Source organism: Jiangella endophytica (genome assembly GCF_003427025.1).
GTDB lineage: Bacteria > Actinomycetota > Actinomycetes > Jiangellales > Jiangellaceae > Jiangella > Jiangella endophytica.
Genome location: NZ_QVAI01000001.1, coordinates 911706 through 969376 on the forward strand (window position 1 = coordinate 911706; position 57671 = coordinate 969376).

The window sequence follows — 57671 nt, forward strand, 5'->3', positions numbered from 1 at the left end:
CGTAGAGCAGCTGGTTGATCTCCTGGTAGAGCGTCTCGCGCTGCGCCTGGTCGGTCATCCCCAGGGCCTCGTTCAGCTTGCCCTGGATGGTCGGGTCGGCGAAGCCGAACTCCGGCCGGTCCTGGCGGAAGAACGTGCCGATGAAGTTGTCCGGGTCGGCGTAGTCGCCGGTCCAGCCCAGCAGGTGCAGCTGGCCGAGGCCGTCGCCCTGGATGTTCTGCAGGTAGTCGGGCGTCCACGGCACCGTCTTCGGGACGATGGTGAAGCCGACGGCCTGCAGGTCGGCGGCGAAGGACTCGTACACGGCCTGCGGGTCCGGCATGTACGGCCGCGACACGTCCGACGGGTACCAGAACTCCAGCGTCAGGTTGGTCTCGCCGGACTCCTGGATGAGCTGACGGGCGAGGTCCGGGTCGTACTCGTAGCCCTCGATGCCGTCGTTGTAGCCCCACTGGTCCGGCGGGAGGAACTGGTTGGCGACGACGGCACCCTCCGGGTACGCGGCGTCGAGCAGCCCCTGCCGGTTCAGCGCGTGCGAGATGGCCTGGCGGATCTTCTCGTTCTGGAAGATCGGCAGCTTGTTGTTGAAGCCGACGTAGCCGACGTTGAACGCCGGGCGCTCGACGACCTGGTCGCCGTTGCCCTCGATGGCACCGATGTCGGCGGCGTTGACACCCTCGTAGGCGTCGATCTCACCGGCCTGCAGCGCCTGGAGGCGAGCGGTCGGGTCGGCGATCGGCCGGAAGATGATCTCGTCCAGCGCGGGCGCGTCGCCCCAGTAGTCGTCGTTGCGCTCCAGGACCAGGCTCTCGCCGCGGTCCCAGCTGACGAACTTGAACGGGCCGGTGCCGGCCACCACCTCGGAGCCGAAGCCGCCGCTGTAGGTGAAGGAGTCGCCGGACGCCACGATGTCGGTGCCGCCCTCCTCGATGGCCTTCGGGCTGGCGATCGAGAACGCCGGCAGCACCAGGCCGGCCAGCAGTGCCGACGACGGCTCGGTCAGCGTCAGCGTGGCGGTGAGCTCGTCGGTCGCCGCGCAGGACTGGTAGCGGCTGGTGTCGGGCGCGGAGTCGACCTCCTTGGTGGCGAAGCCACCGAACACCGTCTGCCAGTAGTAGGTGACGTCACCGCTCTGCGCGGGGCCGGTGAAGTTGTACCAGCGGTCGAAGTTGAAGCAGACCGCCTCCGCGTCGAGCGGCTCGCCGTCGTGGAACGTGACGCCTTCGCGCAGGTGGAACGTGTAGGTCAGGCCGTCGTCGCTGACCTCCCACTCCTCGGCCAGGCCGGGCACGACCTCGGTGCTGCCGGGCTCGAGGGCGACCAGGGTCTCGTAGACCTGGAAGATCACGCGGAACGACTCGCCGTCGGAGACGTAGGCGGCGTCGAGGGTCTTGGGGTCCTCGGACGAGCCGAAGATGAAGGTCTTCGGGTCGCCGTTGTCGCCACTGCCGGTGTCACCCGAGCCGGCGTCGTCGCCGCCACAGGCTGCGGCCAGCAGCCCGACTGCGGCGGTGAGGGCGACGAGTCGCCCTGCCTTGCGGTGCACACGCATTGGTCCTCCTTGGTTCGACATGCGACAAAGCCGAGGGGGGCGGCCGGCTCGCGGATCTGGCGTCGGGACGCTCAGTAGGCTTGTGGCACCTCGGAATCCACCACCGGCACGGGCGTTCCGCGGCACCACAGAGCACACATCTACCATCACAGCGAACTCAGTGCGATGTGCTATTGCACTACTGTGTCCTAATCGTAACGCGGTCGATTGCCCGCATTTGTCCCTACTCAGTGGAGGTCGGATAGCGCGCTGCTGCAGGCATGACGGCGTGTCGGGGCGCCGGCCGGACGGTGGTGGCGGCCGGTCGCGGGCGACGTCCGAGTGGGGCCGGTCAGAGCGGGTCGGACACCGCCAGGGGCGGGCCGACGAACTCGAGACCGTGGGCGTGCCCGATCGTGGCCAGCTGGTCGAAGTCGATCGGCGTGGGCAGGGTGGCGGACTGCTCGAAGAAGCGCTCCAACCCCGAGGGTGCGGTGACGATCAGCAGCCGGCCGGGCGTGTCGCCGACGTTCTGGAAGCAGTGCGGCGTGCCCCGCGGCCCGAACGCCATGCCGCCGGTCGACGCCCGGAGCAGCCGCTCGCCGGCTTTGAAGCGGAAGTCGCCGTCGAGCACCCACCACAGCTCGTCCTCGCGGACGTGGGCGTGCAGTGCCGGCCCGCTCCCGGGGTGGACCAGCAGCTCGGCCACGGTCATCGAGCCGTGTGTTGCCTGGGTGCCGGCCTTGATGACGATGGTGTCGCCGGTCGGGGTCGGCAGCGTGCGGCCGGATCCGGGTGGGACGGCGAACGGCGGGACCTGCTCGGACATGTCGCCTCCTCGCGCCGGTGTACCGCGCGGCCGATGTGGCGCGGGCCGGCCGGTGGCGACGACTCGCGGCGATCCGGGCGGTGCTGCCGTCAGGCTACGCCGCGGGAGGCGAGTGCGGGAGGTCTTCGAGGCCTCGACCTACTTGTTCAACGTGACCGGTGACAGTACAATATTACTCTCGTTTCGCCTATACCGGCACAGAATCACCGCATCCCGGCGTCGCCGTCCGGTGACGCCGTCCCGCACCCCTGCCGAGGAGGATCTGTGTCTCCGACTTCGTCGCGACGCATCCGCCGGGTGCGGGCGCTGCTGATCGCCGTGGCCGCGTCCGCTCTGCTCTTCCCGCAGCTTGCCGGTGCCGAGGGCGCAAGCCCGTCCGGTGCCGCGCCGCTCGTCCCGATCGACCCGCAGGACTGGGACAGTCAGTACGACCTCACCTGGGACGACTTCGTCCCGGTGCCGGGCGTGGACTGGACCGATCCGGAGCGGGAGCCGTCCGTCGACACCTGGCGGGCCGCGCTCGTCCTGGTCGACTACCCGAACATGCCGTTCCAGATCAGCCAGCCGGAGGGGTCCACCATCTTCGGCAACCCGATCGGCGTCGGCGACGTCCCGCGCGAGGACGTCCCGTCGTTCTATCGCGACCTGCTCAACACTCCGAGCGAGCTCAACCACCGGCAGACGCTGAACTCGTACTGGATGGAGGACTCCTACGGCCAGTACGGCGTGGACGTCGACTCGTTCGGGCCGTTCCGGATGCCGCGCAACCACTTCGAGTACGGCAACTCGCCGTACGGCAACGCCGCCAGCTGCCCGCCGGGCTTCACCTGCAACGGCAACTTCACCCGCGACGCGCGTGCCCTGTACGAGGCGAGCGTCCCGGCCGAGGTGCGCAGCCAGTACGACCTCGTGTTCTTCATGGGCGCCGGCCTGGACGAGTCCACCGCCTGGCAGGTGTTCGGCGAGATGATGTTCGACTCGCCGGAGGACGTGCCCGACGAGTGGGGCCCGCCGGCCGAGTTCGACCCGGACGGCGTCATGACGAACTGGATGCCGACCCGCTACATCCCGTGGACCACCTGGGCGGCCGGTTCGTTCACCTGGGCCAGCGCCGGCGGTGGCAGCGCCAACATGGCGGAGTCGTCGGGCACTGCCGGGTTCGCGCACGAGTTCACCCACCTGCTGGGGCTGGGCGACAACTACAACGGCGCCTTCGCGGTGCCGGCCCAGCGCACCTTCACCGGCCAGTGGGACATGATGAGCCAGGGCTCGTGGAACGGCCCGACCGGCATGCACACCCGCTGGAAGGTCCCCGCCGACGGCGGCTCGACCGTCGGGCCGCACCACAGCATCCGCAACAAGCTCGAACTGGGCCTCATCGACACCGGCGACATCGTCGACCTCAGTCGCACCGGGCTGGCGTCGTCCGGTGTCGTCGTCACGAAGGTGCGGGCGCGAGCGGCGGGTCCGCAGGAGGACGAGCTGCTCGGGGTGCGGATCCGGCTCGACGGCGCCGCGCCGGTGGACCGCACGCCGTCCTGCCACCCGTCGACGGCCGGCCCGGAGTGCATGGGTCAGAGCGACTACACCAACTACACGCTCGAGGTGGTGCAGCAGCTCGGCGTCGACTCGTACACGCCCGGCAACGGCGTGCTGATCTACAAGAACAAGGACCGCGCCAGCAACTGCGGCACGGCCACCTGCTTCTCCTGGCTGATCGACCCCAACCCCGAGGACATCGGGATGGTCGACTTCTACCAGCCCGACGGCACGCCGCGGATGGTCGTCACCGGCGACCCGCGGCAGGTCAACGACGCGACGTTCAACGCCGGCACGAACTCGGGCACCTCGTACGAGTGGGTCGACGAGGCCAACCGGCTGCACTTCTACGTCGTCGACGTCGAGGAGGACGCCGACGGCGTGCGCACCTACACCGTCGCCGTCCGCTCGCTCGACGGCGACGGGCCGCAGGAGCGAGGTGTCGCGGTCGACGCCGGCGTGCCCAACCGGCACACCCCAGGCAAGGCGGCCACCTGCACGTTCCCGCTGGAGAACACCGGGAGTGCGGCGCCGGTCGACGCGTCGGCGCACCCGGGCGACGTCTCCGACGAGGTGGCGGCCGACGTCTACCGGCTCTCGGTGACGTCGTCCGGGGCCGGCTGGGACGCCGAGTTGTACAACGAGCTGGCCGCGAGCCGGTTCGGCGGCACCGTCGAGGTGCCCGTGTACGTCACCCGCACGCCGGGGGCGGTCCGGTCGACCACCGTCACGCTGACCGCGACCTCGGAGAGCGACCCGTCCGCGACGGCGACGGCCACCTGCGTGGTCGACGTCGCCGCCACCACTGTGCGGCGCTGACGCACATCCCAGCCGGCGCCGCGTGCCCCGCCCGGGCACGCGGCGCCGGCCGGGATCCGTGTCGTCCGGACGCTCTTCCGCAGCGCGCCCGGCCGTCCGGACGTGCGGTCACCGCCTCCGTTCGGGGGAGTGACGAGAAAATGTGCAATGTCGTATTTTATCTACACCAAGCCGCTGCCCGGGTCTCGGGCAGTACGTAAGGAGAGCGCATGCGCATGAGCCTCAGCAGGACGAGCGTCGCGAGGCGGTGGCGGCTGGGACTCGCCGCGGCCGCGGTCACGACGCTCGTCGTCGGCATGGCGGGCGCCGGTCAGGCGGCGCCGCCGGACTTCGAGGTCCAGCCGATCGACCCGCAGAACTGGAAGAACCAGTACGACATGACCTGGGACGACTGGACCGACATCCCGGGTACCGAGTGGAACGACCCGGATGCCGTGCCCAGCGAGCGGGGCCTGCGCATCGCGCTGGTGGCGGTGGACTTCCCGGACCAGCCGTTCGTCATGACCCAGGAGAAGCAGAGCGACCTGTTCGGCAACCCGCAGATCGACCCGATCTCGCGGGACGAGGTGCCGCAGTTCTACCACGACTTCTACATGGTCCCGAACGAGTACAACCACGGCCGCACGATCCAGGAGTACTGGATGGAGCAGAGCCGCGGGAAGCTCGGCGTCGAGGAGATGGACGTCTTCGGCGCGTACCAGGTGCCGCGGAACCTGTTCGAGTACGGCCTGAACGAGTGGGGCCAGCAGTCCGCCTGTCCCGAGGGCTTCACCTGTAACGGCAACCTCGACCGCGACGTCGACACCGTCTGGAAGGCCGACCTGGCCGAGAAGGGCATCCCGTGCCCGGACAACCGGTGCGGCTACGACGTCATCCTGCGGGTCTACGCCGGCTACGACGAGACCAGCATCTGGCAGGAATACGGCGAGATGATGTTCAACACCAAGGAGGACATCCCCGACGAGTGGGGCCCGCCGGCGTCGGTCGACCCGGACAACTCCATGCCGAACTGGGCGCCCACGCGCTACGTCGAGTGGACCTCGTGGCGGGCCGCGGCCCAGCAGTGGGGCCTCTCGTCGATCCGGCAGGCGGAGAGCTCGGGCACCATCACGCACGAGATGGGGCACTTCTTCTTCAGCATCGGCGACAACAACAACAACCCGTTCACCAACCGGCAGAACCCGCCGCAGCCGTTCCACCGGGTCGGCTCGGCGCCGTGGGACATGATGGACCGCGGCTCGTTCAACGGTCCCGGCGGTCACCACATGCGCTGGGTCGTCCCGCCGAACATGGGCGGCTGGTCGCCGTCGGGTCTGATGGTCCGCAACAAGCTGCACGCGGGCATCCTGCCGGCCGAGAACCTGCTCGACATCAGCCGTGAGGCGCTGGCCGACACCGGCGTCGTCGTCGACGAGGTCACGGCGCGCGCCGTCGACCCGGGCACCGAGGGCACCTCCGGCGTCAAGATCCGCCTGGACGGCGAGGGCCGGCCCGACAGGACTGCTCCCTGTGATATCAACACCGACCCGTTCTGCCACGGCAACACCGGCTGGGACCACTACACGATGGAGGTCGTCGACCGGATGGGGTTCGACTCGTTCAACCCCGACACCGGCGTCGTCATCGCCAAGAACAAGACCCGCGAGGACCGCAACAACACCTGCGGCTACAACTGCTTCAACTGGGTCATCGACGCCAACCCCGAGGACATCGGGCTGGTCGACTTCTACAAGCCGGACGGCACCCCCGTCATGGCCACCATCGCCGACCACCGGCAGCTCAACGACGCCGCGTTCCACGCCGGGCTGGAGTCGGGCTCGGAGTACGAGTACGTGGACGAGGCGAACCGGCTGCACTTCTACGTCATCGACCTGGAGCGCGACGAGGACGGTGTGCTGTCGTACACGCTGGCCGTCCGGTCGCTCGACGGGTCCGGTGACCAGGAGCGCGGCGTCGAGCTGGGCGAGGGCGAGGTCTCGGGCATCCGCGCCAGCCAGGCGGCGCAGTGCACCTTCCCGCTGACCAACACCGGCGCGGCCGCCACGAACACCGCCGGCCACGTCAGCGACGTCACCGGCAAGGCGGACAGCGACGTGTACCGGCTCTCGGTCGAGTCCAGCGGCAATGGCTGGTCGGCCGAGCTCGACAACGCGCTCACCACGGCCGGTGCCGGTGAGTCCGTCGAGGTCCCGGTCTACGTCACCCGCGAGACGCCGGCGGCCCGGAACACCACGGTCACCCTCACCGCGACGTCGGAGAGTGACCCGTCGGCCACGCAGCAGATCAGCTGCACCGTGGCCGTGAAGGACACCAACCCCCGGCGGTGACGCCGGTCGTCCCATCCCCATGACGACCGGCCCGGGCCCGTCCCTGTGACGGGCCCGGGCCGGTCCGAATGACCGAGGAGACGCAGATGAGACTCATGCAACGACCCCGCCGTTCGCTGCGCGCCGCAAGTCTCACGTTCGCCGCCGCAGCCCTCGTGCTCGGGCTGTCCGCCGGAGCGGTACAGGCCGACCCGCCCGACTTCGTCGTCGAGCCGATCGATCCGCAGAACTGGAAGAACCAGTACGACATGACCTGGGCGGACTGGACCGACATCCCGGGCACCGAGTGGAACGACCCCGACGTCAAGCCCAGCGAGCGCGGTCTGCGCATCGCCCTCGTCGCGGTGGACTTCAAGGACGTCCCGTTCGTCATCACGCAGCCGAAGGGGTCCGACCCGTTCGGCAACCCGCAGATCGACCCGATCGCGCGCGAGACCGTGCCGGAGTTCTACCGCGACTTCTACCTGACCCCGAACGAGTACAACCACGGCCGCACCATCCACGAGTACTGGATGGAGCAGAGCCGCGGCCGCCTCGGCGTCGACGAGATCGACACGTTCGGCCCGTACACGCTGCCGCGCAACCAGTTCGAGTACGGCCTCAACGAGGGCTGGATCCGCGACGCGCCGGGCCAGCACTGTCCCGAGGGCTACACCTGCAACGGCAACGTCGAGGGCGACACCGACAACCTGTGGCGGGTCGACCTCGCCGAGCAGGGCACACCATGTGTCGGAACCCGCTGTGGTTACGACGTCGTCCTGCGCGTCTACGCCGGCTACGACCAGACCTCGGTCTGGCAGGAGTTCGGCGAGATGATGTTCCAGACCAAGGAGGACGTGCCCGACGAGTGGGGCCCGCCGGCCTGGCTCGACCCCGACAACGAGATGCCGAACTGGGCACCCACGCGCTATGTCGAGTGGACCTCGTGGCTGGCGTCGTCGCAGCGCTGGGGCAGCGCCTCCATCCGGCAGGCGGAGAGCTCGGGCACCATCACGCACGAGATGGGGCACTTCTTCTTCAGCATCGGCGACAACAACAACAACCCGTTCTCGGACCGGCAGAACCCGCCGTCGCCGTTCCACCGGGTGGGTTCCGCGCCGTGGGACATGATGGACCGCGGCTCGTTCAACGGCCCGGGCGGCCATCACATGCGCTGGGTGGTGCCGCCGAACATGGGCGGCTGGGCGCCGGCCGGACTCATGCTGCGCAACCGCATGCTGGCCGGCATCGCCGACAACCTGGTGGAGCTCAGCCGGGAGAACCTCGCGACCACGGGTGTCTTCGTCGACGACGTGACGGCGCGGGCCGCCGACGCCGGCGCCGACGGCACGTCGGGGATCCGCATCCGGCTGGACGGCGAGGGTCTTCCGGACCGCACGCCGGACTGCGACGCCAACGCCGACCCGTTCTGCCACACCGACCGCCTGGCCAACGGCACGACCGGCTGGGACGACTACACCGTCGAGGTCATCGACCGGATGGGCTTCGACTCGTTCACGCCGGACAGCGGCGTGATGATCGCGAAGAACAAGCCCCGCGGCTCGAACACCTGCGGCTACAGCTGCTTCAACTGGACCGTCGACGCGAACCCGCAGGACATCGGGATGGTCGACTTCTACCGGCCGGACGGCGCGCCCGTCATGGCGAGCATCGCCGACCACCGTCAGCTCAACGACGCGCTCTTCCACGCCGGCACCGACTCCGGCTCGGAGTACGAGTACGTCGACGAGCACAACCGGCTGCACTTCTACGTCATCGACCTGGAGCGCGACGACGAGGGTGTGCTGTCGTACACGCTGGCGGTGCGGTCGCTGGACGGTGCCGGATCGCAGTCCCGCGGCGTGGCGCTCGGCGAGGGCGAGGTCGAGGGCATCCGGACCAGCCAGGCGGCGCAGTGCACGTTCCCGCTGACGAACACCGGCGAGGGTGCGTCGGCCACCGCGGGCCACCCGACCGACGTGGCGGACCAGCTGGACAACGACGTGTACCGGCTGTCGGTGGCGTCCAGCGGCAACGGCTGGACGGCGCAGCTGGACAACGCGCTCACCACGGCGCGGGCCGGCGACACCGTCGAGGTGCCGGTCTACGTCACTCGTGAGACGCCGGCGGCGCGCGAGACCACGGTCACGCTCACCGCGACGTCCGAGAGCGACCCGGCGGCCACCAGGTCCGTCACCTGTACGGTTGCGGTCAAGGACACCAACCCGCGCCGTTGATCTCGAGTGGGCACCCGGGCGGCGGCGCGTGCTGCGTCGCCGCCCGGGCTCCCGGGGAGGGGACACATCCCGTGCAGAAGGTGCGTGGCTGGGCGGCGCTCGCCGCCGTCATTCCGGTGGTGCTGGCCGGGTGCTCCGGATCGTCCGACGAGGCGTCCGGGGCGTCCGGGGCGGACGAGGCGGGCGTCGTCAGGGTGCTCATCCCGGACGGCAACCTGCGCCGGCTCGGCGAGCCGTGCAACGGGGCGGGCGCGTTCCGCTCCGTCCACGCCGAGGCGACCTTCACCGTCGAGGACGGTGACGGCGTCGAGGTGGCACGCGGCGAGCTGCCGGGCGGCACCGCGGAGCAGATGATGGACGTCAGCTTCCGCGAGGGCATGCGGCAGCCGACGATGTGCGTCATGAACGTCGACGTCGAGGGGCTGACCTCGTCGGACGGCTTCGAGTTCGTCGTGGGCGACGGCTTCACCGCGCCCATCGAGCCGAGCGATGACACGGAACTGATCGGAGAGGTGTTGATCTCGTGAGGCGGGTTCTGACCGGTGTGATCGTCGCGGTGCTGGCGCTGGCCGGGTGTTCCGGGTCCGACGACCCGGCCGCGGTCTCGTTCGAGCTGCCCGGCGAGGTGCCGAGCGACGTGACGTTCATCGACGCGCCGCCGACCGCGCCGCCGGCGCCGTCGTTCGAGCTGGAGCTGCTTGACGGCGCCACCCTCGACCTCGCCGAGCAATGGGCGGAGCGGCCGGTGGTGCTGGTGTTCTTCGAGTCGTTCTGCGAACTGTGCGCGCAGCAGCAGGCCGACATCACCGCGCTCAGCGAGGAGTACCGCGACGCCGTCCTGTTCGTCGGCGTGGGCAGCGCGAGCAGGGCGGACGACGCCGCCGAGTACGTCCGCGAGCACGACATCACCTACCCGGTCGGGTTGAACGCGGACGGCGAGATCTTCCGCCGCTACGGCGTCGACGAGCCGCCGCTGGTGGCGTTGATCGCCCGCGGCGGACAGCTGGTCCGCGGCTGGCCCGGCGGCGTGGACGACCTCGGTGCGCAGCTGACGGAGTTCGTCGTCGCCGAATGACCGTGCCGGATTCATCCCATTCATCCGGGTAGCATGTGATATGTTACTGCGCGGGCGGAGGTGACCATGGAACTCTCGATGCAGCAGATCCTGGAGAGCCTGGCGCAGCGGGTGGGGCGGCCCGCCGTGCTCGAAGACCGGTTCATGCGCCTCCTCGCGTTCAGCTCGCACGAACGGCCGATCGACGACGTGCGCGAGGACTCCATCCTGCGCCGGCACGCCTCGTCCGAGGTGCGCGGCTGGCTCAAGCGGTTCGGGCTGCCGAACCAGCGCCGGCCGCTGCGGCTGCCCGCCAACCCGGAGCTGCACATGCTGCCCCGGGTCTGCGTGCCGGTCGTCTACCGCGGCAAGCTGCTCGGCCACCTGTGGTTCGTCGACGCCGACGGCAGCATGAGCGACACCGACCTCGACGCGTGCATGCAGGGCGCGGCCGAGCTGGGTGAGTGGCTGCACCGCGAGAGCGTGGCCAGCCTGTTCTCGTCCGCCCGGCTGGCCGACACCATGCACATGCTGCTGAGCAGCTCACCGATGAGCACCCAGGCGGCCCGCAGCCTCATCGACGCCGGCTACATGCCGGCGCGCGACGGCGTCGTGGCCGTGGTGCTGCAGGGCGTGCCGCGCCGTTCGTCCGCCGTCGACATCGAGGACGCCCTCGCCCAGGGCGTCGCCGACTTCCGCCGCGTCGTCCGGCGCGGGCAGGCGCTCGACCTCATCAACCGCGACCACGCCGTCCTCCTGCTGTCCTGCGCCGGCGACCACGACATCTACGTCGACGAGCGGGTCGAGACGCTGGTCGACCTGATCCGGACCGCCCTCGCCGCCGGCGGCTCCGACGCCGCCCTGGTCGTCGGCGTCGGCAGCCGACGCGACGCGCTGGAGGACGCCTACGCCTCGTTCCGCGAGGCCCGCATGTCCGCCGACGCCGCCCGCCTGCTCCCCGGCCTCGGCGACGTCGTGCACTGGTCCCGCCTGGGCATCCACCAGATCGTCGTCAAACTGGCGTCGCTAGGTGAGGAGGTGCCGACGGTCCACCCCGGCCTGGGCAACCTGCTCGACGACCCCGACGCGCTGCCGCTGCTGGAGACGCTCGAGACCTACCTCGACGTCGCCGGCAACGCCCAGCTCACCGCCGAACGCCTCAACCTGCACCGGACGTCGCTGTACTACCGGCTGCAGCGGCTGGAGCAGCTCGCGCACACCAACCTCAAGAGCGGAGCCGAGCGGCTGGCGCTGCACCTGTCGCTCAAGGTCGCGCGGATGACCGGCCAGTACGCACCCCGCCAGGCCGGCCTGACGGACGCGGCGGCGCCCGCGGGAGCGACCGCCGGTGCGACCGGCACCGACAACGTCACTCCGTTCCCCTCGGTCGCCTCCCGCTGACGCGCTCACTCCGTTCGGGGCGGCCACCGCCCGGGCGAGGCCTGGCGCAGTCGCGTGGACGCCCGAGACCGCGCTGCTGGCGCTTGCGCTGGCCGGCAACGGCGACCACGAGGACGCCGACCGGCTGCTGACGTTCCTCGACAGCTACCGCACGCCACTCGGCTCACTGCCTGAGAAGGTCGACTCCGAGGCCACTCCGGCCTCGGTCGCCCCCCTCGCGTGGACGTCGTCGCTGGTGCTGCTCACGCTCGCCGAACTGGAGGACGGCCTCCCGGTCGTGCCGGCCGCGCATTAGTCGCCGTTCCATGATCATCAACCGTTGGCGACGTCATGGCGTCGCTGACGGTTGATGATCATGGTGGGTGCAGGGTTCCGGCCGGTTGGGGACGTGGGCTTCTCGTTTGGTCGGTGGGCGGGCGCGACGGTGGTCCGGTGGGCGGGTGCACGGTGGACCGATGCGCCGATGCGCCGATGCGCCGATGCGCCGGTGGGCCGGTGGGCCGGTGGGCCGGTGGGCCGGTGGGCCGGTGGGCGGGTGCTCGCTGCGCGGTCGGTGGTCGTCGATCGCCGTTGTCGCGTTTGGGTGGGCGTTCGTGGGCGTGGAGCGGACGTCTCGCTCTGGAGGTCGGCGCGCTGGCGTCCGTCGCTCGGGTGTCGGCTGGGTTGGCTGTGGTTCCCGGGCCTCGTGGTGCCCGGCGTGGCAGGTGTGGTGTCCACGGAGTGAGATTTTCCGGCGATTCGGGGGCCATGCCTAGGACTGTGTTCGCTCTGCGAGGCATGCATGCCTGGTGGAGCGTGAGCACACCTGCTGAACGTGATCATTTCCGGGAGGGTTGGGCCGGGACGGCGGTCGTGTGGGGCCACGGGTCGGCGGGCGGACTCCGGGACCACGCCAGCGGAGCCCGAGGTGTGTCCAGACTCGCCCCGTCCCCCTGATAGCTGCCAGGTTCTTGGCCGCGGAATCGCGGGTCAAGCGGTCATCGCCGGCGCGAAGCGCCCGTCAGTCCGCTGGAGGCGCGGTTGCGCGGCTGAGAACATGGGCAGCAGGGGGACGGCGAACGGCACGAACCCAACACACGTCCACCCGAGCCAACGAGCGCGCCGAGCCAACGAGCGCGCCGAGCCAACGAGCGCGCCGAGCCGGCCGGACGAGCACGCCCGCAGCGAACGTGGCGCGGAAAGCGGGCCGGACAGGAACCGGCCACCGGGGCCGCCGCTGCGGTCGGCGGCACCCGGTGGCCGGTGGGGCGAGGCGATCAGTCGGTCGGCAGCTCCGCCGCCAGCGACACGAGCGCCGCGCTGATCAGGGTGCGGGCCCCCGTGCCGGCGAGGTCCTCGGCGTGACCCGTGAACCGCTCCAGCGCCCGCTCCGCCGCGCGGCCGGTGGACCGCTCGGCGATGTCCAGCTGCGCCTTCAGTCGCTGCTGCTCGCCCTGGGTCAGGAACCCGTCGGCACGGTAGTCCGCGAGCAGGCCGCGGGCGTTGTCGTAGCCGGCCTCGACGGAGTCGGCGGACAGCTCGACCTCGACGGTGACGGTGGCGTCCGCGTCGGTCTCGCTGGTGGCCGTGACGGTGAGCGTCGCCGTGTCGGAGGCGCCCTCGCCCGCGCTGGCGTAGGCCCAGACCGGCACGGTGCCGCCGGCCGCCGCCGCCTTGATCTCGTACGGCAGGGTCACGTCCCAGCCCTCGCCCTCGACGGTCGAGGTGATCCGGTACACGTCCGAGCCGTAGATGCCCGCGCCGGCCTGGCCGGTGTTGGTCAGCGGCAGGTCGACCAGGGCGGTCGAGTCGCCGACGGCGTACGTGGTGGCCTCGCCCAGGGCGACGCCGCGCTCGTACGGACCGGCGGCGTCGGTGTTGCGGACCGCGACGTCGTAGAACAGCTCGCCCGCCCCGTCCCGGTAGGTGTCCAGGACGTAGAAGTGCAGCTTGTTCGGTGCGTCGACGTACTCGTACTCGCTGCCCGACGCGGTGCCGGCGTGGAACGTCGCGTCGTCGAGCTGACGCGGGTCGCCCTTGACGACGGGGACCGGCTCGCCGCCCGCCTCGGTGGCGTTGCCCGGCCGGTAGAAGTCGATCCGGCCGATGTCGTTCGGGTTCGCGTCGACCAGCCAGGCGCGCGGCGAGCCGCTGTTCCGGGACTGCCCGATCAGCACGCCGTGCCCGGCGACGAAGGAGTCGTTGCCGACCCGCTCGACCACCTCGACGTTGAACTGGTTCCAGGCGGTGCTGCTGGGCGTGCAGAAGAACGGGTCGTCGGTGCGCGCCTCGCAGGCGCCCGGGACGAACGCGCTGTCGAGCGCGACGCTCAGGCCCACCAGGTCACCGTCAGGGATGTACTCGCGGCCCTTGATCGGCGTGACGGCGACGCCCTCCTGCGCGAGACCCGCCCGGGTGAGGCTGACGAACTCGTTCGCCTTGACGACGCCGAGCCGGCCCTGACCGGTGGTCTTGAAGTACAGCGTGTGGTGCGGGCCGAGCGCCGAGCCGCCGGCGTTGGGGACCTGCCAGCGGTTGTGCGTGCCACCGGGACCGTTGAACGAGCCGCGGCTCATCATCTCCCAGTAGCCGGTGCCGGCTCGGCCGGTGCCCGGGTCGAACGGGTTGTTGTAGTTGTCCGGCAGCCCGCGCAGGTGGCTGAACTCGTGCGCGAACACGCTGAGGCCGGAGTTCTCCGCCTGGGTGGACGTGCCGCCGCCGGCGTTCGGCCAGTGGTTGGCCGCCGACTGCCACGAGGTCCACGGGACGTAGCGGGTCGGGACGGCGTTGGGGATCGGGTTGCCGGCCGCGTTGAGCACCGGGCCCTCGGTCGCGCCGGGCGGGCCGAACTCGGGCGTGACGTCCGCGGGGGTGCGGAACATCATCTCGCCGAACTCCTGCCAGGTCGACGTCTCGTCGTGGCCGGCGGTGACGTAGAAGCCGTTGTCGAACCCGCACAGGGTCGTGGTGCAGCCGATGTCCGCGCGCCAGAGCGCGCTGGCGTCGTTGCGTAGGTTCTTGTTACACGAGTCGCCGGCCGGGCAGATCGAGTTCGGGCCGGTGACCGGCGCGTTCGACTGCGCGCCGTACTCGTGCAGCTTGCCCGGCAGCAGATAGGGGCCGAAGACCTCGACGGTCGCGCCGATGCGGCCGTGGCTGGTCTCCATCCAGTAGCCGTGCAGCGTCTGGCCCTCGTTGTACTCGTTGGGGACCGCGTAGTAGTCGTAGAACCACTGGTTGAGCTCGTCGTGCGCCACCGGCTTCCACGGCGGCAGCGGGTTGCCGAACGGGTGCGACTCCGGTTCCTGGCTGATCAGGAACGGCTGGTCGGTGTACTCCACCAGGATGACCGCGGTGCGGTACTGGCTCTCCGAGCCCTGGCTGGTGGTGTCCTGGTTCCACTCCTCGGGCCGGACCGGGACGTAGTCGTCCCAGGTCATGTCGGCCTGTTCCTTCCAGACCTGCTGGTCGACGGGGACGATCGGGCTGGTGCCGGCGTCGTCGGCCACACCGTCCTCGGCGTTGGCCGTCACGACGCCCGCCGAGGCCGAGAGTGCCAGCGCCGCCGCGCCGACGATCGCTCTGGCCCGCCAGGCCCTCCCGCGTCTCGCGGGCCGCCGTTCTGTACTCGCCGTCACTGCGCCCTCCCATGAGTAGACGCCGGTCCGCGGGGGATGGCGGACCGGTCCGGCGACCGTAGGCCGTGGGAGGACCCACGGTCACCGGACAGGTGCATGGACATCTACGGCGCTAGTCGGACATCTGTCGATAGCTCCGGGTTCACTCGCCGCGGCCGCGGTTGACGAGCGTGAACGCGCGGGTCTGCTCGGTGTTGTCGTTGGCGTCGACCGAGCGGTACTCGACGGTGTGCTCGCCGAGGGCGCGGATCCGGAACGGCGCCTCGTACGCCGTCCAGGCTCCGCCGTCGATCCGGTACTCCGTGCGGGCCACGCCGGAACCCCACGAGTCGCCGGCGCTCAGCGTCACCGTCGGGTTCGTGTACTGGCCGTCGCGGTCCGGGCGCTGGTTGAGGGCGTGCTCCGTCGCCGGCGCGTCGACCTCGATGGAGCGCAGCGCCGCCCGCAGGTCCGGCCGCGGGCCGATGTTCTCGTGCGTGTTCGTGGTCTGCGGCGCGCCGGTTTCCCGCAGCAGGTCGTTGATCTGCGCGGTCGTCCACGGGCCGAGCCCGACGGCGGTGACGTAGGACTGGACGGCGACGACGGCGTTGGTGACGATCGGACCGGCGCCGGACGTGCCGCTGAACGAGCGCGAGTACGCCCGGTTGTGGTCGTTGCCCAGCTCGGCGCAGAGCACGTTGCAGTAGCCGGTCGTGTAGATGTCCTGGCCCCAGGCCTGCAGGTCGAACCGCTGGCCGTAGTTCGAGAAGCTCAGCCGGGCCCGTGCCGGGTCGTTGGCCCGCAGGCCGCTGCCGCCCGCGCCGACGAAGATCGAGCCGGAGTGCTGGACGGCGGGGTCGAACCACTTGACCCCGTTGAGCGTGTACATCGGGTCGTCGGTGTTGGTGTTGCCGTTGCCGCCGGTGAGCACGACGTTCGCCCCCATCGCCGTCAGCACCTTGTTGGCCTCGAAGACCGCCGGGATCCACTCCAGCGGCGCGTACCGGCTGCCGCCGAGCGGGCTGCCGGTCTGCTGCTCCAGGATGAGCGCGTCGCCGGGCCGGACGAAGGGCTGGCCGGCCTCGTCGCGCAGGGTCGCGACGAACGCCAGTGCCGGTCCGGGCCGCCACGACGTCCGGCCGTTGCCGAGGTCCTCGACCGGCGAGATGCCGTAGATGTCGACGTCCGGCACGCCACCGGTCACGCCGTAGCCGTTGTCCTTGGCGGCGATCTCGCCGAACACCGCGGTGCCGTGGTCGTCGCCGAAGGTGTCGATGCGCACGAACCGGCCCTGCCCGATGTCGCTGGACCAGTCCAGCTGCAGGTCCTCGTGGAACGGGTTCCAGTTGTACTCGAGGTCGATCACCCGGATGCCGGCGCCGCGGACCCGCGGGTCGCCGCGGACGAGTTCGGCGTCGATGCCGTTGTGGGTGTCCGACGGGCGCAGGTAACCCTGCTGCGGGGTGAGGTCCGGCGTCGGCTCGGCCGGCGGCGGGGCCGGCTCCGGCGACGGGTAGGCGTAGACGACCTCCGGCAGCGCGGTCAGCTCGGCCAGGACGGCGTCGACGTCGGCGTCGGCCGGCAGCAGCGCCGTGTACCAGGACGCGAGGTCGGGCAGCGGCTCGGCCGACCGGGCCTGCGCCCGGCCGGTGGCGGCCGCGAGGCCGGCGACCTGCGTGGGCTCGACGAACGGAATGAGAGCGCTCACATCGTGCCGGTCGAGGACGTCGCGGACGTCGTCCAGGCTCGCGCCCGAGGTGCTGCGCAGCGTCGCCTCGCTGCCGCCGCGGACCCGGTGGCCCTCGGCGAACTTGATCTCCAGGCTGACCTCGGGCGCGACGGCCGCGGCGCCGCCCACGTCCGCGCCGTCGCCGGTGCTCGCGCTCACCTGCAGGGCGCCGGTCGACGGCGTCAGCTCGCCGGCCGCGGTCAGGTGCTGCTTGTCGACGTGCACGACGAGGTCGTCGGCGCCGTCGCCGTCGACGTCGTTGACGTGGCCGATGACGGCGCCGGACTCGGACCGGGCCGCCGCGACGTCGCCGACGGTGACGGTGTCGAGGTCGATCTCCGTGACGTCGACGGCCGGGGAGCCGTGCACCGTCACCGGGATCAGGCCGGGCCCGGCGAGGTTGACGTGGCCGGACAGCCCGGCCGAGACGTCGACCTCGAGGCCGGGACGGTCGGCCGGCCCGGCCTGCGCGGGCGGGGCCAGGAGGGCGTAGCCGGTCACCGCGAGGGTGCCGAGCGCCACCCCCGTTCGGAAGCGTCGTGCCATGAAGTGTCTCCTTGTCGTCGCGGGAAACGAACGAAGGACAACGTCATGCCGGCGGGCATGACTGGTCGTGATGACGCCCGAACATAGGCAACCCGGGATGAATGGTCACCGGGCATGTGTCTGAAACCCCGTGCGGCCGGGCCGACATCTGTCCTAGCCGACGATGAGAGCAGTCTCACCGCCGCCTCACCCGGCCGCCCGATCGGCTCCGGAACGCTCGGACGCAGAGAGCCGGCAGCACCGGCCGGCCGCTGCGAAGGGACAGGACCCATGAAGCGCACCGCACTCGTGATCTCGGCCGCCCTGTGTGCCATGCTGCTCGGCGCGGTTCCCGCCCAGGCCGAGGAGCGCACCTGCCGCGGCACCATCGGCGCCGTCACCGTCGACAACCTGCGGGTGCCCGGCAACGCGACCTGCACGCTGAAGGGCACCCGCGTCAAGGGCACGATCAAGGTGGAGCGCAACGCGACGCTCTACGCCAGCAACGTGCGGGTGGTCGGCAACGTGCAGGCCGAGAACCACAAGCACGTGTCGCTGACGTCGTCGACGGTCGGCGGCAGCGTCCAGCTGAAGCAGGGCAAGACCGCCACCGTCACGTCGAACCGCGTCACCGGCGACGTGCAGTCGTTCACCAACCGCGGCAAGCAGACGATCTCGTCCAACCGCGTCAACGGCAACCTGCAGTGCAAGGAGAACGTCCCGGCGCCGACCGGCAGCCGCAACGTCGTCCAGGGCAACAAGGAGGACCAGTGCCGGCGGCTCTGACCACCTGAGCGCCGGGCACCTTCTAGGCGCCGCGGGCCGCCGCGACCAGCGCGCGGACCCGCGGCGCCGTCTCGCCCGCGAACCGTTGGACGACCCGAGGGTCGCCGGTGAGCAGGATGAACGTGCCGACTCCGTCGGCCAGCGCCAGCTCGGCCAGCTGTTCCGCCGGCAATTCGCCGCCGAGGTTCAGCAGCCGGCGGACCTCCGCCGGGTCCCGCCCGGCCTCCGCCGCGGCCGCGTCGACGACGGCGTTCCCGGCGCTCAGCGCACCCGGTTCCAGCGCGGGCAGCGACGGCAGCCAGCCGTCGGCCAGCCGCCCGGTGAGCCGCAGCATCCGCAGCCCGTACGCGCCCAGCCAGATCCCCATCGCGTGCGCGGGTCGCGGCCCGCGTGCCGTCCCGTCGACCCGATAGTGCCGGCCGCCGGCGTGCACACCGCCCGGCTCGTCCACCGCCCACGTCGCCCGGACGATCGCGATCGCCTCCTCCAGCGCCTCGACCGCCTCGCCGGGCGTGCGTCGCGGCCCGCCCATCGCGGCGATCGCGTCCCGGTAGCCGCCGGCGCCCAGCCCCAGCTCGACCCGGCCGCCGCTGAGCAGGTCCAGCCCGGCCGCCGCCCGCGCCAGCACCGCGGGCGGCCGCAGCGGCACCGGGTGGACGTTGCCCGCGAGCACGACCCGAGACGTGTGCGCGGCGACGTGGCTCAGCAGCGTCCAGGTGTCGAGGAAGCCGGGGTGGTACGGGTGATCCTGGAACGTGACGAGGTCCGCGCCGGCCCGCTCGGCCAGCCGGGCCAGCCCGACGACGGTGTCCGGCCGGCCCGCCTCCGGTAGCAGGTTGACGCCGAAGCGCAGGTCGTGCCCGTAGTCGGTCATGCGACGTCGCGCGCGGACAGCTCGAACGCGTCGCCGTCGATGCCCCAGGCGAGCACGCGGCGGGCGCGGATGCGCAGCCAGGCGGGTGTGAACGGCATGACGCCCGTGATGCGCGCGCCCAGCTCCTCGCCGCCCTCGGTGAACGTCTCGGCGGTGCCGCGGATCTCGATGCCGCGCGGCTCCCACGGGTCGGTGCTCGCCAGGTCGTCGACGACGTAGGCGACCTCCGGGTGGGCCCGCGCCTCGCGGAACTTCCGGCTGGTGCCGAAGCCGGTGCCGGCGTGCCCGGCGACGACGACGGCGTCGGCCTCGGGGTCGTAGAAGACGCCGACCGGCGCGACGTGCGGGCGGCCGTCCGGCCCGACGGTGGCCAGCCGGCCCAGCGGCTGGCTGTCGAGGTAGGCGATCTCGGCCTCGGTGAAGATGTTCGACATGGTCACGATGCTGGGTCCGGCCGCCCGCGGAAGGGGAGGCCGCGGCGAGGCTGGCACCGTCAGGGCCACTCTCGCATCCTCGTTCCGGTCGCCGGTCCGGGCGGCGGCGGTAGCCTGGGCATCGTGAGCGACAACGAGCTCGGCGCGTTCCTGCGCTCGCGGCGCGATGCCATCACCCCGGCCCAGGCGGGGTTGCCCGCCGGTCCGCGGCGGCGTGCGCCCGGGCTGCGCCGTGCCGAGCTGGCCATCCTGGCCGGCGTCAGCGTCGACTACCTCACCCGGCTCGAGCAGGGCCGCGACACGAACCCGTCCGCCCAGGTGCTGGGCGCGCTGGCCGAGGCGCTGCAGCTGTCGGCGGCCGAGCGGGTGCTGCTGCGCAACCTCGCCAAGACCACCAGCGGCGACTTCTACTGCCCGTCGATCGAGTCGCCGCCGGCGTCGGAGGTCCGGCCGACGGTGCGAGCGCTGCTGACCCGGCTGGAGCCGGCCCCGGCGGTGCTGGTCAACCGCATCGGCGACGTGCTGGCGTGGACGACCGGCTACGAGCTGCTGGCCGAGCCGCTCGGCATGCTGAGCGGCGATGCGCCGAACCTGGTCCGCTACCACTTCACCGACCCGCGGGCGCGGGCGACCTATCCCGACTGGCACGTCGTCGCCGACGCCCTGGTGGCCAACCTCAAACTCGACTCCGGGCCCGACGACGCCCACCTGGCCGCGCTGGCCGACGAGCTGACGGTGCTGGCGGGTGCGTCGTTCGCGGCCCGCTGGACGGCGCCGGCGTCGACCGCCGTGCGCACCGGCATCGACCGCGTCGTCCATCCCGACGCCGGTGAGCTGCGGCTGGCCTACGAGACCCTCGACCTCTCCGACGGCGAGCACCAGCGGATCCTCGTCTACCTGCCCGGCGACGAGCCGACCACCGGCGCGCTGGACCGGCTGACCGGTCTGCGGCCCGGCTCGCTGCACGCCGTGGCCGGCTGACCTGCCGCGACCCCTCCCCAAGAAGTTGATCTTGGAGTCAGTGGGCCATCATTCGGACATTTCGCCCCGCAAAGCCTCCCTTCTCCAAGATCAACTTGGGGAAGCAGCGCGGCGGGGAGGGTGTGCGGCGGGGAGGGTGTGCGGCGGGGCCGCGACCGCGGCGGGGCGGGCATGCGGCGGGGCGGGGCCGTGGCGTCAGCGGCGCTCGTTGCCGTGCTTGTAGTTGCCGGTCGCCTTGGCCAGCAGCAGCTGCCGCTCGTGCTCGTCGGCGGCACGCTCGAGCGCGGCGGCCAGCCGGTCGGCGGCACGTCCGCCGACGGTGACCACGACCCGCCCGCCGCGGCTGACGCGGATCGGGCCGGCCTTCGTCACCTGGTAGTCGTATGGATCCTCGGCGAGTGCGTCGGTCATCCGGCCATTGTCTCGTCGCCCGCAAGCGAATTAGCAGGTCGGCGTGCCCGCACCGGGCAGGAGGAGCTGGAGCTGGCTGGCCCGGCCGTCCCGAGGGCGGCCGCTCAGGCGGTGAGTCCGGCGGGGCTCCAGTCGAACGTGGGTGGCAGCACGCCTTCGAGGGTGAGCAGCCAGCGCTTGACCTCGAGGCCGTTGCCGCCGGAGCCGCCGCTGTAGCCGCCCAGTCCGTCGCTGGCCAGCACCCGATGGCAGGGGACGACGATGGGGATGGGGTTGGCGCCCATGATGCCGCCGATGGCCCGGGCCGGGACACCGGTGCCGCTGCGGTCGGCCAGCCCGCCGTAGGTGATGGAGGAGCCGTAGCCGACGGTGTCGTGCAACGTGTGCAGCACGGCCGCCGAGGCCGAGCCGGGGACGTGGCGCCAGTCGATCGGGACGTCGAAGGACTGCCGCCGGCCGGCGAAGTACTCGGCCAGCTGGGCGAGCACCGGCGCGAGCCGTGGCGCGTCGTCGACCACGGCGACGCGGCCGGAGCCCGGGCGGCGGCCCCAGCCGACCGCGGCGAGCCCGTCGCGGGTGACGGCCACGCTGAGGTGCCCGACCGGGGTGTCGAGCCCGCCGATGGCCACGTCATCGCTCACGTGGCCCATTCTGCCCGGCCCCACCGACAAGGTCCCGCTTGTGGAGGGTCACCAATCAGGCGCCGTGGCGCTGGTGCGGATTGCCGACTATGTCCGGAGGCGGCCTGTCGGTCAGAGTAGGGGGAACCGCCGCGGGCCCCCGCGGCGGACGCATGTCCAGACGGGAGAACTCGATGGCAGGAAGGTCGCGGCTGCCGGCCGCGGATCTCGCCCGGATCGCCGCATTCGCCGCCCTGACCGCGGTGCTCGGGCTGCCGGGCGCGTTCAACCTCTTCGGCAACGCCGTCCCGGTGACCTTGCAGTCGATGGGCCCGCTGCTGGCCGGCGCGATCCTCGGCGCGAAACGGGGCGCGCTGTCGCAGCTGCTGCTGCTCGCGCTGGTCGCCGCCGGGCTGCCGCTGCTGGCCGGCGGACGGGGCGGGCTCGGCGTGTTCGCCGGGCCGTCGGTGGGCTACCTCATCGGGTTCGTGGTGTCGGCGTTCGTGGTCGGGCTGATCGTGGAGCGGTCCGGGCGCCGGCCGGGCATGCACTGGGTGCTGGTCGCCACCGTGGCCGGGGCGGCGACGACGCTGGCCATCGGCATCCCGGTCCAGTCGGCGGTCACGGGGGTGCCGCTGACGGAGACCTTCCAGCTGTCGCTGGCCTTCGTCCCGGGCGACGCGGCCAAGGCGGTGTTCGCCGCGCTGGTGGCGTCGGGAGCGCAGCGGGCCTACCCGGACGCCGCGCCGGCGGCCCGCCGCGAGCGGGTCGAGGGTCGCTCGGCCGGCGGCCGGCCGCCGGGTCCCGGCGACGGCGAGGCGGACAAGCGACAAGAAATCGGGGGCGACGGCACCGGCTCCGGCCGGGCCTGAGACGCTGCGTCGATGCCGGTCTTCCGCGAGGTCTTGGCACACGCGGCCGCCCAGCCGCACCGCGTCGCCGTCCGGTGCGGCGACGCGGAGCGCACCTACGCCCAGCTGGCCGCGGCCGCCGGCCGCGCCCGCCCGGACGTCAAGCCGGGCACGCTGGTCCCGCTGCCCGACGGCGACCCGGTCGCGCAGCTCACCGCGATGCTGGCGGCCGACGCCGCGGGCGCGGTCCCGCTCGCCTGCGACCCGTCGTGGCGGCCTGAGCACCGGAGGGCGTTGCTCGGCCCGTTGCCCGCGACCATCGACGACGCCGGCGTGCACGACCTGGCCTGGGCCGGGTTCACGTCCGGCAGCACGGGCCGGCCGCGCGTGGTCGTGCGGTCGCGGTCGTCGTGGACCGGGTCGTTCCCGGCCACCGACCGGCTGACCGGGCTCACCGCCGCCGACGCCGTGCTGGTGCCGGGGTCGCTGTCGTGGTCGCTGACGGCGTTCGCGGCGGCGCACACGCTGGCGGCCGGCGCGACGCTGCTGCTGACCGGCGACTGGTCGGAGACGGGGCTGCGGGCCGCGCTGCCGGCGGCCGACGTCGTGCATCTGGTGCCGCACCGGCTGGCCACGGTGCTCGACGCCCGGCCGCGGCGGCTGCGGACGGCGGTGGTCGGCGGCGCCGCACTGGGGACGGCGCTGCGCGACCGCGCGGCTGACCTGGGGGTCGGGGTCGTCGCGTACTACGGCGCGACCGAGCTGTCCTTCGTCGCCGTCGACCCGGACGGCGCCGGCCTGCGGCCGTTCGACGGCGTGGAGATCACGCGGCGGCCGGTGGCGCCCGGCCTCGGTGAGGTCTGGGTGCGCTCGCCCTGGCTCGCGCACGGATACGTCGGCGCCGCCAGCGGCCCGCTGCGTCGCGACGCGGACGGCTGGGCGACGGTCGGCGACCTGGCCGAGGACGCCGCCGGCCCGCTGACCCTGCGCGGCCGCGGCGACGGCGCCGTGCTCACCGGCGGCGCGACCGTCGTCCCCGAGGACGTCGAGGCGGTGCTGTCCGCCGTGCCCGGCGTCGACGGCGTCGTGGTGGTGGGGCTGCCGCACGCCGGGCTCGGGCAGGTGGTCGCCGCCGTCGTGCAGGGCGACGGCGTGCGCCGGGCCGCGCTGGAGGATGCCGCCCGCACCCGACTGGCCCCGGCACAACGGCCGCGCCGCTGGCTCGCCGTCGACGAGCTGCCCCGGACGTCCACCGGCAAGCCGGCCCGTGCGCTGATCGGCGCGGGCCTGGCCGCCGGCGACCTGCCCACCCGGCCGCTGACGTGAGCGCGCCGGTCGTCGTCGCGGCGCGGCGGACGCCCATCGGGACCGCCGGGAAGGCGTTGCGCGAGCTCACGGTCGAGCAGCTGGCCGCGCCGGTGCTGTCGGCGGTCGTCGACGACGTGTGGCCGCTCACCGCGATGCGCCCCGTCGACGACGTCGTGCTCGGCAACTGCATGGGCCCGGGCGGGAACATCGCGCGGGTCGCGGCGCTGGCCGCGGGGTTCGACGTCGCCGTGCCGGGCGTGACCGTCGACCGGCAGTGCGGCAGCGGGCTGGCCGCGATCCTGCAGGCCGGGCAGGCGATCCGGTCCGGCGAGGCACGGCTGGTGCTGGCGGGTGGGGCCGAGAGCGCGTCGACGGCGCCGCAGCGGTCGCACCGCGTCGCGCCCGGCGGCGGCAGCGCCGGGCCGTACGACCGAGCGCCGTTCACTCCGCCCGAGTTCGGCGACCCGGACATGGGCGCCGCCGCCGACGACCTCGCCCGCCGCCGCGGCGTCACCCGTGGCCGGCAGGACGCCTACGCCGCCGCCAGCCACGCGAAGGCGTTGCTCGCCCGCGACGCGGCCAGGTTCGACGCCGAGCTGGTGCCGGTCGGCGGGCTGGAGCACGACGACCGGCCGCGGCGGCTCGATCCCGCCGTGCTGGCCCGGATGCCGGCCGCCTTCGTCCCGCGGGGCACGGTCACGGCCGGCAACTCGTGCGCCAACAGCGACGGCGCCGCCGTCGTCGCGCTGACCGGTGAGGACCTGCGGGCCGGCCGGCCGGGGCTGCGGCTGGTCGCGGGCGCCGTCGTCGGCTGCGATCCGCGGCTGCCCGGCTGGGGCCCGGTGCCGGCCGTCCACCGGGTGCTCGCGGCCGCGCGGGTCGCGCTGAGCGACGTCGCCGCCGTCGAGATCGTCGAGGCCTTCGCCGGTCAGGTGCTCGCCGTCACCGACGCGCTGGGGCTGGACCCGCTGGGCGAGCACGCGGAGCTGGTCTGCGCCGACGGGGGCGCGCTCGCGCTGGGGCACCCGTGGGGCGCCTCGGGCGCCGTGGTCGTCGTCCGGCTGTTCGCACGGCTGGTCCGCGGTGGAGCGCCGGCCGGGACGCTCGGGCTCGCGACCGCGGCGATCGGCGGCGGCATGGGGGTGGCCGGGTTGTTCGAGGTGGTCCGGTGAGCCTGCTGACCGGCGCGTACGTCGCCGGGACGTCGCCGGTGCACCGGGCGCCGGCCGGGCTGAAGCTCGCCCTGCTCGCGGCCGCGTGCACGGCGCTGGTGTTCGCGCGGTCGCTGCTGCTCGTGGGCGTGGCGACGGTCGTCGTGGTGGCGCTGTACGCGTTGGCGCGCGTGGGCCGGCGGGCCGCGTGGGGTCAGTTGCGGCCGCTGCGCTGGCTGGTCGTCGTGCTGCTGGTCGTGCAGGTGCTGATCGCGGACCTGCCGACGGCCGTCGCGTTGACGGCCCGGCTGGTGCTCGCGGTGGCGCTGGCCGCGCTGGTCACGTTGACGACACGCACGACCGCCCTGATGGCGGCGCTGGAACGGGGCCTGGAGCCGCTGCGCCGCTTCGGCGTCGACCCGGCCCGCGTCTCATTGCTGATGTCGCTGGCGTTGCGCAGCGTCCCCGTCATCGCCGGGATCGCCGGGCGGATCCGGGAGGCCCGCTGGGCGCGCGGCCGCGAGCGCAGCGTCCGCGCGTTCGCCGTCCCCCTCGTCGTCGGCGTGCTGCGGCACGCCGACGCGATGGGTGAGGCGCTGCAGGCCCGCGGCCTGGACGACTGACCCGCCTGGAAATGATCACGTCAAGGAGGGTTGTGCTCGCTTCCCCAGGCATGCATGCCTGGTAGAGCGGGAGCACCCCCACTCAACGTGATCAATTCAGGAGACCTCGGCGATGCCGGGGACGCCGGCCTCGACGTGGACGCTGGCCCGGGTGCTGACCGGAGCGCCGGGCTCGCGGACGTACGGGACGACGCGGTAGTCGGTGCGCCAGGCGTCCGGCGTCAGCGTGCAGGTGGCGTAGCCGCGCTGGACGTTGTGGAACTTCATGTGCGGGTTCTCGGCCAGCCAGACGCCGCCGAGCGGGTCCTGGTCGACGCCGTCGCCGCCGGCGCTGACCGACGTCGCGAGGAACTCGGCGCCGACCGTGGCCGACCCGGGGTCGTCGAAGTTCGCCTTGAGGTCGGCGGCGACACTGCGGTGAGCGTCGCCGGTGATGACGACGAAGTCGCCGACGCCGCGCTCGCGCACGCCGTCGAGCAGCCGGGTCCGGGCCGCGGCATAGCCGTCCCAGGTGTCCATACCGAACGCCTGCACCGGGCCGGCCTCGTGGTCGGCCTGCATCATGAAGATCTGGTTGGCCATGACCTTCCACGTCGCCGGCGAGTCCGCCAGCCCGTCCAGCAGCCACGCCTCCTGCGCGTCGCCGAGCATGGTGCGGGCGGGGTCCAGGCGGTCGGCGCAGTCGATCTGCCGGCCGTCGCCGCAGGCCTGGTCGTCGCGGAACTGGCGGGTGTCGACGACGTTGAAGTCGGCCAGCGTGCCGTAGCGCAGCCGCCGGTAGAGCTGCATGTCCGGGCCGACCGGCATCGACGCGCGGCGTAGCGGCATGTTCTCGTAGTACGCCTTCAGCGCGGCGATCCGCCGGGCCCGGAACACCTCGCCGCCCACACCGCCGCCGTCGACGTCGTCGGCCCAGTTGTTGTCGATCTCGTGGTCGTCGAGCACCACGACCCACGGCGCGACGGCGTGCGCGGCCTGCAGGTCCGGGTCGCTCTTGTACTGGCTGTAGCGGATGCGGTAGTCGGTCAGCGAGAAGCACTCGACGGCGGGCAGGTGGGCGCGGCCGATGGTGCCGACGTTGGCGCCCTCGTAGATGTAGTCGCCCAGGTGGACGACGAGGTCGACGTCCTCCTCGGCCAGGTGGCGGTAGGCGGTGAAGTAGCCCTCGGCGTAGTTCTGGCAGCTGGCGTAGGCGAAGCGGACCTGGTCCGGGCGGGTGCCGGCGGCCGGGGCGGTGCGGGTGCGGCCGACGGGGCTCAGCTCGCTGCCCGCGCGGAACCGGTACCAGTAGTCGCGGCCCGGCTCCAGCCCGCCGACCTCGGCGTGCACCGAGTGGGCCAGCTCCGGCGTGGCCCGGACGACACCGGCCCGCTCGACCTGCCGGAACCGCGGGTCGCGGGCGACCTGCCACTGCACCGGGACCGCCCGCTGCGCCATCCCGCCGAGCCCGTCGGCCGCCAGCGGGTCCGGCGCCAGCCGCGTCCACAGCACGACACCGTCCGGCACCGGATCGCCCGACGCGACGCCGAGCGTGAACGGGTTGGCGCGGAACACCGGGCTGGCGCGGACCGGCGCGGCTGAGAACCCGGCGAGCGCGGCGGCGAACGTCAGCGCGCCGCCGCCGGTCAGCGCGAGGAACCGGCGGCGGTCGAGGGTGGACGGCGATGCGGGCACGGCGACCTCCGGGACGTGGGGGATGTCCGATCCCATCACAGCTGTCCCGACTATGGGTCAAGGCCGGAATGAACGCCCGGCATCGCCCCGGTGAAGTCGCGCGCGCTCAGACGATCGCCGTGTAGCGCCCCCACGTCGTCGCGGTACCGATCTGGATCCGGGTCCCGAACGTGCCGTCGCCGCGGCCCGGCAGGAAGTAGAGCCGGCCGGTGTTCTCGACCATGACGATGTCGGCCCGGCCCGAGTTGTTGAGGTCGCCGACGCCGGTCATCGCGGTGTAGCGGCCCCACGTCGTGGACGTCCCGATCTGCGTCCGCGGCCCGTACGTCCCGTTGGTGCGGCCCGGGAAGAAGTAGAGCCGGCCGCTGTTCTCCCGCGCGACCAGGTCCGGGTGGCCGTCGTTGTCGAAGTCGTTGCCGCCGACCAGGGCGGTGTAGCGGCCCCACGTCGTGGCGGTGCCGATCTGCACCCGGACCCCGAACGTGCCGTCGCCCCGGCCCGGGATGAAGTAGAGCTTGCCGGTGTTCTCGACGGCGACGAGGTCGTCGCGGCCGGAGCGGTTCAGGTCGCCGGCGTCGACGATGGTCGTGTACCGGTTCCAGGTCGTCGACGTGCCGCTGGCCACCCGGGGCGCGAAGGTGCCGTCGCCCCGGCCGGGCACGAAGTAGAGCCGGCCGGTGTTCTCGCGGGCGACCATGTCGGCGCGGCCGTCGTTGTCGAAGTCGCTGCCGCCGGCCAGCGCGGTGTAGCGGTTCCACGTCGTGGCGGTGCCGATCGGGACCGGCGGCGCGAGGGTGCGGCCGCCCTCGCCGGGGAAGAAGTACAGCCGGCCGGTGTTCTCGCGGGCGATGAGGTCGGTGTTGCCGTCGCCGTCGAAGTCGTGGTCCGGCACCGGCGGCGGGTTCAGGACGGCGTCCGTGGCGTCGCGGATGGCGCCCAGCTGGGCGTACAGCAGTTCGCCCGGGCACTCCGTCGCGGTGCCGTCGCGGTGGCCCGCGATCGTGGGCAGTGTCTGCTGGCCGGGGTAGGCGAAGCTGCCTTGCGGGTCGACGCCGGTCAGGCCGAACTTCCAGCCGAACAGCCGTGCGTAGGCGTCGACGACGGGCTGACCGGGCTGGGTCGCGGTGAACTCGCCGAGCGCGGCGACGCCGACGGAGTAGCTGTTGTAGCCCTCGACGTGCGCGCCGACGACGGACCGGTCGATGCCGCCCCAGCGGCCTTCCCAGATGCGGCCGAACCGGTCGACGAAGAAGTTGTAGCCGACGTCGCGCCAGCCACGGCCGACGACGTGGTACTCGTAGATGCCGCGCAGGATCGCGGGGACCTCGGCCTCGGTGTAGGTGTTGGTGCCGGCGGTGTGGTGGACGAAGCCGCCCTGGACGTCGCCGTAGAGCGGGTCGGTCTGCTCACGCAGCGACTCGTCGGCGCCCCAGGCGGCCCGGCTGTAGATGACCGGCTTGGGTGCGCTGGCGCGGGTCCCGGCCGTCGTCGCCGCCTCGGCCGGCGCCGCTGCCGCCTCGGCCGGCTCCGCCGCAGCGTCGGCGGCGGTCGTGCCGGGGTCGATCAGCGTGAGCTCGAGGCCCTCGGGCAGCTCGCCGCCGTCAGGCGCCTCGACCCGCAGTTCGATCGCCTCGGAGCCGGGCACGATCACCGGATCGGTGCCGCGCCGGGCGTCCGCCGCCTCGGGCGTGCCCGGGTCCGGCGCGTGGCCGTCGTCGTGCAGCTCGTACCAGGGGGTCCACGCCTCGGCGCCACGGGCCCGCACCAGGAGGTGGACGTCGGTCGCGCCCTCGGCGGCGGGCCAGGTGACGGCGGCGACGTCGAACGGGTCGGTCTCGATCGGGCCGGTCCCGACGGAGGGTCCGTCGGCCCGCACCGTCGGCCCCGCCTCGGCGAGGAGGTCGTCGAGCGCGATCGTCTGGACGGCGGTCTCGGCCGGCTCGCCGGCCGGTCCGGCGCCGGCGGCCGGCAGTGCGGTGAGGCCGGCCGCTCCCAGTGCGAGGGCGACGAGGGCTGGGAGGGCGCGCCGCCGGCGGGCCGCTACATTCCGAGGATGCATGGACACGAGGGCGAAATGTACCGGTTTGCGGCCGTCGCCGGTAGTCCGTCAGGCGGGGTCGACCCACCAGGGGCTGGAGTAGGCGACACCGAAGTCGTTGCAGGGGTGGCCGTCGGGGCCGGGTGTGCCGTTGGGCTGGGACGGGTCCGACACGCGCAGGACGACCCAGCCGCCGTCGTCGGCGTCCAGCGGCACCGTGAACCGGGTGACGCGGCCGGCCGCGGCCTCGACCACGTCGGCGACCACCGGGACGCCCTCACCGGGGCGCAGCACCTGGATGTCGAGCCGGCGGCCGTCCCAGTCGGCGCCGCGGTCGAGGTCGACGGCGAAGCGGACGTCGCCGCGGGGTCGGCGGAGCGAGCCGCCCATCGGCGCGCCGTCGGCCGTCGCGTCGAGGCGCAGGCCGGAGATGCGGGTGGCGAAGAACCGCCGTTCCGTCATGGCCCGGAAGACCGCCTCGCGGGTGTTCCCGGTGACCCACATGCCGGTGCGGCCCTTGCCCTCCGGGTAGCCCCAGTCGGTGCCGTGTTCGTCGGTGACGCCGGACAGCCCGGGCCGCCAGCCGGCGTTCAGGCAGGTCACCAGCGGTGAGCTGATGCCCTTGGCCCAGCCCTCGAAGAGGTAGTCGTCGTAGCGGTTGAACATCTCGAGGCTGACCAGCTGGTCGTGCGCCTTCGGCTCGTACCGGAAGTCGTTGAAGCGGCCCGGCTCGCGGCCCGGGTGGTTGAAGCCGGCCAGGCCGTCGGCACCGCCGTCGCCGAGGCCGAAGAAGCCGTCGTCGCGGGTGAGCCAGCGGTAGAAGCCGCCCATCAGCGTGGCGTCGAGCACGTCGGTGTAGGCGTCGGTGAACCACACGTTGACGTGGCCGAGCAGCGGGTTCGTCCATTCGAAGCCGCGGATGGCGGTGAACTCGCCCGGCTCGTCGGCGGCGTCGGCCAGTTCGCGGGTGCGCCGCCAGCCGCTGCGGCTCAGCCCGGTGATCCGGTTGACGCCGTCGGGGAGCAGCGGGTCGAGGATGCTGAGCACGCCGTCGGACAGCGTCGCGTGGTCGGTGAGCGCCGCGACGTCGAGGCCGGCGGAGCGCATGGACTCGTAGGCCAGCGCGGGGTCGCCGGAGCCGTCGGACAACATGGTGTGGTTGTGCAGGTCGGCGTGGACGAGCGTGCGGCCGTGGGTGATGCGCGACGCTCGGGCGGCGCCGGGCGTGCCGGTGGCGGTGCGGGTGACGCCGGCTGCGGTGCCCGGCGCGGTCGTGGCCAGGACCAGCCCGCCGGCGCCGGCCAGGACGTCGCGGTGGCGCGGCTCCGATCCGTCGCCGTGCTGGTGCTCGTGCTCGGAGTCGCTCACGGCCTCGATCCAACCCTCCGTCGTCACCTGCAGGGGAAGCCGAGGTGTACGGCGTCGGAACACCGGGCTGGCTCTCAGCCTAGTGCGAGCCGTTAGCCTCCTCTCGTGCTGGTGTTGGCGGTCGCGGCGTTCTGTGTCGCCTGGTGGCTGGGGCTGTACCTGGCCGGCCGCGACCCCGGCGACGCCGCGATGCGCCGTGCCGGGCTGGGCCTGGTGTCGTACGCGCTGGCCCTGGCGCTGACGCCGTTCGACGGGTCGGTCGTCGACGCGCTGGGGTACGTGTTGGCGGGGCTGCCGGCGCTGATCTGGACCGGCGTGCTGCTGGCGTTGCTGCCCCACGGCGCGCCGTGGCGCGGGCCGGCCGAGCGGGCGTGGCGGTTCGCGGTGCTGCCGCTGGGTGTCGCGGAGTTGGTGGCGGCCGCGGTCGTGGGCGGCGGCTGGGAGCCGCTGACGGCGGTGCTGGTGCTGCTGCCGCTCGCGGCGGCGCTGTGGTTGGTGCTGCGCGCCCGGACCGCGCCGCTCGAGCTGCGCCAGGGCGTCGTCGTGCTGGCGACGTTGCTGTTCGGGCTCGGCGCGGTGGCCGTGCTGGTGCCGATGGGGTGGCTGCCCGACGGCGTGGTGCTCGCGGCCGTCGGGGTCGACCTCGTCGTGCTGGGCGTCGTCGTCGCGGTGACGAACGCGCTGGAGGCGGGCGAGGCGCTGGGCGCGGACCTGCGCCGCTCCGCCGTCGGGGCGCTGCTCGCGGCGATCGTGTTCGGCGGGCAGGTCGGGCTGGTCGCGCTCGCGTCCGGCGACGGCGACGCGGACGACGCGCTCCGGGCGCTCACCTTCGGTGTCGTCGGCGCCGCCATCGCCGTCGTGACGCTCGCCAGCGTGGTCCAGGCCGCCGTCGACCGGCTGGCGTTCGCCGGGACGCCGGCGCTGCGGGAGTCGCGGGCCGAGCTGCGCGACGCCTCCGACGCACTGCCCCGCCGCGACGAGCGGCGCCACCTCGACGACCTCGACGACGACGCGTTCACCCGGCTGGTCCGCGACGCGCTGCGCAACTACGGCGACCTCGGCAAGCTGGTGTCGAGCCCGCTGCTCGCCCTGCCCGCCGTCGACGACCGGCTGGCCGGCAGCGGCCGCGACGGCCACGCCCTGGACCGCGCGACCGAGCTGAAGGCGCTGCTGCTGGAGAGCATCGAACGGTTGCGCCCGCGCGACGCCGACTTCGGCACCAGCGAGGAGTGGCGGCACTTCAACGCGCTCTACTTCCCCTACGTCGCCGGCATCCGCCCGTACCGCCGGCAGCCCGACCTCAGCGGCCTCGACGACACCTCGCGCCGGGCGTTCGACTGGCTGCGCCGCTACGTCCCCGAGCGGACGCTCTACAACTGGCAGAACGCCGCCGCCCGCGTCGTCGCGCACGATCTGCGCACCCGCACCAGCTGAACTGGCAGTACTTGGCAGTGCCAGGTCTGTGGTTGGCAGTGCCTTCCGGGCGACGGTCGTGGTGTCCGAACGACATCACGAAGGAGCTGGTCACCATGGCCGCTGACACCGTCACCCGCACCCCCGCCGTCGCCCGGATCCGGGAGACGCCGCTGCTGCGCTGGACCCTGGAGCTGGACGGCATCGCCACCACGCTCAACGGGCTCGTGTACCTGTTCGCGGCCGGGTGGATCAGCGACCGGCTGGGGCTGCCGACGGCGCTGCTCTACCCGGCGGGTGCCTTCCTCGTCGCGGGCGTCCTCGTGATCTACCTGTCGACCCGGCGGGAGGCTCCGGTCTTCTGGGTGGGTGTGCTCCTCGTCCTCAACGCCGTCTGGGTGCTCGACAGCGTGGTCGTGGTCGCGGCCGGCTGGTTCGACCCGACCACGGCCGGGACGGTGTGGATCCTGCTGCAGGCCGGTCTGGTCGCGGTCTTCACCGTCCTCGAGTACGTGGGGCTGAAGCGGGCCCGCCGCTGAACCCGTCACCCCGGGCTCCCGGCCCCGGCGCGTTTGAGCCCGCGCCGGGGCCGGTGCACGCGTGCCGGATTAAGCCCACGCTCAGGGAACGCCGCTACGCTCGAACGGTGGTGACCCAGGATCTGCCCGCGGCGGGCGTCGAGACGACGTCGAGGCGGCGGCTGACCGCGGAGATCTGGATCGTGCTCGGGCTGTCGCTCGGGCAGTCCGCCGTCTACGCCGTCGTCAGCCTCATCGCCCGGCTGACCCGGCCGGAGCGGCTGAGCGAGCAGACCGCCACGCTGAACGCGTCGCGCAGCGTCCGCGAGTACCTCGACCTCACCTACCAGGTGCTGTCCATCGGGTTCGCGCTGGTGCCGGTGGCGCTGGCGCTGTACCTGCTGTCCGGGCCGGGGCGGTCGGCGCTGAAACGCATCGGCTTCGACCTCGCCCAGCCGCGGCGCGACCTGCTGTTCGGCGTCGGGCTGTCGGCCGTCATCGGGCTGCCGGGGCTGGGCATCTACTTCCTCGGGCACGCGCTGGACATGAACGTGTCGATCCAGGCGAGCACCCTCAACGCGTACTGGTGGACGGTGCCGGTGCTGGTGCTCTCGGCGTTGCAGAACGCGGTGGTCGAGGAGGTCATCGTCGTCGGGTTCCTGATGACGCGGCTCAAGCAGCTGGGCTGGGAGCTGCCGGCGATCATCGCGACGAGCGCGGTGCTGCGCGGCACGTACCACCTGTACCAGGGGTACGGCATGGCCATCGGCAACATGCTGATGGGCGTGGTGTTCGCGTACTTCTACCATCGCACCGGCCGGGTGATGCCGCTGGTCATCGCGCACTCGATCCTCGACATCGTCTCGTTCGTCGGTTACGACCTGTTCGCCGAGGAGCTGGGCCTGCCGTGACGACGGGCTACTCCGGCACGCCGCTGGTGCGCAAGCTCGGCATCAAGGCGGGGCACCGGGTGCTGCTCGACGGCGCGCCGGACGGGTTCGTGCTGGCCGGCCTGCCCGACGTCGCCGGGCTGGACCACCGCGCGGGGCCCGGGCCGTACGACGTCGTCGTCGCGTTCCTGCGCGATCGCGCCGCTCTCGAACGCGACCTGCCCGCCCACGAGGCCCGCATCGAGCGCGCCGGCGCCGTCTGGGTGGCCTGGCCGAAGCGGGCCGGCAAGGTGCCGACCGACCTCACGGAGGACGTCGTGCGCGAGGTGGCGCTGCCGCGCGGCCTGGTCGACGTGAAAGTGTGCGCCATCGACGCCGTGTGGTCCGGCCTGAAGCTGGTGATCCGCAAGGAGAACCGCTGACGCCGGCACCGAGTCCAATCAGCATGAAGGCGGCACGGTGGGTGGCCGCGGCGGGCCTGGTCCTGCTGACGGCCGGATGCGGTGAGACGGCGGCCGGTCCGGGGACGGACGGCGAGCCGGCCTGGCGGCCGGTCGCGGAGTCGCCGCTGAGCCCGCGCGAGGCGCCGCTGACGGTCACGGCCGGCGCGCGGATCCTGGTCATCGGCGGCAGCGACGAACCGCCCTGCCCGCCGAACGCGGACTGCGCCGCGCCGCCGGAGCCGCTGCGCGACGGCGCCGCGTACGACCCCGAGGCGGACGAGTGGACGCCCATCGCCGACGCGCCGGTGCCGGTCTGGGCGGGGCCGGCCACCGCGGCGGTCGTCGGCGACACCGTCTACCTGCTGGCCGGCGAGCGGTTCGTGTCCTACGACGCCGCGACCGACGCGTGGGCCGAGCTGACGCCGCCCGGCGCTGCGGACTGGCTGCCGCTGACGGTGGCCGGCGACCGCGTCGTCGCCTACCACGACTCGCACGAGGTCCCAGGCGCGGAGGTGCCGGTGGCCATGGACCCGCTGCCGTCCGACCTCGTCTACGACGCCGCAGCGGACAGCTGGTCGCCGCTGCCGGCCGACCCGCTCGGGCCGTCGTACGACCGCCGGCTGGTCGGCACCGACGACGGCGCCGTGCTGCTGGCCGCCGCACTGGTCCCGAACCCCGGCATCGAGCCACCGGTCGTCGACGCCGCACGGCTCGACCTCGCGACCGGCACCTGGACCGTGCTCCCGGGCGGCGACGTCCTCAGCGGGTTCGGCTTCCACCGGGTCGGCGACGTGCTGGTCAGCGCGGTCGAGGGCACGGCCGACGGTGGCGAGACGAACCACTGGGGCCGCGAGATCGGCTACGCCGGCCTCCTCGACCCGGCGACCGGCACCTGGTCGGAGCTGCCGGACCGGGCCGAGCGCGATCCGCTGGACGGCTTCACGCTGCCGGGCGACGTGAGCGGCGACCGGACGATCGTCTCCGGCGCCTGGGCTCTGGACGTCCCGACCGGCAGCTGGACGCGCGTGCCGGACCTGCCGGTCGACGAGCACCTGCAGGGCCAGTCGGCCGCGTTCGCCGACACCGCGGGCGGCGGCGTGGTGCTGCTCTGGGGCGGCTCCGCCTGGGAGGCCGGCGAATGGACGGACGGGGGGTTGCTCTCCGACGGCTGGAGCTGGACGGTCCCCGCCCCGGCGCGGTGACGGCCGCCCGGTCACGTCGGCGTCTTGTCCGCGTAACACACCGGTTCTACGCTGCCCAGTTATGACCGACATGCTGGCCGGATACCGATTCGGGGCCGCATGGGACGAGGTCTACACGCCCGACGGCGAGCCGCGGCCCACGTACGGCGGCCTGCACGAGGCGCTGACCGCGGCCGGCCCCGAGGTGCTGGCCAGCCTGGCCGACTTCCTCGCCACGGTCTTCCGCGACCAGGGCATCACGTTCGACCACGAGGGCGTCGAGCGGCCGTTCCCGCTGGACATCGTCCCGCGCATCATCACCGCCGCCGAGTGGGACGTCGTGGAGCGCGGGGTCGCGCAGCGGGTCCGCGCGCTGGAGGCGTTCCTCGACGACGTCTACGGGTCCGGGCTGGTGTTCCGCGACGGCGTCGTGCCGCGGCAGGTGGTGGTGTCGTCGCAGCACTTCCATCGGCAGGCGTTCGGCATCCGGCCGCCGAACGGGGTGCGGGTGCACGTCTCCGGCATCGACCTCGTCCGCGACGAGACCGGCGAGTTCCGTGTCCTCGAGGACAACCTGCGCACGCCGTCCGGGGTGTCGTACGTCGTCGAGAACCGGCGGGCGCTGGCGCGGGTGCTGCCGGACCTGTTCGCCGGGCACCTGGTCCGCCCCGTCGCGGGCTACCCGGCCCGGCTGCTGGAGGCGCTGCGCGCGGCCGCCCCGCCCGGCGTCGAGGACCCGACGATCGTGGTGCTGACCCCCGGCGTGCACAACGCGGCCTACTCCGAGCACACGCTGCTGGCCCGGCAGATGGGCGTGCAACTGGTCGAGGGCCGCGACCTGTCCGTCGTCGGCAACGAGGTGCGCATCCGCACCACGCGCGGGCACCAGCGCGTCGACGTCATCTACCGGCGGGTCGACGACGACTTCCTCGACCCGGTGCAGTTCCGCGCCGACTCCATGGTCGGCAGCCCCGGCCTGCTCAACGCCGCCCGGGCCGGCAACGTCACGCTGGCCAACGCGGTCGGCAACGGCGTCGCCGACGACAAGCTCATCTACACCTACGTGCCCGACCTCATCCGGTACTACCTCAGCGAGGAACCGGTGCTGCGCAACGTCGAGACCTGGCGGCTGGACACCCCGGAGAACATCGCGCAGGTGCTGTCGAACCTCGGCGACCTCGTGCTCAAGCCGGTCGACGGGTCCGGCGGCAAGGGCATCGTCATCGGGCCGCAGGCGACGGACGACGAACTGGCGGCGCTGCGCTCGGCGGTCGAGGCGAACCCGCGCGGCTACGTCGCGCAGCGGCCGGTCCGGCTGTCGACGGTGCCGACGCTGATCGGCGACCAGCTCGCGCCCCGCCACGTCGACCTGCGCCCGTTCGCCGTCAACGACGGCCGCGACGTGTGGGTGCTGCCGGGCGGCCTCACCCGGGTCGCGCTCCCGGAGGGCAGCCTGATCGTCAACTCCAGTCAGGGCGGCGGCTCGAAGGACACCTGGGTGCTGGCGTCGCCGGCTCGTCCCGCGGAGCCGGTCGCCGACGCCGTCGGCGAGAGCAGCGCGGTCCTCGCCGGCGCCGACCTCACCGAACCCGAGGCCGACCTGCCCGCCGGCGCCGGAGCGCCCGGCCTGGGCGATCACGTCGACGGACGCCGCCCGCTCGCCGTCCCGCCCGACCTCGGCCCGGCCGAACCGCCGCGTGAGCAGCAGCAACAGCAGCAACAGGCCCGGGAGGCAGCATGCTGAGCCGCATCGCGGAGTCGCTGTACTGGATCGGCCGCTACCTCGAGCGGGCCGACGCGAAGGCGCGCGTGCTCGACGTCCACCTGACCCGCATCCAGGACGAGCCGGGCACCGACCAGGAGCGCCAGCTGCGCACCCTGCTCGCCGCGATGGGCGTCGACCCCGGCGACGCGGCCGTGACGCCGACGTCCGTGGTCGGCCTGCTGGCCTTCGACCAGGAGTCGCCGGCCTCCATCACCGCGGCGCTGACGGCGGCCCGCGAGAACGCCCGCGGCGCCCGCGAGATCCTCTCCAGCGAGCTGTGGGAGGCGCTCAACGTCACCTGGCACGGCCTGGCCGAGCGACGCATGGCCGCGGCGGTGCTCGGGCCGCAGGTGTTCTGCCACTACGTCCGCGAGCGCACCGCGATGACCACCGGGCTGATCTCCACGACGATGGTCCGCGACGACGGCTGGCGGTTCCTGTCGCTCGGGGTCGCGCTGGAGCGCATCGACATGGCCGCCCGCATGCTGTCGACCCCGGCACTGGCCGAGGGCCGGGCGTCGGTCCTGGCCGGGCTGCTGCGCAGCGTCGGCGGCCACGACACGTTCGTCCGCGTCTACCAGGGCGCGGTGTCGCCGGCCAACGTCGCGGAGTTCCTGCTGCGCGACCAGCTGTCGCCGCGGTCGGTCGCGTTCTCGCTGGCCGCCGCCGAGTCGCTGCTGCGCGAGCTGGACCCCGGCCTGGACGACCGCCTGGGCGTGGCCGACGGCGCCCGCCGCGCGCTCGGCCGCATGCGGCTGGCGCTGGAGTTCCGCTCGTCGGCGGAACTGCTCGACGACCTCCCCAGCCTCATCGAGTCGCTCCTGCGGCTCACCTCGCGCACGTCCGACGAGGTCACGAGCCGCTACTTCGGCAAGTCGCTGCTGGTGCGGTGGGCCGAGGAGGTGGCGCTGTGACGGCGGCCGGCTGGCTGCTGTCGGTGCGGCACCACACCGGCTACCGGTACGCCGGCCCGGTGTTCTCCTCCTACAACGAGGCGCGCGTGACGCCGCGCAGCGACCCCCGCCAGCGGGTCCTCGACGCGACGGTCGAGGTCAGCCCGGCGGCGTCGCTCTACCGCTACGTCGACTACTTCGGTTCCGTCGTGACGGCGTTCGACGTGCACGCCGCGCACTCCGAGCTGACGGTGACGGCGAGCTGCGTCGTCGAGACGGCGCCGACGGGGGACGTCGAAGCCGCGGAGCCGTGGTCCGTCCTCGCCGACTCGGACACCGTCGACGAGCTGGGCGAATATCTCACCCAGACCCGGCGCACCACGCCGGACGCCGAGCTGCTGGCGGTCGCCGACCAGGTCAGGGCGGCCGCGACGCCCGACGACGGCGCACGGCTGGCGGCGGGCTGGACGCACGAGCGGCTGGCCTACGTCACCGGGTCCACCAGCGTGCACACCAACGCCGTCGAGGCGCTCGGCGAGGGCCGCGGCGTCTGCCAGGACTTCGCGCACGTCACCATCGCCCTGCTCCGGTCGGCCGGCGTGCCGGCGCGGTACGTGTCCGGGTACCTGCACCCGCGGTCCGGCGCGGCGGTCGGCGAGACGGTCACCGGCGAGAGCCACGCCTGGGTGGAGTGGTGGGCGGGCGGGTGGCGGGCCTACGACCCGACCAACGACGCCGTCCCCGGGCCCGGTCACGTCGTGGTCGCCCGCGGCCGCGACTACGACGACGTCACCCCGCTGCGCGGCATCTACCACGGCGGCGACAGCCAGTCGCTGGGCGTGACGGTCGAGGTGACGCGGCTGCGCTGACGCCGTGTCGGTGGCAGACTCCCGGGATGGACCTCGCCGCGGATGAGAGAGCTCTCATCGGCGTCTCATCGTGCTCTCGCCGGGCCCGCGCAGCATGCTGAGCATGAAGTCGGCGGCCACCCTCACCATCACCGCGCTGGCGGTCGTGGCCGCGGGCATCTTCGGTGTCGGCGCGCTGCTGGCGACGCCGTCGACCGGCGACGACTTCGGTGAGCCGGTCGAGGTCGGCCCGGCCAGCCCCGACGGCAGCGAGCCGACGCGCACGCCGTCGTCGCCCACGCAGACGCCGAGCCCCACCCCGGCCGTCACGACCCCGCCGCCCGACGGGACCGGCGGGCAGCCGGTCGAGCCGCCGCCGCCGGTCCGCCCCGGCGACGACGACGGAGACGATGACGGCGACGACGGAGACGACGACGGCGATGACGACGGAGACGACGACTGAGCCGGGGTCGTGACGACGCGGCCGGAGGAGTGCGGGTCCGGGTCGCCGTACGGACACGTGTGCTGGCCGCGGTGCTGGGGGTCGCGGCGATCGGCATGCTGGTGGCCGGCGTGACGTCCTTCCTCGTCCAGCGTGAGCGCGTCGACGCCCGCATCGACGACAACCTCGCCCAGGAGGTCGAGGAGTTCCGCGAGTTCGCCGACTCCGGCATCGACCCCGAGACCGGCGGCGACTTCACCACCGTCGACCGCTTCCTCGAGGTCGTCATGCAGCGCAACGTGCCGGACCGCAACGAGGGCCTGCTGTCCCTGGTCGACGGCAGGCAGGCCTGGGCACCCGGCACCGACGTCGACGTGCGACTGGAGACCGACGACGACTTCGTCGCCATGGTGGCCCAGCAGGGCGGCAGCACGCGGGTGCGGCCGCGATCGGTGGACACCGACGATCTCGGCCAGCTGCGCTACGTGACGGTGCCGGTCACCGTTCCCGGCGACACCGCGCAGGGCCTCTACGTCATCGCCTACTCGCGTGACCTCGAGCAGTCCGAGGTGGTCGACGCCTACCAGACGTTCGCGCTGGTCGCGCTCTCGTCGCTGGCCATGGTCGGCGTCGTCGGCTGGCTGGTCGCCGGGCGGCTCCTGCGGCCGATCCGGCTGCTGCGCGAGACAGCGCAGCGCATCAGCGACACCGACCTGTCCGGCCGCATCCCCGTCACCGGCACCGACGACATCTCCGCGCTCGCCCGAACGTTCAACGACATGCTCGACCGCCTGGAGATCGCCTTCGCCGGCCAGCGCGACGCGCTCGACGATGCCGGGCACGAGCTGCGCACGCCGATCACGATCATCCGCGGTCACCTCGAGCTGATGGACTCCGCCGACCCCGGCGACGTCGAGGAGGTCCGCGTCCTCGTCCTCGACGAGCTGGACCGCATGCGCCGCATGGTCGACGACCTCGTCATGCTGGCCAAGTCCACGCGGCCCGACTTCGTTCACCCGCGCCCCGTCGAGCTGGACCGGCTGGTCGACGAGGTCCTCGACAAGGCCCGCGCCCTCGCCGACCGGCAGTGGCGCATCGACGCGCGGGCGTCGGCGACTGTGCCGCTGGACCCGCAGCGGATCACCCAGGCGCTGCTGCAGCTGATCTCGAACGCCGTGAAGTTCACCGCGCCGGGCGACGTCATCGCCGTCGGCAGCGCGCTCACCAGCGACGGGGCGCGGCTGTGGGTCCGCGACACCGGCGCCGGCATCGCCGCCGACGACCTCGACCGCATCTTCGACCGGTTCGCTCGCGCCGACGTCGGCCGCGGCGTCGAAGGCTCCGGCCTGGGCCTTGCCATCGTCCGCGCGATCGCCGAGGCGCATCGCGGCACCGTCACCGTCGACAGCCGGCCCGGCGGCGGTGCGACCTTCACCGTCGCGCTGCCGCTCACCGGCACCGCGGCGGCCGACGACCTCGTGGAGGAGGAAGCGTAGATGAGCAGGATCCTGATCGCCGAGGACGAACCGCGCATCGCGGCGTTCATCGAGAAGGGGCTGCGCGCCGCCGGCATGACCCCCACCGTCGTCGGCGACGGCCGCGGCGCCTTCGACTACGCGATGACCGGCGGCTTCGACCTCGTCATCCTCGACATCGGGCTGCCGATCATCGACGGGTTCTCGGTGCTGCGGCAGCTGCGCGAGGCCCGCAACGAGCTGCCGGTGATCATCCTGACCGCGCGCGACTCCATCACCGACACCGTCGCCGGCCTCGAGGGTGGCGCCGACGACTACATGGCCAAGCCGTTCCGGTTCGAGGAACTCCTCGCCCGCATCCGGCTGCGGCTGCGCGAGGACCGCGCGCCGGAGGCGATGGTGCTGCACCACGGCGGGCTGTCGCTGGACCTGCGCACTCGCCGGGCGACGGTGGACGAGCGGACGGTGGAGCTGTCGGCGCGCGAGTTCTCGCTGGCCGAGACGTTCCTGCGGCACCCGGGCCAGGTGCTCAGCCGGGAGCAGCTGCTGAGCCGGGTGTGGGGCTACGACTTCGACCCCGGCTCCAACGTCGTCGACGTGTACGTGCGGTACCTGCGGCGCAAGCTCGGCAGCGACCGGTTCGTGACGGTGCGGGGCATCGGCTACCGCCTCGTCAGCCCCGGAGACGACGGCCCGCCCCCGCCCGCCCCCTGACGCCCCGCCCCCGCCCGCCCGCTGACGCCCCGCCCCCCGCCCGCCCCTGCCGAGTTGATCTTGGAGTTGTTCGGATTTCGTGGGCGATATGTCCGTTAGATGGCCGAACAACTCCAAGATCAACGTGGGCCGGGGCCGCCGGGGTGGGCCGGGGGGCCGGGGCGGGCCGGGGCGGGCCGGGGCGGGCCGGCGGCCCGGGGCGGGGTGGACGCGAGTGAGCGGCGGGCGCCCGTGGGGACGCCCGCCGCTCGCGGGGGAGGGGTGGGTCAGCCGGCGGACGAGGCGCTGTTCGGCGAGGCGGGGCTGGCCGGGCTGTTCGGGCTGTTCGCGGAGGCCGGGTCGGCGGGCGAGTCGGCCGAGACGGCGGAGTTCGCCGAAGCCGGGCTGTTCGCCGTCGTGGAAGAGGCGGGGCTGGCCGGGCTGTTCGGGCTGTTCGCGGAGGCCGGGTCGGCGGGCGAGTCGGCCGAGGTAGCGGAGTTCGCCGAGGCGGGGCTGTTCGCCGAGTTCGCCGAGTTCGCCGAGTTCGCCGAGGCGCCGGTCGAGGCCGAGGACGGTGCCGAGGAGTTCGACGACACGTCCGCCACACCCGGGGCCGGCGTCTGTGCCCCGCTGAGGATGGGTGCGGCCACCGCGCTGCCGGCGCCGAGGCCGAGCGCCGCCATCGTCCCGACCGCGATCCACGTCTTCTTCTGGAGCTTCATCGTTTCCTCCTGTGACCTGGACGCCGGAGAGGTCCCGGCGTCTTGTGCTGACCTGACCAGACTCGCGGGCCGCGATGAACTGATCAGGAGAGCCGCATGAGAGCGCTCTCAGCTGCGCCCGAGCCGCCCGCCTCAGCCGCGTCGAGCCAGCGTCCGGCCAGTGCGACGCGGTCGGCGGTGGCCTGTTCCCAGTCCGGGTCCTGGGCTCGGTGCGGGCCGGTGGCCAGCGACAACGTCACACCGGCGGCGCGCAGCCGGAGCTCGGCGGGGTCCACCTCCCGTGACAGGACGGGGAGCCATTCGGCCAGTGCGGCCCGCGCTCCTGAAGCGGCGGCGAACGGGCCGGTCGCCAGGACGGAGAGGTGAGCCAGCAGACAGCCGAGATCGTCGGCGCGGCGGCCGGGGCCGATCGTGTCGATGTCGAGCAGCCCGCTGACGCCGCCGTGCTCGACGAAGAGCTGGGCGTCGTAGAAGTCGCCGTGCGTCGGCTCGTCGCCGTCGTCGAACCCGGCCAGCCCGACCGACACGGCGGCCGCCAGCGACCGCACCCGCGGCGCCGACGACGGCGCGGCGGACGCGACCACCTCCGCGTAGTGCTCCGCATGCGCCGACCACGGCGCCCGCCGCGGCAGTCCGGCGACCTCGGCGGGGAGCCGGTCCAGCAGCGCCACCAGCTCACCCGGGTCGCGCAGTGCCGTCGCGCCGGACTCCAGGGCGCTGCGCAGCGGCGTGCCCCGCAGCGGCGCCAGCACGATGATCCCGTCGTCGCTCCAGCCGAGGCTGCGCGGCACCGGAACCCCGGCCGACGTCAGCACCCGGTGCCGGCTGTCGACGTCGCGCACCTGGCTCGGCCGCAGCACCTTGACGAACAGCCGGTGCCGCGACGTGACGACCTCGATGACGGCGCGCTTGCGCGGCCGGTACGCGACCACCCGCAGCTGAACGCCGTCCGGGGGCAGGCCCAGCCCGCGTAGCAGTTCCGCGGCCGACGACGGGTAGCAGGCGGCCGCGAGCCCCGGCAGCTCCGGGTCGTGCGGGAACCGCCACACCTGGACGTACCGGTCGCCGTCGGTGACGACCAGCCCGCCGGACGGGCGCGACCCGGACACGGACGCCGCGAACGTCTCGTCCCGCTCGCCGTCCGCCCACGACGCCCGTACGACGTACGACGCGGTCGTGCGGTCGCCGGGGCGGTGGTCGACGTCGCGCAGGGTCCAGCCCAGCAGCGTCGCGCCGGCCGGCGTCAGCGCCGCGTCGAGGATGTCGGGGACGGACGGGCCGGTCAGCAGCGCGAGGCCGGGGTCGGCAGACGGTCCGGGCACGCCGGCCAGCCTGGCCGCCGTGCATGAGCTGGAGGTGAGCCGAGGATGAGACGGCTCTCATGTGGGTCTCGCCGAGACGCCCCGCGCCACGGCGCCGGCCGGCCTCGATGCGCCGAGGTCCTGCGGTCCGCCGACGACCTGGTCCGCTAGGCTTGGTGGCTCCACACATCACACTGGGGTTCTCGCCCCATCCCGGAAGGAGCTGTGTCCGCCGTGCAGACGGACGCGTCAAGTCGCATCTGCGACCTGCATCCTGATCTCTCTCTCGCCCGCGGGGTTCGGCCATGAGCGCCGCGCTGGCGATCGTCGCGGTCTTCGTCCTGACCTTCGGGACCGCCTATTTCGTCGCCCAGGAGTTCGCCTACGTCTCGGCCGACCGGGTCGAGCTCGCCCGCCAGGCAGACGCCGGCGACAAGCGAGCCGCCTCGGCGATCCGCGTCATGGAGCGCCTGTCCTTCATGCTGTCGGCCGCCCAGGTCGGCATCACCGTCACCGGACTCATCGTCGGTCTCATCGCCGAGCCGGCGTTCGCGCAGGTCGTCCGCCCGCTGCTGGAGTCCGTCGGGCTCCCTGAGAGCGCCGTCCCGGGCGTCTCGGTCGCGGTCGGCTTCGCCGTCGCGACGATCATCCAGATGGTGCTGGGCGAGCTGTTCCCGAAGAACCTCGCGCTGGCCACCCCCGAGAGCCTGGCCAAGCTGCTGGCGTCGTCGACCCACCTCTACCTGGCCGTCAGCGGCCCGGTGGTGCGGCTGTTCGACAACTCCGCCGCCTGGTTGCTGCGCAAGGTCGGCATCGAGCCGGTCGAGGAGCTGCACCACGGCGCCACGCTGGAGGAGCTGGGCCACGTCATCGGCGAGTCCGAGGCGGGCGGCTCGCTGTCGTCGCAGCTCTCGGGCATCCTCGGCCGCGCGCTGTACTTCTCCGAGCACACCGCCGGCGAGGCCATGGTGCCGCGGCCGGACGTGCGCGGCGTGCGCGGCGACGACACCGCGGCCGCCGTCATCGAGCTGGTCGCCACCCACGGCCATTCCAACTACCCGGTCCGGGGCGAGGAGACCGACGAGGTCGTCGGCGTCGTCGGCGTGCGCGAGCTGATGTACGTCGCGCCCGGTGACGTCGGCACCACGCTGGTCCGCGACATCGCCCGCCGGCCGCTGGTGGTGCCCGACAGCCTGCCGCTGCCGGCGCTGGTCGAGCAGATGCAGGACGCCGGCGACGAGTTCGCCTGCGTCGTCGACGAGTACGGCGGCCTGGCCGGCATCGTCACACTCGAGGACGTCTCCGAGGAGCTGTTCGGCGACATCACCGACGAGACCGACCAGCAGGCCGTGCCGGTGACGCAGGACGGCGACTGGTGGCAGCTCGACGCCGGCCTGCGGGTCGACGAGGCCGCCTCGCGCACCGGCCTGCCCCTACACGAGTCCGACGACTACGACACCGTCGCCGGCCTCATCGTCGCCGAGCTGGGCCGGTTCGCCGAGCCCGCCGACCGCCTGGTCGTCGGCGCCGAGAACGACGGCCGCGACCGCGTCGAGATCGAGGTCGTGACGGTCGCGCGGCACGTGCCGGAGCTGGTGCGGCTGCGCCGCCTCGGCCTCGTGCCCACCGACGGGAACGCGGAGGCGGCCCAGTGAGCCCGGTCACCGCGATCCTCGTCACCGTCGGCCTGCTGATCGCCAGCGCGTTCTTCGTCGCCGCCGAATTCGCCCTCGTCGGCGCCCGGCGGCACCGCATCGAGCGAGCGGTCGTGGCCGGCAAACGCGGCGCGAAGGCGGCGCTGTCCGGCATCCGCGAGCTGTCGCTCATGCTGGCCGGCGCGCAGCTCGGCATCACCATGGTCGTGGTCGGCCTGGGCATGGTGGCCGAGCCGGCCTTCCACCACCTCCTCGAAGGGCCGCTGCACGCCCTCGGCATGCCCGACGGCACCGCCGACATCGTCGCGTTGATCATCGCGCTGACCGGGGTGACGTTCCTGCACGTCGTCGTCGGCGAGATGGCGCCGAAGTCGTGGGCCATCGCGCATCCGGAGCAGTCGGCGATGATCCTGGCGCCGGCCTTCCGCGCTTACGCGTTCCTGGTCCGCTGGCTGCTGGTGCTGCTCAACGGCGTCACCAACGTGCTGTTGCGGTTGGTCCGGGTGACGCCGAGGGACGAGATCGTCACGATCCGCAACCGCGAGCAGCTGCACCAGCTGGTCCGCGAGTCGAACCGGCTCGGCCTGATCGGCGCCGACGACTACGGCCTGCTCACCCGCGCGCTGGTCGCGCCGGAGCAGCAGGTGCGCACGATCATGGTGCCGGCCGAGCGCATCGTGTCGGTTCCGGCCGGCGCGGGCCCGCAGGACGTCATCGAGGCCGGCCGGAACAGTGAGCGCACCCGGCTCGTGGTCCGCGACGACGCCGGTTCGCCGGTGGGTGCCGTGCACGTGCGGGGCGCGCTGAGCGCACGGGCGGCCGGCACGCCGTGGACGGCAGGCGTCGCCGCGCTGCCGGTCGCGCGCATCCCCGACGGCGCCGACCTCGCCCAGGCCGCCGACGTGCTGCGCGACGCCCGCTCGCAACTGGGCATCGTCGTCGACGCCGACGGCACCGAGGTGGGCCTGGTGGCCATGGACGACGTCGTGACGGCGGTGCTGGTGAATCGATGACGGCTGCGTGGGTCGCGTTCCTGACCGACTACGGGCTGGCCGACGGCTACGTCGCCGCCTGCCACGGCGTGATCGCCCGCATCACGCCGACGGCCCGGGTCATCGACGTGACCCACGAGGTGCCGGCCCAGGACGTGCGGCACGGCGCCGTCGTCCTGGCCGACACCCTGCCGTACCTGCCGCCGTCGGTCGTGCTGGCCGTCGTCGACCCCGAGGTGGGCACGCCGCGCCGAGCGGTCGCCGTCGTCGCCGGTGAGCACGTGCTGGTCGGGCCGGACAACGGGCTGCTGCCCTGGGCGGCGGCCGCGGCCGGCGGCATCGGCCGCGCGGTGGAACTGACCGCGGCGGAGTACCGGCTGAACACCGGCGCGACGACGTTCGACGGGCGCGACGTGTTCGCGCCCGCCGCGGCGCACCTGGCCGCCGGGATCGACGTGGCGGCGCTGGGTCCGGACGTCGACGTCGCGACGCTGGTGCGGCTGCCGGACCCGTGGCTGCGGGTCGGCCCGGAGACCGTCGAGGCCGAGGTGCATGTCGTCGACCGGTTCGGCAACGTCGCGCTGTGCGCCGGCGCGGCCGAGCTGACGGCGGCCGCGCTGGACGGGCACGCGCGGCTGCGGGTCACCGTCGGCGAGCGGTCGTCGTACCTGCCGCTGGCGGCGTCGTACGCGGCCGTGCCGGAGGGCGACCCGGTGCTGCTGGTCGACTCCGCGGGCCGGCTCGCGCTGGCGATCAACCGGGGCAGCGCGACCGATGAGCTGCGCCTGCGGCCCGGTGACCGCGTGACGATCAGCTCGTAGCGTTCCACGGCCGGCGCCGGCCCCACACGTCCGCCCGCCACGTGCGCGCGTGGATCAGCCCGACGGCGAGCACGCCCAGGGCCGCGGCCGTCCACCCCGGCCACGGATGGGCCGCGACGTCGGCGAAGTGCCAGGCCAACGCCCCGACGACGAGCAGGATCCAGCCGCTGACGACGTTGACCGCGGCGCCGTCGCCGAACGGGCCCGGGTTGACGGCGCGCCCCGTGCTGCCCTCGACGTAATAGGGCAGCCCGTTGCCGATGAAGAAGCCCGCGACGAACGCGAGCAGGACGGTGAGGATCAAGGCGTCACTCCTTGGACGAGGGGCAGGATGACGGCGTCGGCCAGCCGGTCGAGGAACGCGTCGTCGAGCGGCTCACCGGTGACGAACAGCCGGGAGAACAGCAGCGCCGAGGCGACCTCGGCGACCAGCTCGTGGTCGGGGTCGGCGGCGATCTCGCCCCGGGCGGCCGCGCGTCGCAGCGCCGGTGCGAACGCGTCGCGCTTCACCCCGATCAGCCGGCCCCGGACCGCCGCCGCCAGCGCGGCGTCATCGCGCATGGCCGTCAGCAGGCCGAGGACCAACGCGGCGCTCTCGCCGGTGAGGCGGTCGCGCATCGAGCGCAGCAGCCCGAGCAGGTCGCCGCGGAGCGTGCCGGTCCCGGTGCGGGTGTCCGGGCCCGTGCCCGTGTCCGGCCCGGTGCTGGTCCCCGTGTCCGGCCCTGTGCCGGTGCCCGGCCTCGCGCCCGGCCCGGCGCCGGGGTCGGGCCCCGTGCGGGTGTCCGAGCCCGTGCGGCTGCGGGCGTCCGTGCTGCTGTCGTCGCGGTCGCTGTCGGTGCCCGCCCTGAGGGTGGGAAGCCCTCCCAGCCGGGCGGGGATCGTACCGGGGCGGCAGGAGTCGAGCTCGGGGTGGCCGGCTACGCCGGTGTGCCGCTCGATCGCGGCGATCACCAGCTCCGCCTTGCCGGACCAGCGCCGGTAGATGGTCGCCTTGGACGCCTTGGCCCGCGCGGCGACGGCGTCCATGGTCAGCGACCCGTAGCCGATCTCGGCCAGCAGCTCCAGCGTCGCCCGCAGGACGGCGTCCTCGCGGTGCTCGCCTCGGGTGGGGACCACCGACACCTCCGGGTGAACGAAACGGTTTCGTACACTTTAGATGCGCGCCGCGCCCGATGTCGAATCAGGGGCGGCGGCTCCGACGTCACCGGTGAGAGCATCCCGAGCGAGGAGCTGCCGATGAAGTACCTGATCCTCATCTACCGTGACCCGCCCACGGCCGGCCCCGGCCACGCGGCGCACGCCGCGTTGACCCGCGAGCTGGCCGGCGGCGGCGAGTTGATCCTCGCCGAGACGCTGGCCGATTCGTCACAGACCAGACGGGTGCACGCCGGCACGGTGATCGACGGGCCGCTGCCGGACGGGGGCGCGCAGCCGGCCGCGTTCTACCTGGTCGAGTGCGAGTCGCTGGACTGCGCGGTCGAGCACGCCGCCCAGGCGCCCGAGGCCGCGGCCGGCCGGGTCGAGGTGCGCCCGGTCCTGTGCCGCGGCGGCCTGGAGATGTGACCCGGGAGACCCACCCTCAGGCCAGCTCGATCACCCGCTTGCCGCGGGCGTGCCCGGTCTCGACGGCGCGGTGCGCGGCGGCGATCTGGTCCAGCGGGTAGCGCCGGTCGACGACGGGGCGCAGTGCGCCGTCGTCGACGTGGCGGGCGAGCATGGCGAGGTCGGCGCTGCGCGGCTTGACCTGGACGACGCGGACGCGCGGGCCGGGCAGCAGCGTGCTCGCGAGGGCGAACGGGACGGCCCGGGTGGCGGTGGTCGCCATCCGGCCGCCGCGGTCCAGCAGCCGCCGGTAGTCGCGGACGTGCGCGCCGTGCAGGTCGGCGACGGCATCGAAGGCGCCCTCCGCCGGCAGGCGGTCGTCGCGGGCCGGGAGGTCCGACGTCGGTCCCGGGCGAAACAGCGCGGTGTGGTCCAGCACGTCGGCCGCGCCGAGGTCGCGGCAGAGGTCCGCGTTGGCCGGTCCGGCCACCGCCGTGACGGTCGCGCCGAGCGCCACCGCCAGCTGCACCGCGGCCGAGCCGACCCCGCCCGACGCGCCGACGATCAGCACTCGGTCGCCGGGCCCGACCCGCAGGGCGTCGCGCAGCACCTGCAGCGCCGTCAGGCCCGCCGTCGGCAGCGCGGCGGCGTCGGCCAGATCGGCGCCCGCGGGCGCCGGGGTGCAACGGCCGGCCGGCATGACCGCGTACTCCGCGATCGTGCCGAGCCGCTTCGGCAGCCCGCCGCGATAGGCCCAGACGCGATCGCCCACGGCGAGATCGTCGACGCGGTCGCCGATGGCCGCCACCTCGCCGGCGAGGTCGAGCCCGGTGCCACGGGGCAGCCGGGCGCCGACCCGCAGCCGGCCTGACCGGAACAGCGCATCGCTGGGGTTCACGCTGGCGCCGTGCACCCGGATCAGCACCTCCCGCGGGCCGGGCCGGGGCACGTCGACCGCGTCGACTCGCAGTACGTCCGGGTCGCCGTAACGGTGGTGCCGGGCGGCCCGCATCGTGGCCGGGATCATGCCGTCACCTCCGTGGCCGGGGCCGCTGCGGCCCGCCGCGCGCGCCCGACGCCCAGCACGAACAGAGCGACCCCGCCGGCCAGCCAGCCGGCGAGCACCAGCAGTGGCCCGGCCGCGCCCGCGCCGTCGAAGTAGGCGACCGAGCGCAGTAGGCTGCCCGCCGCGCCCGGCGGCAGCAGCTGGCCCAGTGCGCCCCAGCCGGCCGGCAGCAGCTCCGGCGCGCTGGCCAGCCCGGACAGCGGGTTGCCCAGCAGGATCAGCGCGATCGCGCCGACCGCGAGCCCGGCGTTGCCGAGCGCCGTCCGCAGCCCGAGGATCGTCCACGCCGTCGCGGAGATGCCCAGCGCCGCGGCGGCCGCCGTCGCCCAGTACGCGCCGTCGAAGGTGCCGAACCCGAACCGCAGCAGCGCGGTCAGCGCGAGCCCGGCGACGACGGCGAACGCGGCGGCGCCGGCGGCCTGCCGGGCCGGGCCGCGCACCGTCATGAGCAGCACGACCGCCGCGATCCAGCCGCCGAGCGCGAGCGGCAGCGCGCCCGCGGACAGCCCGGCGCCGGTGGGATCGTCGGCCGGGAACGGGCGGACGTCGGTGACGGTCCCGGCGCCCAGCTCCGCGCCGAGCGCTCGCAGCCGGGTCGCGACGGCCGAGCTCGCGGCGGTCGCGAGCAGCATCTCGTCCGGGCGGCCGGTGGAGTCGAGCAGGAACGCGCCGTAGACCTCGCGGTCGAGGATCAGGGCGCGGGCCTCGTCGGCGTCGGCGACGGTCGTGACGGCGTACCCGCCGGGCTCGCGGGCGTCCAGCTCGGCGGTGAGGTCGCCACCGCCGACGGCGATCGGCACGTCGTTCGCGCCGGAGTGCAGCGGCGGCAGCGCGAACGCCGACAGCAGCGCGAGCAGCAGCAGCGTCAGGCCCGCGACCACGGCGGCGAGCTGGCGCCAGGCGGGCGGCGACGGGGTCGGCTCGGACATCTCGTCCTCCAGATAAGAAACTCTGCGTATCTAATTGAGAGGACTGTAGGCTACTCGAGATAAGAAACGCAACGTTCCTTGGGAGGGCCCGATGGCGGAGACGCGCCGGCGCGGCGAGGCGCTCGAGGCGGCCATCGTCGACGCCGTCTGGGCCGAGCTGGCCGAGTCCGGGTACGCCGGGCTGACCGTCGGCGGCGTCGCCGAGCGGGCCCGGACCAGCAAGGCCGTCCTCTATCGGCGCTGGCCGGGCCGCGCGGCGCTGGTGCTGGCCGCGTTGACGCAGCACGCGCCGTCCGCCGAGGACGTGCCCGACACCGGGAGCCTGCGCGGCGACCTGCTCGCGTTGCTGCGCACCATCACCACCGGCGTGTCGGCCCGTAGCATCGACGCGCTCTGGGGGCTGCTCACCGAGACCGCGCGCGACCCTCAGCTGGCCGCGCTGGTCCGCGAGCAACTGGCCGAGCTGCAGCGCACCGGCCCGGTCGTCGTCGTCTTCGAGCGCGCGGTGGCCCGTGGCGAGGTCGACGCCGCCCGCCTCACGCCGCGGCTGGTGCGGCTGCCGGCCGACCTGCTGCGCAGCGAGCTGCTGGTCTACGGCGAGATCACCGACGCCGCCATCGTCGAGATCGTCGACGACGTCGTGCTGCCGCTCGCCCGAGTGTGAGCCGCGTCGCGTTCCGGCCGGTCGTGTCACACCCGCCGGACGGCGCGGGTCTCGTGTGCGGACATCGAGACGCAGGCGAGACGGAGAGACGATGGCGAGGAGACTGGCGGGGTTCGTGACGCGCCGGAGGCGGACGGTACTGATCGTGGCGGTGCTGCTCGCCCTGCTCGGTGGGGCGACCAGCACGTCGCTGTTCGGGAAACTGTCGGCCGGCGGCTTCGACGACCCGGGGTCGGAGTCCGGGCAGGCGGCCGATCTGCTCGAGGAGACGTTCGGTCAGTCGCCGCCCAACCTGGCGCTGCTGGTGACGGCGTCCGGGTCCGGCGGAGTGGACGCCGCGGCCGCGGCCGGAACCCGGCTGACCGAGGGGCTCGCGGCCGAGGCCGGCGTGCGTGACGTCGTCTCGTACTGGACGTCCGCGCAGCCGCAGCTACGCAGCGAGGACGGCGACCGCGCGCTCGTCCTCGCGACGATCGCCGGCGACGAGACCGAGGTCAACGAGCGGGTCGGCGAGCTCGCGGACGCCTATGGCGGCGCGCTCGCCGACGGCGTCGACGTCCAGGTCGGTGGTTACGCGGCGTTCTCGCACGAACTGAGTGAGCAGAGCGAGCGCGACGTCGTGACCGGTGAGCTGATCGTCTTCCCGGTGACGCTGGTCGCGCTGGTCCTGGTGTTCGGCGGGGTCGTCGCGGCGCTGCTGCCGCTGGCCGTCGCCGCGACGACGTCGCTGCTGGGCATGGGGTTGCTGTGGCTGCTGGCGGAGGCGACCGACCTGTCGGTGTTCGCGGCCAACGTCGTGACCCTGGCCGGGCTCGGGCTGGCGATCGACTACAGCCTGCTGATGGTCAACCGGTACCGGGAGGAGCTGGCCGGCGGGCGCACGGTGCCGGAGGCGATCCGCGCGACGCTGGGGTCGGCCGGGCGGACCGTCGTGTTCGCGTCGCTGACGGTGTGCATCGCCCTGGCGACGCTGATCCTGGTGCCGCTGCCGGCGATCCGGTCGATCGGGTACGCGGGCGTGCTGACCGCGCTGCTCGCCGCCGCGGCGTCGCTGGTGGTGCTGCCGGCGCTGTTCGCGGTGCTCGGGACGCGGGTCGGGACGCCGCGGCTGCGGCGCCGGCGCTCGTCCGGCGGCGACGGGTTCTGGCACCGGCTGGCGGTGTTCGTGATGCGCCGGCCGCTGCCGATCGCGACCGCCGTGACGGCGGTCCTGCTGCTGCTCGGCGCGCCGTTCCTCGGCATGAAGCTCGGCTATCTGGACGAGCGGGTCATGCCGGAGTCGTCCGAGGCGCGGCAGGTGGCGGCGGTGATCCGCTCTGACTTCGCGACGGGGGAGCAGGACGCGCTGCAGGTCGTGGCGCCGTCGGCCGCGTCGGCTGACGGCGTCGCGGGGTATGCCGAGCGGCTCTCGCGGCTGGACCACGTCGCGCGGGTCGACACCGTCACCGGCACCTACACCGGCGGCGCCCAGGTCGCCCCGGCGTCGCCGCTGCACCAGCGCTTCGCCGCCGGCGACGCCGTCTACCTGTCCGTCGTGCCGGACCCCGGCACCGTCGAGCAGACCCGCGAGCTCGTCGGCGCCGTCCGCGCCGTCGACGCTGTGGAACAGACGCTGGTCGGCGGCGTCGCCGCCATGGCCGAGGACGCCGACCAGGCGTTGCTGGACATGCTGCCGTGGGCGCTCGGCGCCGTCGGCGCGGCGATGGTGGTGCTGCTGTTCCTCCTCACCGGCAGCGTCGTGCTGCCGTTCCTCGCGCTGGTGCTGAGCACGCTCAGCCTCACCGCGACGTTCGGCGCGATGGTGTGGATCTTCCAGGACGGCAACCTGTCCGGCCTGTTCCACTTCACCGTCACCGGCACGACCGTCTCGACCGTGCCCGTGATGCTGTTCGCGCTGGCGTTCGGGCTGGCGATGGACTACCAGGTGTTCATGCTGTCGCGGATCCGCGAGGAGTACGACCGCGGCGCCTCGCCGACGGCGGCGGTCGCGCTCGGCCTGGAGAAGGTCGGCCGCATCGTCACCGCGGCGGCCGTCCTCATCTCCATCGTCTTCCTCGCCTTCCTCGTCTCCGACATCACGCTGATGAAGGCGTTCGGGGTGGGGCTGCCGCTGGCGGTGCTCATCGACGCGACGTTGATCCGCGGCGCCCTGCTCCCGGCGACCATGCGGCTGCTCGGCGGTGCGACCTGGTGGGCGCCGGCCTGGTTGCGCCGCGTGCACGCCCGCTTCGGCCTGCGCGAGGCCGCGCCCCCAGCCGCCGCCGAGCCGGAGCCGATCCCCGTCCACAAATGATCACGTTGAGTGGGGCCGTTCCCGCTTCCCCAGGCATGCATTCCTGGGGAAGCGGGAGTACGCCTACTTGACGTGATCATTCCGGGGTGGCGAGAGCGGCGGCGACGCGGTCGCGGAGGGCGTTGACCTCCTCGCTGTTCAGGGTGCGGTCGACCGGGCGCAGCACCAGCCGGAGCAGCACGTTCTCCTGCCCGGGCCGGATCGCCAGCCGCTCACGCGCCGCGGCCGGCAGGTCCGCGTACGGGGTCGTCGAGAGGACGGCGACCTCCTCGACGAGGTCGGCGTCGGGGCCGAGAGCCTCGCGGACGCGGTCGCCGAGCAGCTCGCCGTCCGAGCCGGCGGCGACGGCGGCGGAGATGTCGCGGCGGGCCGGCGGCAGGTCGGACACCGAGTGGTACGGCGTCAGGTCCCGCAGCTGCTCGGCGACCCGCGGATCGGCGGAGCGGAGCAGCCGGATGTCCGGGATGCCCTTGCGCAGCATCAGCGCGCGGTCGAGCCCCATCCCGAGGGCGAGTCCGCTCCACGACGACGGCGACAGGCCGGCGGCGGTCAGCACCTCGGGCGCCGCGAGCCCGCACTCGGCGATCTCGACCGGGTGGCCGTCGTGGATGGCCTCGACCTCGCGGCCGCCGGTCGTGTACGGGTGCGATGTCGCCGTCCAGCGCCAGTGCGTGCCGGGCAGCAGAGCGTCGACCAGCGTCGTCACCAGGAGGTGCAGGTCGTCGTGGTCGAGACGGCGGCCGCCGCGGCGCAGCAGCCAGAGGTCCAGCTGGTGCGGCGAGCCGGTGTGCAGGCGGTCGATGGAGTCGCGGCGGTGGCAGATGCCGGGCAGCACCAGCAGCACGTCGCGCGACGGCGGGTCGGCGGCGAGCGCCCGCAGCTCCGGCGGCACCCCGGCCGACGTGTGGCTGCGCAGCATCGTGGTGTCGCTGACGTAACGGGTGTACCGGACGTCGCGGGAGACCGCGCCGGGCTGGTACCCGAGGCGGTCGTAGTTGTCCTCGACGGCGACGACGGGTCGGGAGCGGAGCAGTCGCACGTCGGCGTCCCACCGCTCGCCCAGGGCGGACGCGGCGGAGGTGACGAGAAGCTGCAGGGCGTGCTGGCCCTGCGCGGGATCGGTGAGGTCGCGCAGCGAGAGCGCGTCGACCAGGGCGGGCAGTGACAGCGGCTGCGGCCGGCTGTCGGAGGCGACGAGAGATGCGGTCATGACCAGGCCCTTCGCGGGAAGTGAGCGGAAGCGCGGGAAGCGGTGTGGAAGCTCCCCCGGCCGGTCGTCCGCGGAGGGGTCAGGCGTGCGCACCCTCCGGGCGGCGGACGTTCGCCGACCGGGGGCCGCTAAACCAGCGCTGACCTGGCATGTGATCGAGACTAACCGATCGCGAGCTGATCGGCCAGGCGCGAGAGGCTGTCGTACCAGCCCTTGAGGTGATCGTCGCGCTGCTCCTCAGTGGGGTTGTGGCTGTGCGTGACGACCACCTCGGTGCCGCCCTGCTCCGACGGAGCGAGCTTGACGGCGACCCGGCTCGCGGGCGCGTTGTCGCCGTCCCACGACCAGATGAAGGTCACCAGGCGGGGCCGCCGGACCTCGCCGAAGATGCCGCGTACGGCGATGTTGTGGCCCTTGGAGAGGCCGGTGGTGCGGAAGCTGAACCGGCCGCCGGCACGGGGGTCGGTCTCGTAGATCGCGGCGAACGCGGGCGGCCAGTACCAGCCGGCCAGCCGGCGTGGCTCGGTGAACATCGGGAAGACGTCGTCGGGGTCGGCGTCGACCACCACGGAGACGACGGCGGTGGTGGCATCAGGGGTGGATGACTCGACCATGGTTGGGCACTTTAGGGCATTTCATACATCCTGACGAGGGGCTGCCCAAGGCTCGTCGCCGACCTCCTGACGCAGCCGGTCCAGCGTGGCGGCGAGCTCGCGCCGCACGCCGTTGACGTGGCTGTATGTGCCTGTGGGAATCGTTGCGCGTCGGTCGTTCCTCGTTCGGATACTTGAGCCTACCCAGGCCGGCATCGCCCGAATCCCCTCCTGCTCCGCTACCTCACGCGCACGGTGAACGTCGCGGCGAACGTCGCGGCGAACCGCATGCCCTCGGCGGCGATCCCGGTCCGGGTGCGGCCGGGCGTCGTCACGTGGTGGTGACCGTCAGCGGGGCGGAGGTGCGCACGTCGGCGCGTCCAGCGGCGTCGACGGAGACGGCGAGCGGGTGGCCGGCGACCCGCAGGCCCTCGACCCGCAGCGGGAACCAGTCGGCGAACGCCGGGTCGGGCGCCACCCGCAGCGTGCCGGCCGGCACGTCCGCCGTCAGTCCGAGGGCGGCCTGCAGCAGGGCGATCACCGTCGCCGCCGACCACGCCTGCGGCCGGCACGCCGCCGGGTAGGCGAGCACCGGCTCGCCGGCGCGGGCATCGGTGCCGGCGAACAGTTCGGGCAGCCGGTACCCGAAGTCCGGCGCGACCCGCAGCAGCCCGCCGGCCAGCGACGCCGCGACGCCGGCGAAGCCGTCGGCGGCCAGCCCGCGGACCGCGATGGCGGTGTCGTGCGGCCAGATGCTGCCCGCGTGGTAGCCGAGCGGGTTGAACCCGGCCGCGTCAGCGCTCATCGTGCGCAGCCCGTACCCGGCGTCGAGGTCGGGACGGCCGAGCCTGTCGGCGACGACGGCGGCCTCGTCCGGCCCCAGCAGGCCGGTGCCGAGCAGGTGACCGAGGTTCGACGTGACGGTGTCGACCGGCCGCTTCGCGCCGTCGAGCGCGATGGCGGGGAACCGGCCCTTCTCGTCGGACACCCAGAACGTGGCCGCGAACCGCTCGCGCAACGCCGTGGCCCAGTCGCGCAGCGCTCCGCTTCCCGGCCGCCGGAAGGCGTCCAGCAGCGCGGCTCCCGCCAGCGCCGCCTCGTGTGCGTACGCCTGAGCCTCGCTCAGCACGATCGGCGCTTCGGCGATCGTCCCGTCCGGGAACTGGATGGAGTCGCCGGAGTCCTTCCATCCCTGGTTCGCCAGCCCGCGGCCACTGGTGTCGACGTACTCCAGGAAGCCGTCGCCGTCGGGGTCGGCCTCCTCGGTCAGCCAGCGCAGCGCCGCGTCGAGCGGGTCGAGCAGGTCGCCGACGTCGAGCCCCCACCGCCAGGCGTCGTGCAGGAGGCAGACCCACAGGGCGGTGGCGTCGACGGTGCCGAAGTAGACCGGCGGCAGCCACGACCCGGCCGCAGGGATGCGGACCTCGTGCAGGATCTTGCCCGGCGCCTCGGCGGTGTCCGGGTCGTGCCGGCGGCCCTGACGGCGGGCCAGCGTGCGCAGCGTGCCGCGGGCGGGCCCGGTGCCCAGCGGCAGCGTGAACCGGGCGGCCCAGAGCGAGTCGCGGCCGAACAGCGTGAAGAACCACGGGCTGCCGGCGGCGAAGAACGGGTCGGCCGGCGCCAGCGGGTCGGCCAGCGCCAGGGCCGCGAGGTCGTCGACGCTGCGCGCGGTCAGCCTGGCGAGGTCGGACCGCCCGGAGACGGCGACCGCGTCCCAGCCGATGTCGTCGGCCGGGCTGAAGGCGTTGGGCGGGGGACCGGCGGCGAACGCGGCGGTGACGTCGATGTCTGCCGTCCAGGACGACCGGGGCGGGAGGTCGACGTTCCAGCTGAGGACGGCGCCGGCGTCGTGGACGTCGACCGTGGCGCCCGGCGCGGTGAGAGTGGTGCGCAGCTCGCCGCCGTCCCAGGCAACCGCGCCGGCGGCACCGGGGGCGTCGGCGTCGAGGGGCGGGCGGCCACCGTGCTGGGCGCCGTCCTGCTTGATGGCGTCGGCGGCGGCGAAGTCGGCCGCGACGTGCAGGCGCACCGTCGCCACGATCGGCACCCGCGCGTTGTTCACCAGCTCCAGTCGCTCGGCGATGCCGTCGGCCCGGGCGAAGCGCTGCCGCTCCAGCCGCACCGTCGGGTCGGCGCCGGGGTCGCCGAGGTGCCGGACGATGCCGGTGAAGTGCGCGTGCCCGGCGCCGCGCAGGCCGTGCCCGGCGGGCTCCGGCTCGTGGCCGTCGACGTCGACGCGCAGTTCTGACAGGACGCGCCGGTCGTGGCTGAGCACGCCCTGCGCGCCGGCCGCCCGGAGCTGTCCGTCAGCGCCGGACAGTGCCACCGTCGGTGCCTTGACGCAGCTGACGAGGTCGTGCAGGAATGGCTGCGGCACCGGGCCGGAGGCGGGTGGAGCGGTCACCACGGTGATCCTTCCGTGACTTGACAGAACAGTCGGCGCGTTCTTAACTCTGAACCAGATCCCATCTTTGAACGATCAAACGCACGGTATCAACCGAGTTTTGATCGTTCAACACGTCAAGGAGGACGGCCGATGGCGACACCGGACAGTGGTGCCACGCTCGAGAGCGTCGCGTCCGCGGCCGGGGTGTCGCGGCAGACGGTCTCCAACGTCCTGAACGCGCCGGAACGGGT

General features: G+C 73.5%; 51 protein-coding genes (2 of these 51 cut by a window edge). 31 read left to right on the plus strand and 20 right to left on the minus strand.

What is annotated here, in order from left to right:
- Nucleotides 1-1552 carry the 5' portion of an ABC transporter substrate-binding protein gene (locus DZA62_RS04040; RefSeq protein WP_198663389.1) on the minus strand. Its footprint begins 125 nt before the window's first position, so only the first 1552 of its 1677 coding nucleotides appear in the window; it begins with the start codon at nt 1550-1552; the stop codon falls past the left edge of the window.
- Between the two features lie 331 nt (nt 1553-1883).
- A complete protein-coding gene (locus tag DZA62_RS04045; protein ID WP_116947434.1) occupies nt 1884-2360 on the minus strand; it encodes a cupin domain-containing protein in 477 nt (158 codons plus the stop codon).
- A 264-nt stretch (nt 2361-2624) separates the two neighbouring features.
- Here DZA62_RS04045 and DZA62_RS04050 point away from each other — a divergent pair, with 264 nt between their 5' ends.
- The 7 genes from DZA62_RS04050 to DZA62_RS04080 all read left to right on the plus strand — a co-directional run bounded on the left by DZA62_RS04050 (nt 2625) and on the right by DZA62_RS04080 (nt 12011).
- A complete protein-coding gene (locus DZA62_RS04050; protein WP_157987459.1) occupies nt 2625-4718 on the plus strand; it encodes a M6 family metalloprotease domain-containing protein in 2094 nt (697 codons plus the stop codon).
- A gap of 215 nt (nt 4719-4933) precedes the next feature.
- Nucleotides 4934-7045 carry a metallopeptidase domain-containing protein gene (locus DZA62_RS04055; protein ID WP_116947579.1) on the plus strand — a complete coding sequence of 704 codons (2112 nt, stop codon included), beginning with the start codon at nt 4934-4936 and terminating at the stop codon, nt 7043-7045.
- A gap of 86 nt (nt 7046-7131) precedes the next feature.
- Nucleotides 7132-9261 carry a peptidase M6 gene (locus tag DZA62_RS04060; RefSeq protein ID WP_157987460.1) on the plus strand — a complete coding sequence of 710 codons (2130 nt, stop codon included), beginning with the start codon at nt 7132-7134 and terminating at the stop codon, nt 9259-9261.
- A gap of 71 nt (nt 9262-9332) precedes the next feature.
- Nucleotides 9333-9788, plus strand: a complete 456-nt coding sequence (locus DZA62_RS04065; protein WP_116947437.1) for a hypothetical protein — start codon at nt 9333-9335, stop codon at nt 9786-9788.
- On the plus strand, nt 9785-10336 hold the full coding sequence (locus DZA62_RS04070; protein ID WP_116947438.1) for a TlpA family protein disulfide reductase: 552 nt from the start codon (nt 9785-9787) through the stop codon (nt 10334-10336). The genes DZA62_RS04065 and DZA62_RS04070 overlap by 4 nt, the downstream gene beginning before the upstream one ends.
- A 66-nt stretch (nt 10337-10402) precedes the next feature.
- Nucleotides 10403-11716 (plus strand): PucR family transcriptional regulator, encoded by a 1314-nt coding sequence (locus DZA62_RS04075; RefSeq protein WP_157987461.1) that lies wholly within the window; start codon nt 10403-10405, stop codon nt 11714-11716.
- A complete protein-coding gene (locus DZA62_RS04080) occupies nt 11664-12011 on the plus strand; it encodes a hypothetical protein (protein ID WP_116947440.1) in 348 nt (115 codons plus the stop codon). The genes DZA62_RS04075 and DZA62_RS04080 overlap by 53 nt, the downstream gene beginning before the upstream one ends.
- 961 nt (nt 12012-12972) lie before the next feature.
- On the opposite strand, the gene DZA62_RS04085 is transcribed toward DZA62_RS04080, so the two are convergent.
- On the minus strand, nt 12973-15333 hold the full coding sequence (locus tag DZA62_RS04085; protein ID WP_157987462.1) for a M6 family metalloprotease domain-containing protein: 2361 nt from the start codon (nt 15331-15333) through the stop codon (nt 12973-12975).
- A gap of 142 nt (nt 15334-15475) precedes the next feature.
- A complete protein-coding gene (locus DZA62_RS04090) occupies nt 15476-17587 on the minus strand; it encodes an OmpL47-type beta-barrel domain-containing protein (protein WP_157987463.1) in 2112 nt (703 codons plus the stop codon).
- 270 nt (nt 17588-17857) lie between these two features.
- On the opposite strand from DZA62_RS04090, the gene DZA62_RS04095 reads away from it, so the two are divergent.
- The gene (locus DZA62_RS04095; RefSeq protein ID WP_116947443.1) at nt 17858-18352 is read left to right on the plus strand and encodes a hypothetical protein; all 495 of its coding nucleotides are present in this window, start codon (nt 17858-17860) and stop codon (nt 18350-18352) included.
- Between the two features lie 22 nt (nt 18353-18374).
- On the opposite strand, the gene DZA62_RS04100 is transcribed toward DZA62_RS04095, so the two are convergent.
- Entirely contained in the window at nt 18375-19226 is an 852-nt protein-coding gene (locus DZA62_RS04100) for an LLM class flavin-dependent oxidoreductase (protein WP_116947444.1), read from the minus strand.
- Nucleotides 19223-19660 (minus strand): PPOX class F420-dependent oxidoreductase, encoded by a 438-nt coding sequence (locus DZA62_RS04105; protein ID WP_116947445.1) that lies wholly within the window; start codon nt 19658-19660, stop codon nt 19223-19225. The genes DZA62_RS04100 and DZA62_RS04105 overlap by 4 nt, the downstream gene beginning before the upstream one ends.
- Nucleotides 19661-19783: 123 nt before the next feature.
- Here DZA62_RS04105 and DZA62_RS04110 point away from each other — a divergent pair, with 123 nt between their 5' ends.
- Nucleotides 19784-20641: a helix-turn-helix domain-containing protein gene (locus DZA62_RS04110; RefSeq protein WP_116947446.1), complete on the plus strand. Its 858-nt coding sequence runs from the start codon at nt 19784-19786 to the stop codon at nt 20639-20641.
- A 195-nt stretch (nt 20642-20836) separates the two neighbouring features.
- Here DZA62_RS04110 and DZA62_RS04115 read toward each other — a convergent pair whose 3' ends face one another.
- Entirely contained in the window at nt 20837-21052 is a 216-nt protein-coding gene (locus DZA62_RS04115; RefSeq protein WP_116947447.1) for a hypothetical protein, read from the minus strand.
- 104 nt (nt 21053-21156) lie between these two features.
- Nucleotides 21157-21693 (minus strand): methylated-DNA--[protein]-cysteine S-methyltransferase, encoded by a 537-nt coding sequence (locus DZA62_RS04120; protein WP_198663390.1) that lies wholly within the window; start codon nt 21691-21693, stop codon nt 21157-21159.
- 173 nt (nt 21694-21866) lie between these two features.
- Here DZA62_RS04120 and DZA62_RS04125 point away from each other — a divergent pair, with 173 nt between their 5' ends.
- The 4 genes from DZA62_RS04125 to DZA62_RS04140 are packed head-to-tail and all read left to right on the plus strand — an operon-like array spanning nt 21867 to nt 25605.
- Nucleotides 21867-22544, plus strand: coding sequence for a biotin transporter BioY (locus tag DZA62_RS04125; protein WP_198663391.1), 678 nt, complete (start codon nt 21867-21869; stop codon nt 22542-22544).
- Between the two features lie 12 nt (nt 22545-22556).
- On the plus strand, nt 22557-23849 hold the full coding sequence (locus DZA62_RS04130; protein WP_116947450.1) for an AMP-binding protein: 1293 nt from the start codon (nt 22557-22559) through the stop codon (nt 23847-23849).
- Complete coding sequence (locus DZA62_RS04135) at nt 23846-25003, plus strand: thiolase family protein (protein ID WP_116947451.1); 1158 nt, start codon at nt 23846-23848, stop codon at nt 25001-25003. Before DZA62_RS04130 ends, DZA62_RS04135 begins: the two co-directional genes overlap by 4 nt.
- A 5-nt stretch (nt 25004-25008) precedes the next feature.
- Nucleotides 25009-25605 carry an energy-coupling factor transporter transmembrane component T gene (locus DZA62_RS04140; protein WP_198663414.1) on the plus strand — a complete coding sequence of 199 codons (597 nt, stop codon included), beginning with the start codon at nt 25009-25011 and terminating at the stop codon, nt 25603-25605.
- A 96-nt stretch (nt 25606-25701) separates the two neighbouring features.
- On the opposite strand, the gene DZA62_RS04145 is transcribed toward DZA62_RS04140, so the two are convergent.
- The 3 genes from DZA62_RS04145 to DZA62_RS04155 form a co-directional block, all read right to left on the minus strand.
- Nucleotides 25702-27315 carry an alkaline phosphatase D family protein gene (locus tag DZA62_RS04145; RefSeq protein WP_116947453.1) on the minus strand — a complete coding sequence of 538 codons (1614 nt, stop codon included), beginning with the start codon at nt 27313-27315 and terminating at the stop codon, nt 25702-25704.
- A 70-nt stretch (nt 27316-27385) separates the two neighbouring features.
- On the minus strand, nt 27386-29338 hold the full coding sequence (locus DZA62_RS04150; protein WP_116947454.1) for an FG-GAP-like repeat-containing protein: 1953 nt from the start codon (nt 29336-29338) through the stop codon (nt 27386-27388).
- Nucleotides 29339-29386: 48 nt separating this feature from the next.
- Nucleotides 29387-30685, minus strand: a complete 1299-nt coding sequence (locus DZA62_RS04155; RefSeq protein ID WP_116947580.1) for a CehA/McbA family metallohydrolase — start codon at nt 30683-30685, stop codon at nt 29387-29389.
- 105 nt (nt 30686-30790) lie between these two features.
- Between DZA62_RS04155 and DZA62_RS04160 the strand changes: the two genes are divergently transcribed.
- The 8 genes from DZA62_RS04160 to DZA62_RS04195 all read left to right on the plus strand — a co-directional run bounded on the left by DZA62_RS04160 (nt 30791) and on the right by DZA62_RS04195 (nt 38657).
- Nucleotides 30791-32119, plus strand: coding sequence for a hypothetical protein (locus DZA62_RS04160; protein WP_116947455.1), 1329 nt, complete (start codon nt 30791-30793; stop codon nt 32117-32119).
- A gap of 95 nt (nt 32120-32214) precedes the next feature.
- Nucleotides 32215-32637 (plus strand): hypothetical protein, encoded by a 423-nt coding sequence (locus DZA62_RS04165; RefSeq protein WP_116947456.1) that lies wholly within the window; start codon nt 32215-32217, stop codon nt 32635-32637.
- Nucleotides 32638-32744: 107 nt separating this feature from the next.
- Entirely contained in the window at nt 32745-33527 is a 783-nt protein-coding gene (locus DZA62_RS04170; protein WP_198663392.1) for a CPBP family intramembrane glutamic endopeptidase, read from the plus strand.
- Entirely contained in the window at nt 33524-33928 is a 405-nt protein-coding gene (locus tag DZA62_RS04175; RefSeq protein WP_116947457.1) for a DUF3052 family protein, read from the plus strand. Before DZA62_RS04170 ends, DZA62_RS04175 begins: the two co-directional genes overlap by 4 nt.
- A gap of 23 nt (nt 33929-33951) precedes the next feature.
- Nucleotides 33952-35151 (plus strand): Kelch repeat-containing protein, encoded by a 1200-nt coding sequence (locus DZA62_RS04180; RefSeq protein WP_116947458.1) that lies wholly within the window; start codon nt 33952-33954, stop codon nt 35149-35151.
- A gap of 61 nt (nt 35152-35212) precedes the next feature.
- Nucleotides 35213-36874 carry a circularly permuted type 2 ATP-grasp protein gene (locus DZA62_RS04185; RefSeq protein WP_116947459.1) on the plus strand — a complete coding sequence of 554 codons (1662 nt, stop codon included), beginning with the start codon at nt 35213-35215 and terminating at the stop codon, nt 36872-36874.
- Nucleotides 36868-37809, plus strand: coding sequence for an alpha-E domain-containing protein (locus DZA62_RS04190; protein WP_116947460.1), 942 nt, complete (start codon nt 36868-36870; stop codon nt 37807-37809). The genes DZA62_RS04185 and DZA62_RS04190 overlap by 7 nt, the downstream gene beginning before the upstream one ends.
- Nucleotides 37806-38657, plus strand: coding sequence for a transglutaminase family protein (locus tag DZA62_RS04195; protein ID WP_116947461.1), 852 nt, complete (start codon nt 37806-37808; stop codon nt 38655-38657). Before DZA62_RS04190 ends, DZA62_RS04195 begins: the two co-directional genes overlap by 4 nt.
- On the opposite strand, the gene DZA62_RS37485 is transcribed toward DZA62_RS04195, so the two are convergent.
- Nucleotides 38578-39156 (minus strand): MHYT domain-containing protein, encoded by a 579-nt coding sequence (locus tag DZA62_RS37485; RefSeq protein ID WP_116947462.1) that lies wholly within the window; start codon nt 39154-39156, stop codon nt 38578-38580. The two genes, DZA62_RS04195 and DZA62_RS37485, sit on opposite strands and share 80 nt — an antisense overlap.
- Before the next feature lie 2 nt (nt 39157-39158).
- Here DZA62_RS37485 and DZA62_RS04205 point away from each other — a divergent pair, with 2 nt between their 5' ends.
- From DZA62_RS04205 to DZA62_RS04215, 3 genes are all read left to right on the plus strand, one after another.
- The gene (locus tag DZA62_RS04205; protein ID WP_198663393.1) at nt 39159-40574 is read left to right on the plus strand and encodes a sensor histidine kinase; all 1416 of its coding nucleotides are present in this window, start codon (nt 39159-39161) and stop codon (nt 40572-40574) included.
- Complete coding sequence (locus DZA62_RS04210) at nt 40575-41267, plus strand: response regulator transcription factor (RefSeq protein ID WP_116947463.1); 693 nt, start codon at nt 40575-40577, stop codon at nt 41265-41267.
- A gap of 261 nt (nt 41268-41528) precedes the next feature.
- Entirely contained in the window at nt 41529-42068 is a 540-nt protein-coding gene (locus DZA62_RS04215; protein ID WP_116947464.1) for a hypothetical protein, read from the plus strand.
- On the opposite strand, the gene DZA62_RS04220 is transcribed toward DZA62_RS04215, so the two are convergent.
- Nucleotides 42052-43290: a phosphotransferase gene (locus DZA62_RS04220; RefSeq protein ID WP_116947465.1), complete on the minus strand. Its 1239-nt coding sequence runs from the start codon at nt 43288-43290 to the stop codon at nt 42052-42054. The two genes, DZA62_RS04215 and DZA62_RS04220, sit on opposite strands and share 17 nt — an antisense overlap.
- A gap of 284 nt (nt 43291-43574) precedes the next feature.
- Between DZA62_RS04220 and DZA62_RS04225 the strand changes: the two genes are divergently transcribed.
- The 3 genes from DZA62_RS04225 to DZA62_RS04235 are packed head-to-tail and all read left to right on the plus strand — an operon-like array spanning nt 43575 to nt 46737.
- Nucleotides 43575-44924, plus strand: a complete 1350-nt coding sequence (locus DZA62_RS04225; protein WP_116947466.1) for a hemolysin family protein — start codon at nt 43575-43577, stop codon at nt 44922-44924.
- Nucleotides 44921-45937 carry a hemolysin family protein gene (locus DZA62_RS04230; protein WP_116947467.1) on the plus strand — a complete coding sequence of 339 codons (1017 nt, stop codon included), beginning with the start codon at nt 44921-44923 and terminating at the stop codon, nt 45935-45937. The genes DZA62_RS04225 and DZA62_RS04230 overlap by 4 nt, the downstream gene beginning before the upstream one ends.
- Complete coding sequence (locus DZA62_RS04235; protein WP_116947468.1) at nt 45934-46737, plus strand: SAM hydrolase/SAM-dependent halogenase family protein; 804 nt, start codon at nt 45934-45936, stop codon at nt 46735-46737. The genes DZA62_RS04230 and DZA62_RS04235 overlap by 4 nt, the downstream gene beginning before the upstream one ends.
- Here DZA62_RS04235 and DZA62_RS04240 read toward each other — a convergent pair.
- A complete protein-coding gene (locus tag DZA62_RS04240; RefSeq protein WP_116947469.1) occupies nt 46727-47041 on the minus strand; it encodes a hypothetical protein in 315 nt (104 codons plus the stop codon). The genes DZA62_RS04235 and DZA62_RS04240 overlap by 11 nt on opposite strands.
- The gene (locus DZA62_RS04245) at nt 47038-47853 is read right to left on the minus strand and encodes a TetR/AcrR family transcriptional regulator (protein WP_198663394.1); all 816 of its coding nucleotides are present in this window, start codon (nt 47851-47853) and stop codon (nt 47038-47040) included. Before DZA62_RS04245 ends, DZA62_RS04240 begins: the two co-directional genes overlap by 4 nt.
- A 120-nt stretch (nt 47854-47973) precedes the next feature.
- On the opposite strand from DZA62_RS04245, the gene DZA62_RS04250 reads away from it, so the two are divergent.
- On the plus strand, nt 47974-48300 hold the full coding sequence (locus tag DZA62_RS04250) for a YciI family protein (protein ID WP_116947471.1): 327 nt from the start codon (nt 47974-47976) through the stop codon (nt 48298-48300).
- 16 nt (nt 48301-48316) lie between these two features.
- Here the strand turns inward: DZA62_RS04250 and DZA62_RS04255 are convergent, their stop codons facing one another.
- Complete coding sequence (locus tag DZA62_RS04255; protein WP_116947472.1) at nt 48317-49306, minus strand: NAD(P)-dependent alcohol dehydrogenase; 990 nt, start codon at nt 49304-49306, stop codon at nt 48317-48319.
- Nucleotides 49303-50274: a hypothetical protein gene (locus DZA62_RS04260; protein WP_116947473.1), complete on the minus strand. Its 972-nt coding sequence runs from the start codon at nt 50272-50274 to the stop codon at nt 49303-49305. Before DZA62_RS04260 ends, DZA62_RS04255 begins: the two co-directional genes overlap by 4 nt.
- A 91-nt stretch (nt 50275-50365) precedes the next feature.
- Between DZA62_RS04260 and DZA62_RS04265 the strand changes: the two genes are divergently transcribed.
- Together DZA62_RS04265 and DZA62_RS04270 are read left to right on the plus strand one after the other, a co-directional pair.
- Complete coding sequence (locus DZA62_RS04265) at nt 50366-50938, plus strand: TetR/AcrR family transcriptional regulator (RefSeq protein WP_116947474.1); 573 nt, start codon at nt 50366-50368, stop codon at nt 50936-50938.
- A gap of 91 nt (nt 50939-51029) precedes the next feature.
- A complete protein-coding gene (locus DZA62_RS04270) occupies nt 51030-53231 on the plus strand; it encodes an MMPL family transporter (protein WP_116947475.1) in 2202 nt (733 codons plus the stop codon).
- Nucleotides 53232-53307: 76 nt separating this feature from the next.
- On the opposite strand, the gene srmL is transcribed toward DZA62_RS04270, so the two are convergent.
- The 3 genes from srmL to DZA62_RS04285 form a co-directional block, all read right to left on the minus strand.
- On the minus strand, nt 53308-54441 hold the full coding sequence (gene srmL, locus DZA62_RS04275) for a PheS-related mystery ligase SrmL (protein WP_116947476.1): 1134 nt from the start codon (nt 54439-54441) through the stop codon (nt 53308-53310).
- Between the two features lie 161 nt (nt 54442-54602).
- On the minus strand, nt 54603-55055 hold the full coding sequence (locus tag DZA62_RS04280; protein WP_116947477.1) for an SRPBCC family protein: 453 nt from the start codon (nt 55053-55055) through the stop codon (nt 54603-54605).
- 310 nt (nt 55056-55365) lie between these two features.
- A complete protein-coding gene (locus tag DZA62_RS04285; protein ID WP_116947583.1) occupies nt 55366-57438 on the minus strand; it encodes a glycogen debranching N-terminal domain-containing protein in 2073 nt (690 codons plus the stop codon).
- 132 nt (nt 57439-57570) lie between these two features.
- On the opposite strand from DZA62_RS04285, the gene DZA62_RS04290 reads away from it, so the two are divergent.
- Nucleotides 57571-57671, plus strand: the start of a protein-coding gene (locus DZA62_RS04290; RefSeq protein WP_116947478.1) for a LacI family DNA-binding transcriptional regulator. It continues 958 nt past the right edge of the window; 101 of the gene's 1059 nt are visible here — the first part of the coding sequence; the start codon lies at nt 57571-57573; its stop codon lies beyond the right edge, outside the window.

Coding starts and splice junctions, on each gene's coding strand:
- DZA62_RS04045 (WP_116947434.1), bottom strand. CDS start 2,360: ATGTCCGAGCAGGTCCCGCCGTTCGCCGTCCCACCCGGATCCGGCCGC.
- DZA62_RS04235 (WP_116947468.1), top strand. CDS start 45,934: ATGACGGCTGCGTGGGTCGCGTTCCTGACCGACTACGGGCTGGCCGAC.
- DZA62_RS04105 (WP_116947445.1), bottom strand. CDS start 19,660: ATGTCGAACATCTTCACCGAGGCCGAGATCGCCTACCTCGACAGCCAG.
- DZA62_RS04270 (WP_116947475.1), top strand. CDS start 51,030: ATGGCGAGGAGACTGGCGGGGTTCGTGACGCGCCGGAGGCGGACGGTA.
- DZA62_RS04055 (WP_116947579.1), top strand. CDS start 4,934: ATGAGCCTCAGCAGGACGAGCGTCGCGAGGCGGTGGCGGCTGGGACTC.
- DZA62_RS04255 (WP_116947472.1), bottom strand. CDS start 49,306: ATGATCCCGGCCACGATGCGGGCCGCCCGGCACCACCGTTACGGCGAC.
- DZA62_RS04250 (WP_116947471.1), top strand. CDS start 47,974: ATGAAGTACCTGATCCTCATCTACCGTGACCCGCCCACGGCCGGCCCC.
- srmL (WP_116947476.1), bottom strand. CDS start 54,441: ATGACCGCATCTCTCGTCGCCTCCGACAGCCGGCCGCAGCCGCTGTCA.
- DZA62_RS04115 (WP_116947447.1), bottom strand. CDS start 21,052: ATGACCGACGCACTCGCCGAGGATCCATACGACTACCAGGTGACGAAG.
- DZA62_RS04280 (WP_116947477.1), bottom strand. CDS start 55,055: ATGGTCGAGTCATCCACCCCTGATGCCACCACCGCCGTCGTCTCCGTG.
- DZA62_RS04210 (WP_116947463.1), top strand. CDS start 40,575: ATGAGCAGGATCCTGATCGCCGAGGACGAACCGCGCATCGCGGCGTTC.
- DZA62_RS04100 (WP_116947444.1), bottom strand. CDS start 19,226: ATGACCGACTACGGGCACGACCTGCGCTTCGGCGTCAACCTGCTACCG.
- DZA62_RS04165 (WP_116947456.1), top strand. CDS start 32,215: ATGGCCGCTGACACCGTCACCCGCACCCCCGCCGTCGCCCGGATCCGG.
- DZA62_RS04090 (WP_157987463.1), bottom strand. CDS start 17,587: ATGGCACGACGCTTCCGAACGGGGGTGGCGCTCGGCACCCTCGCGGTG.
- DZA62_RS04130 (WP_116947450.1), top strand. CDS start 22,557: ATGCCGGTCTTCCGCGAGGTCTTGGCACACGCGGCCGCCCAGCCGCAC.
- DZA62_RS04145 (WP_116947453.1), bottom strand. CDS start 27,315: ATGGGATCGGACATCCCCCACGTCCCGGAGGTCGCCGTGCCCGCATCG.
- DZA62_RS04190 (WP_116947460.1), top strand. CDS start 36,868: ATGCTGAGCCGCATCGCGGAGTCGCTGTACTGGATCGGCCGCTACCTC.
- DZA62_RS04075 (WP_157987461.1), top strand. CDS start 10,403: ATGGAACTCTCGATGCAGCAGATCCTGGAGAGCCTGGCGCAGCGGGTG.
- DZA62_RS04185 (WP_116947459.1), top strand. CDS start 35,213: ATGACCGACATGCTGGCCGGATACCGATTCGGGGCCGCATGGGACGAG.
- DZA62_RS04125 (WP_198663391.1), top strand. CDS start 21,867: ATGGCAGGAAGGTCGCGGCTGCCGGCCGCGGATCTCGCCCGGATCGCC.
- DZA62_RS04095 (WP_116947443.1), top strand. CDS start 17,858: ATGAAGCGCACCGCACTCGTGATCTCGGCCGCCCTGTGTGCCATGCTG.
- DZA62_RS04150 (WP_116947454.1), bottom strand. CDS start 29,338: ATGCATCCTCGGAATGTAGCGGCCCGCCGGCGGCGCGCCCTCCCAGCC.
- DZA62_RS04260 (WP_116947473.1), bottom strand. CDS start 50,274: ATGTCCGAGCCGACCCCGTCGCCGCCCGCCTGGCGCCAGCTCGCCGCC.
- DZA62_RS04180 (WP_116947458.1), top strand. CDS start 33,952: ATGAAGGCGGCACGGTGGGTGGCCGCGGCGGGCCTGGTCCTGCTGACG.
- DZA62_RS04060 (WP_157987460.1), top strand. CDS start 7,132: ATGAGACTCATGCAACGACCCCGCCGTTCGCTGCGCGCCGCAAGTCTC.
- DZA62_RS04265 (WP_116947474.1), top strand. CDS start 50,366: ATGGCGGAGACGCGCCGGCGCGGCGAGGCGCTCGAGGCGGCCATCGTC.
- DZA62_RS04225 (WP_116947466.1), top strand. CDS start 43,575: ATGAGCGCCGCGCTGGCGATCGTCGCGGTCTTCGTCCTGACCTTCGGG.